The organism is Methylomonas methanica, from assembly GCF_001644035.1.
Lineage (GTDB): Bacteria > Pseudomonadota > Gammaproteobacteria > Methylococcales > Methylomonadaceae > Methylomonas > Methylomonas methanica_A.
The window spans coordinates 57,548-100,832 of sequence record NZ_LUUG01000139.1 but is presented as its reverse complement, the minus strand read 5'-3'; the positions used below and the strand labels follow the sequence as shown (position 1 = coordinate 100,832).

Below are 43,285 nucleotides of genomic sequence, written 5' to 3'. Positions count from 1 at the left end.
ACCCGACATTAAAATAGGTCATGGCAATTCAACACGATGCGACCGATGCGCTTCACTTTGTTCAGCACTTGCTATGGGCCTACTCCGACGCCGGGATATGCGTCTTACCACGGGCACCCATTACAGCCCTTATTCGATGGAGCGTTATAGTCTTCGAAGTGGCTGAGCCTTTCAATCGTTCGGTCAGCGAGACAAGCATTTCTGTTCGCACTTGCTATGGAGCCATCTCCCTCTCTCGGTTCGGAGAAAAAACAATCAGCATCCCTGAATTTGACCCACTTCCTTTGCGCATCGATCAAATTTTTCTTATTCGGACCACTTAAATAGCCAACCAACTCTCTGTAATACTTGTTGAGTTGTTCGTCGCTTTCCTTTAGAAGGTTTTGGTGACACTCTTCGATGAGAGGATATCTGTCAAAATCTCTACATGCCGCTTGCTTCTGTTTTAATTGGTCGGAGATAGCGCCGGCATTGACATTGAGTGCGGATAAACTCAGTAGGCAATACATAGTCAACTTCTTCATCGCTAACTCCTTGGGGGCATAACAAGTGATTAAAAAGTTTCTGTATATCATTCCAGCCCCCTATACCACTAACCTCGGCACCGCCGATAACAACCTCTGAGTATAAGCATGCTCCGGCGCCCCACAAACCTTCGCAGTCAAACCTTCTTCTACAATCTTCCCCTTATACATCACCACCGTCCGATCACTGAGATACTCCACCACCCCAATGTTATGCGTAATAAACAACAAGGTCAGGTTACGCCGACGGCGGATGTCCAACAGTAATTGCAGAATTTCCGCCTGTACCGACACATCCAGCGCACTGGTGATTTCGTCGCACACCACAAATTCCGGATTTAGCGCCAAAGCCCGCGCCAGGCCAATACGCTGGCGTTGACCGCCGGAAAATTCGTGCGGGTAGCGCCATAGCGATTCGCGGCTGAGTTGCATGTCTTCCAGTAGTTGTCCGGCCAGTTCGATACGCTGCTCTTGATTGGCACCGATGCCGTGGACTTTCATCGGTTCCGTCAAAGTGGTTTCCACCAACAGACGCGGGTTGAGCGAGGATTGCGGGTCTTGAAAGGCAATCTGCATCTTGCGCCGCAGTGGCCGCAGTTCGCGCGCAGACAGGCCGGTAAGTTCCTGGCCGTCGATACGGATGCTGCCGGCGGTCGGCAACTCCAGTTGCAACACCGCCCGGCCCAAGGTGGTTTTACCGCAGCCGGACTCCCCAACCAAGGCGACGATTTCACCGCGCGGAATGTCCAGCGACACTTCGTCCACTGCTTTTACATAATCGACAGTTTGTCGGAACAAGCCTTTTTTAATCGGAAACCAAACTTTCAAGTCGCGGATTTGCAGCAGCGGTTCTCCCTGCTTCGTCACTATCTGGGGGGAAATCTTATCGGTATCCCCATCGACCCGAGCCGGACTGTTAGTCTCCTCTTGCCTTTGAGGAGGCTGTCGCAAAAGCTCCCTCTCCTCGCGGGAGAGGGTTGGGGTGAGGGGGATCGAATCAGGTAAAGCATCGATTCGCACGCCCTCACCCTGCCCTCTCCCGGCGGGAGAGGGTTCGGTTTTGGCTTCTACGCCGGGCTCATCTGGCAGAGAGCTGTCATTCGAAACGTTTTGCGTTGCCTGTAGCCTTAAGCCGGCCCTCTCCAGTACCGAAAGCAGTTTTTTATCGCTATTACTCAGCATCTCATCCACCGGCGGCTGCAAGAGCGCCTTCTCCTCGCCGGAGAGGGTTGGGGTGTCAGGTGAAACATCGATTTGCATCCCCTCACCCTGCCCTCTCCCGGGGGGAGAGGGTTCTGCTTCCGTTTTTACGACGGGCTCCTCTGACAGAGGGAGTTCTTCCGCGCCTGGCGATTCGGCGGTTTCGTGAGCAGACGGATTCACCCCCATAACCACCTGGCCCGGCTTGGCCAGATTTTCCGGCACGGCGGCCAGCAATTGTTGGGTATAGGGGTGCTGGGGATGGCGCAGTACTGATTTACATCCGCCGACTTCTACCAGTTTGCCCTGCTGCATCACGCCCACCCAATGCGCCATTTGCGCGACGACGCCAAAATCGTGGGTGATGAACAACATGCTCATGCCGGTGTCGTCTTGGAGTTTACGCATCAAGCGCAAAATCTCGGCTTGCACCGTCACATCCAGCGCGGTGGTCGGTTCGTCGGCAATCAGTAACTGCGGCTGGCAAGCCAGGGCCATCGCGATCATCACCCGCTGGCGTTGGCCACCGGACAGCTGATGCGGATAATCGCGGAAGCGGCTCGAGGCATTGGGGATTTGCACTTGTTCCAAAGCCTTGATGGTCCGTTCCGTCGCTTCCGCATCGTCCATATCGGCATGATGCAATTGCAGGGCCTCGGTAATTTGTTCGCCTATGCTCATCACCGGATTTAAGGAGGTCATCGGCTCCTGGAAAATCATCGCGATTTGTAAACCGCGCACGGCACGGATGCCGGGATCGTCCAGCGTCAGCAAGTCCTGCCCGTTCAGCAATATCTCGCCACTGGGATGCGAGGCCACACCGTCCGGCAATAAGCGAATCACCGATAAGGCACTGACCGATTTGCCGCTGCCGGATTCGCCGACCAGGCAAAAGGTTTCGCCTTTGGGGATGCTGAAACTGATGTCGTCTACCGCCCGCACTTCACCGCCGCCGGACCGCAAATAAGTCCGCAGATTGCGGACTTCCAACAAGGCTTGGCTCATGATTTGACCCCGGCCTTGTCCGACAAGCGCGGATCAATAGCATCCCGAAACGCTTCGCCGATCAAGTTGTAGGCAAACACCGTCATGAAAATTGAGCCACCGGGAAACACCGCCATCCACCAGTTAAAGGTGGATGATTTGACGGCCTGGTCCAGCATCGCGCCCCAGGATGGCGCATCGACCACACCCAAGCCCAAAAAGCTTAAAGTCGCTTCCGACAAAATCGCCCCGGCCACACCAAAGCTGACCGCCACCAATAACGGCGCGACGCCGTTGGGCAGCATATGCCGAAACAAAATGGACGTTAACGGCAAACCGCTGGCGACTGCCGCTTGCACGTAATCTTGTTTGCGTAGTTTCAAAAATTCCTGGCGCACATAACGGGCGTAACCAGACCAACCGGTCACGCCGATGATCACCATCATCATGTACAAACTGCGGCCAAAAAAGGCCACGAAAGTCAGCAGTAAAAACAGTGTAGGAATGTCTTCGAAAATCTCCACCAGGCGCATACCCAGCATGTCGACGATGCCGGAGAAATAGCCCATCAAACCGCCGACCACTATACCGATCGCCAAAGCAATGCCTGAGGCAATCAAACCGATACTCAAGGAGATTCGGCAGGCATGGATCATCCGGCTTAATACGTCGGCGCCGTTTTCTTCGGTGCCCATCCAATGGGTATGGCCTTCGGTGGCGAACGGCGCTTCCAGGCCTTTGCTGCCTAAATCGCGCAGATAATCAACCGGCGCATAGGGAATGGGCGGCATGATCTTCCAATCCACCTGTGTGTAAGCAGCGCTGCGGAAGTCGTCGTAGATCACCAAGGCCGGCGGTTTGACGAACATATTAACCGCTAAGGCAGCCAAGGCACTGCCCAGTAAAAATAACAAAATCTGCTTGCCGCCAGCCAGGCTAAGCCGATAAACCGCCAAAGCGATAAAAAAGCTGGCCAAAATCCAGGCATCTTCGACGCTTAGATACTCCAACACCGGCGCCGAAATCACGCCATCTTTGCTCATCAGCAGCGGCATCGAGTTGGCCAGAAACGGCGCAAACACCGCACAAAATACCAACAGCGCCACCCAACCCAAGCCGAATGTGACACCGACGCCTGCCAGAGTTTTGCGCCAGATACGCGCGGAAAAGGATTCGCGACTGATAAAGGGCTTAGTCATAACTCACCCGTGGATCAGCCAGGGTGTAACAAAAATCGGCGATCAAATAACCAATCAGCGTTAGAAAACCGCTAATCCAGGTAATCGACAGCACTAACTCGCGGTCGCGGCCTTTCACCGCTTCCACCGCCAATTGGCCCATACCGTTGATGCTGAAAATATTTTCGACGATCAAGGAACCGGCCAGCAAACTGGGCAGCAAGCCGGCGGAGACGGTAATCAAGGGCAATAAACTATTACGAAATACATGTTTCCAGAGCACATCGTTCTCAGCCAGACCTTTGGCGCGCGCGGTGCGGGCGTAATCGGCATGCAGATTTTCCAGAATCGAGGTGCGGGTCAATTTGGTCAGCGCCGCAAAACCACCGTAGGACAAACAGATCACCGGCAAAATCAAATGCCAGATTCTGTCCAATAAGAAACCGCGCACAAATCCGCCCCCCTCCCAATGCGGCAGAAACGGCATATCTTGCGCTTCCAGACTACTGATGCCGGCGGTGGGGAACCATTGAAAGTGTTGCACGTTGGCAAAAAAACCCAGCAACAATACGCCGGCCAGCATGGTGGGTATCGACCACAAAGCCAGCATCGACATGCCAGCGCCCACATCGAACGCACTCCCGCGCTGGGTTGCCGCCTTCATGCCAACCATGATGGCGATGATATAGGTAAACGGCAGCGTGACCAGATTAAGCAGCAAGGTGATCGGAATCCGTTCGGCCAAAATGTCCGACACCGGTCGCCCGTATTGAAAGCTGGTGCCCAGATCCATGCCTTTGCTGAACGAAAATTCGCCGCGCTGGCCTTGGGCGTCGGTAACAAAACCGATCGGTGAGACATTATTCAGCCAGCGCAGATATTGCACCGGTGCCGGTTTATCCAGGCCATAGCGCTTATTGTAATAGTCCAGCAGGGCCTGTTTTTCCTGCGGCTTCATGTCCATGCCGCCGATCAAGGTCTGGGCGCTAATGCCGCCCGGCGACATGGCCATGACGCTGAACACCAGCACGGTAATCCCCAACAAGGTGGGGATCATCAACAGCAAGCGCCGCAGGAGATAAGTCAACATCGGCGAATCCTGGGCCTATTGGGTGTATTTTTGCTGCGCCAGCGGCACGTAGTTTTCCAACGGCAAGGCGCCGAAGTTTAATCCCAGTTTGGTCATTTGCAGATTGTGGACGCGCTTATCAACGAATAACAAACTCTTGCGGCGCATCAAAAAGGTATAGGGCTGGTCTTCGTAAAGAATGCGCTCGGCCTGCTGCCAGAGCGGCATGCGTTTGGATTCATCGACAGTGCGACGGGCGTCGTCGATTAATTTATCCAACGCCGGATTTTTATAATTGACGTAGTTATCGCCTTTGCTGACGGCTTGCGAGCTATGGAAGATTTGGTACAAATCGGTTTCGATACCGCTGGTCCAACCAAGAGTAATGGCGTCGAAATCTTTTTTATCCAAATTTTCCAGCATCACCGGCCATTCCTGCGGCGTTGGAATCAGCTTGACGCCGGCGCGGGCGTATAAATCTTTCAACAAAAGCACCATGCGTTTGGTGTCTTCGTTGGCTTGAAAGTAGGTCAGTTTAAATTCAAAAGGCGCACCGGCCTTATCTTCCAATACACCGTCGCCATTTTTATCCTGGTAACCGGCCTCTTTGAGCAAGGCTTTGGCTTTCTCCAAATCGGCTTGATACGGCTGTATGGCAGCATCATGCTGCTTGCTGGCTTTACTGAACGGACTGACAGCCTGCTCTGCGTAATCCATCATCACATCCTTTATGACCCGGCTAACATCGGTCAGGTAAGTCATAGCCTGACGCACGCGTTTGTCTGCAAAGCGAGTGGGTTTGCCGCCGCGTTCCTGGTTCCAACCGATGTAGCTGTAGCCCACCACCGGCGGCATGTATTCGAAATTTTGGCTCTTGGCCTGGATTTGCGGGTCTTTTTTCAGCTCTTGGTATTCGACGGGCCGCGCCGAGTAAGAATCGATATCGCCATTGCGAAAGGTGGTTAAACGGGCGCTATCGTTTTGGATAATTTTCCAGAGAATGCGATGGTAAGACGGTTGTACGTCGCCCCAGTAACGCTCGTTGCGGACCAGTTCTATATTGCCCTTGTCCGGCGTCCAGTTTTTCGGATCGTTCAATCGATAAGGACCGCTGCCCAATAACAAACCTTTGGACTCGTTAAATTTTTGCGGCTCTGTTAAATACGGCTCGTAAAAATGCTTGGGCAGGATGCCGATGCCGCCGGCCAGAGACAGTGCTTCGAAATAGGGCTCTTTGAAGGTAAACACCACTTCGTATTTACCGTTGGCTTTGACGCTTTTGACCTTTTCCAGATAAGCCCGTTCACGCGGCGCCTGGATGGCGTCGGTCATGATGAAATCGAAGCTGAACACTACATCAGCAGCGGTGAGCGGTTGACCGTCCGAGAAACTGACATCCTCACGCATACGAAAGCTAATCACCAAGCCGTCTTCGCTGATGGTCCAATCCTTAGCCACCAAACCTTCCCATTCCAAAGTATCGGGGTTGCGGGTAATCAGGCTCTCCAGCACATAGCTTTGTACATTGGAGGCGTAGGCATCGCTGGACACCAGCGGCGTGATGGTTTTGAGATTGGTGCCGAAGGCTTCCACGCTCCAGTCGCCCTGGGCGTAATCCGGCATACGGCTGGCGGTGTGTGCGCGTTGAAATGCTTGAGAAATCTCACCGCTCGCGGTGGCGTTAGCGGGCGAGTTGGCGGCGGTAATCGCGCCAGAGGCAATTGCCCCGCGCAGTTCGCGCATATCCTTGGCTTGCTCGGACAGCGCGGCTTGCATCTCGCTCAATTTCAGCCATTGCCGGTCGATTTGATACATCGCCAACACGATCAGCACAATGGTCAAGCTGAGTAGCGCGTAGAGAATCCAGTCTCGGGTAGTTGATTGTGTTTGCATGTTTCCAGTGTTTCGCAGAAATTAAACAGAAACTTGAGCGACGCTTGTGCTTGTGGCCCGCGGTATCCGACTCGGTTTTGGCGTTTACCGATAACGCCGCCTTTGCAAAAACGTCAGGTGTCCTTACTTTTATCCCGGTGGCTAGCCGCCGCACTAGCCACCAGTTTGGATCTTTACAGCAAATTGGCGATCGGTGCCTCGGGATTAACCTCGGCGTCGTAATCCACGCCGTCGACTTCAAAACCGAACAACTTCAGGAACTCGTGTTTGTAACCGGCAAAATCGCTCAGTTCGTTGATGTTGTCGTTGTTGATTTGTTCCCATAAGGCCGAGACCTTGCCTTGCACTTGCGGCTGCAATTCTTTCAGATCGGCGCGCAGGCGGCCGGTATCGTCCAGAATGGGGTTGGCACCGTAAAGGCTGTCGCGGAACAAGCCGTTGACCTGCTCGATACACCCTTCGTGAGTACCTTCTGCCTTCATGGTTTTAAATAGCAAGGCCAGATACAAAGGCATGACCGGAATCGCCGCACTGGCTTGGGTGACCACGGCTTTGAGCACCGACACCCTAGCGTCGCCGCCCAGAGCCGCTAATTTGCTGCGGATATCGATAACGCGTTTGTCCAAATCTTTTTTGGCTGCGCCGATGGTGCCGTGCCAATAAATATCCCAGGTAATTTTTTCGCCCAGATAGGTGTAAGCAGTGGTTTTAGCGCCTTCCGCCAAGACACCGGCATCCGCCAGAGCATCGATCCACATTTGCCAATCTTCACCGCCCATCACAGCCACGGTATTGGAGATTTCTTCCTCGGTGGCTGCCGGCAGGGTAAATTCCTTGATGATCTCCTTGTCGGTGTCGATACCGTTTTGCACCAAATCCTTGCCTATCGGTTTCAGGGTCGAATTGTGGGTGATGCCGGTTTTGGGATTGGTCCGGCGCGGCGCAGCCAGACTGTAAATCACCAAGTCGACTTTGCCCAAATCCTGCTTGATGGCATCTATGGCTTTTTGCTTGATCTCGTCGGAAAACGCATCGCCGTTGATGCTTTTGGCGTACAGGCCTTCCGCTTCGGCAAATTTATGAAACGCCGCGGAATTGTACCAACCTGGGGTGCCCGGCTTATCGGCGGTACCTTCGCGCTCAAAAAACACACCCAGGGTTTTAGCACCCGAACCGAAAGCCGAAACAATTCTCGAGGCCAGGCCGTAGCCGGTGGAAGCGCCCAGAATCAGCACGTTTTTGGGGCCGTTAGCAATGGTGCCAAAGCTTTTGACGTAGTCGATTTGTTGTTTGACATTGGCTTCGCAGCCGACCGGATGGGTGGTGACGCACATAAATCCGCGTACGCGAGGTTTGATAATCATGTTGATCCTTAAATCAAGCTATTAAAAATTAAGACGAGTGTCGCTTTCGCAGCGATGTTTGTTACAAATTTTAAAGTTTATCCCATGACATGGCTGAACAGGAAAATAATATCGATTGTTTCCGAATCGAAAAACCGCCTTATTCGGCTAGCTGCGGCTATGTTAATAAACGTCGGCCTAAAAGCCAATGTGGGTTGGACGCTGCTAGCTATTGCCGCATAGGGCAACGGTAATAGCGGGACACTAAGGCCCTAGCTAGAATCAGCAACGAAATCCCTGCGGTAAGCAGCTAACCCCTTAAACAAGCAAAAAAAAGGGAGCTTCAAGCTCCCTTTTTGTCGGTCCGCGTTACGATTTACTGCTTTTGCGTATTGATAACAATGTCGGCTTTAGTCTGCAACGCATTCAATACCGCTTCCATTTGCGCCTTGCCGAAGGCAGTAGAGATGTTTTTGGCAATCAAGGCTTGTTTGCTCTTGTCGCTGTCCGACATCACGCCCTCGTTGACACTGTTGACGCTAACCACCAATTTACCGCCCTTGGCTTCGTCGATTACTGCCACGCTAGGCTGACCGGCCTTCGGCTTGGCAGTTCTAAAAATCTCCTGAGTGACGGCCGCCGGCAAATCACTAGCTGTGCGCGTCAAGCCATTGATTTTTTTGGTTTGCAAATGCAGCGCTTCGGCAATCTGAGCAAGCTTTTTACCGCCAGCCAATTCCTGCTTAATTTTATCGGCAGTGGCGATGGCCTGTTGTTTTGCTTTATCTTGCTGAATCGCGGCAATTACCTGCGCTTTAACATCCTTGAGTTCCCTGCTAGCCGCCGGTTGATGCGATAACATGCGCAACACCACGACTTTGTCGCCGCCAATTTCCAGCGGCTCGCTGTTGCTGCCTTTTAAGACATCGTCCGAAAATGCAGCCGCCCGAACTTTCTCGTCGGCAGCGATACCATCGCCCGCAGCACGAGTGAACGCTTCGGTCTTGCTGGTCGCTCCTCCCAACAATTGCGCAACCGCCGCCAGACTATCCGGGTTTTCGTAACTAACTTCGGCAACCTTCTCGGCCAAAGTGTTAAATTTGGCTTCGGCCTGGGCTTTTTGATACGCCTTGCTGACTTCTGCTTTTACCGCTTCGTAGGGCTTCACGTCACCCGGTATCAACTCGGTGACTTTAATCAAATGATAACCAAAAGCCGATTTAACAGGTTCGGAGACTTCGCCAAGTTTTAAACTACTAGCAGCATCTTCAAAGGCTTTTTCCATCACGCCGACATTGAATAAACCTAGGTCGCCACCATTTTTCGCGGTTAATTTGTCGTCAGACACTTCGGCGGCCAGGGCGGCAAAATCCTTGTTTTTCAGATCTTGTTTTGCCTTCAGGGCTTTTTGCAAGGCAAGCTCGTCAGCAGTTCTATCCTTGCTGAAAGCGAACAGAATATGGCTGATTTTTCTGCGCTCTTTCGTAGTAAATTGGACTTTCTGTTCTTCGTAATAGGCTTTTAACTGCTCTTCGCTGGGGCTAATATCTGCGGCCAATTTATCCAGCGATAATTCCACATATTCGATAGCCACCTGCTCGGGAGTCTGATAGGCATCCTGGTGCTGCTGGTAATAAGCGGTAATTTCTTCTTCGCCGGGCTGCTGGCTGATCAGCGTTAACGGCACCGTCACATATTCCACATCGCGGGTTTGGTTCTGGATTTTAAAGAAGTTATTGATTTCCGCCGGTGTCACGAAGCTGCTGTCCACCACGGCTCGTTGGAACTGCTCCATCACCAAGGCTTTTTTGATGCGATTGACGAACTCGGCGGAAGACATACCTTGCGAACCGAGCATGGTCTGGTATTGAGTCTTGTCAAATTTGCCGTCTTTTTGGAAATACTCCAGGGTTTGAATGAAATCCCTGGCGGTATCGTCGCTAACCAACAGGTTTTGATCCTGAACGTACTGCAACAACACCTCGTCGCGAACCAGCTTTTGCAAAGCCTGTTTTTTTATCGTCTCTTCGTCGAATTTCATGCCTGCCAGATTTTGCGCATACTGCTGATAGGCCTGACTGACATCGCGCTGAAAAAACTCCTTGTCTCCTACAGACACCACTGGCGCTTCTTTACCGCCGCCCAGATAGTTTTGGATGCCCCACAATCCGAAAAGCACACAAATCAAAATCAATATGATCGATGCAAATAGACCGTGCACCTTTTCTCTAATCTCTAAAAGCATAAACGCTGTCCTTAAACAGTATTAAACCCGATCGCTTCAGGCCATAAAATTAACAGGCAAAAAAAAACCTCGGACCATACGGCCCGAGGTTTCTGTTTTGGCGGAGCGGACGGGGCTCGAACCCGCGACCCCCGGCGTGACAGGCCGGTATTCTAACCAACTGAACTACCGCTCCAAAGTCTGGTGGGTGCTGAGGGGTTCGAACCCCCGACCCTCGCCTTGTAAGGGCGATGCTCTCCCAGCTGAGCTAAGCACCCGACTAAAGAGCGGCTAGTTTACAGCATCTTTTAAAGATTTGCCAGCTTTAAATGAAGGAATTTTCGCGGCTTTAATGGTGATCTCTTCGCCGGTTTGCGGATTGCGGCCTTTGCGCTCTGCTCTTTCTTTAACATCGAATGTGCCGAAGCCAACCAAGGCAACGGAATCGCCTTGTTTCAAAGCATCTTCTACTGCTTTGATAAAACCATCTAAAGCACGACCTGCATCAGCTTTAGTTAACTGGGACGCACTGGCGATTGCATCGATAAGTTCCGATTTATTCATTTATTTCCCCTTAGGATGTCGTTGTATTAATTATGCTCAGCAAACAAATGCTTGGATTTGCCCGCTAACCGGTTTTCCACCAACCCGATTTACAGCCTCTCCTGGTGCGAGAGGCCGACATTTATATCAATCGCCTGCAAGCGATGTCAAGCACTGAAGTCGGCGGAAGCCACGATCCTGATGGTTTCCGCCGATTCGACTCGACTTTTAATGTGCAACAACACCCGGCTTTTTTACCTCTGCCTTGGTGGCGGCAGTTTCAGTTATTTCCGTCACCGGAATTACTGCAATCGGGGTGGGCATATGCTGTAGAGCTAACTCCAACACTTCATCTATCCAACGGACACACTTAATCGCCAAATTGCGTTTGATATTTTCGGGAATCTCGGCGAGATCCTTTTCGTTTTCCGCCGGAATCACCACGGTCGCAATCCCCCCGCGATGCGCCGCCAACAACTTCTCTTTCAGTCCGCCGATTGGCAGCACCTCACCGCGCAACGTGATCTCGCCGGTCATGGCCACATCCGCGCGCACTGGAATTTTGGTCAATGCGGAAATAATGGCGGTACACATGCCAATACCGGCACTGGGCCCGTCTTTAGGGGTCGCGCCTTCCGGCACATGGATGTGAATGTCATTTTTCTGAAACACATCGCTGTCGATACCCAAGATATTGGCTCGGCTCCTGACTACCGTGACCGCCGCTTCAATCGACTCTTTCATCACGTCACCGAGTTTTCCGGTGGCTAGTTGCTTGCCCTTACCCGGCATTACCGCAGTTTCGATCGTCAGCAATTCACCGCCGACTTCAGTCCATGCCAAACCGGTCACTTGACCAATTTGGTCGTTGTCTTCGGCCATGCCATAGCTGAACCGTCGGACACCAAGATACTTATCCAGCGTTTTTTCGGTAACCGAGGTTCGACTTTTCCGGGATTTCAACAACAGGTCTTTCACGACTTTCCGGCAAATTTTCGAGATTTCCCGCTCCAGTCCGCGCACACCAGCTTCCCGCGTGTAGTACCTGACAATATCCTTAACCGCTGCTTCGGAGATAGAAATTTCCGACTCCGCCAGACCGTTGTTTTTGACCTGCTTCGGAATCAAAAAGCGCATGGCAATATTGATTTTTTCATCCTCGGTATAACCGGCCAAACGGATAATCTCCATCCTGTCCATCAAGGCAGGCGGGATATTCATCGTATTCGCGGTAGCTACGAACATTACATCGGACAAATCGAAATCCACTTCCAGATAATGATCGGAGAAGGTATGGTTTTGCTCGGGATCGAGGACTTCCAACAGCGCCGAAGCCGGATCGCCGCGAAAATCCGCTGCCATTTTGTCGATCTCGTCCAGTAAGAACATCGGATTACGAGTTTTAATTTTCGACAAATTTTGCAGGATTTTGCCGGGCATCGAGCCGATATAAGTACGTCTATGTCCGCGAATTTCCGCTTCGTCTCTTACCCCGCCTAACGCCATCCGCACGTACTTGCGATTGGTAGCCCGTGCAATCGACTGGCCCAGAGAGGTTTTACCAACCCCCGGAGGACCGACCAAGCAAAGAATAGGCCCTTTCAACGCTTTGACCCGCTGTTGTACGGCAAGGTATTCGAGTATCCGCTCTTTTACCTTATCCAGCCCGTAATGTTCGGCTTCCAACACCTCTTCCGCGACTTTTAAATCGTGCCGCACCTTGGTTTTCTTTTTCCAAGGCACGTTGACCATCCAATCGATGTAATTGCGCACTACTGTCGCTTCCGCCGACATCGGCGACATCATTTTCAGTTTATTCAGCTCGGCCGTCGCCTTGGTTTTGGCTTCGGCAGACATACCCGCAGCAGCAATTTTTCGTTCCAGCTCTTCGATCTCGTTACTGGCTTCGTCCATCTCGCCCAGCTCTTTTTGAATAGCCTTCATTTGCTCATTCAAATAGTATTCGCGCTGATTTTTTTCCATCTGCTTTTTAACGCGGCCGCGAATTTTCTTTTCCATCTCCAGAATATCGACTTCGCCTTCCATCAAGGTCATCAAATTTTCCAGGCGTTTGGCGACATCGACCATTTCCAGCATCAGCTGTTTTTCTTCAACCTTCAGGGCCATATGTGCGGCCATGGTGTCGGCTAAGCGACTTGGGTCGTCAATGCCAGCCAGGGAGTTCAATACTTCAGGCGGAATTTTATTATTCAATTTCACATACTGATCGAACGAGTTAATCGCCGTACGCTGCAAAACTTCCGCTTCCTGTTCGGAAATATTTAATTCGTCGCTCAACTCGACCACGCTGGCCGCGCAGTAATTATCCACTTCTTGATATTTTGTCACCGAGCAGCGCTGACTACCTTCTACCAACACTTTCACAGTACCGTCCGGCAATTTCAATAATTGCAGAATGTTGGCCAAGGTACCGACCCTATATAAGTCATCAAAACCCGGCTCATCGACATCGGCCTGTTTCTGGGCAATCAACAATACTTGCTTGTCTTGTTTTATGGCGGCATCAAGGGCGTCGATCGACATGCCTCTACCGACAAACAATGGAATCACCATATGCGGATAGACCACCACGTCCCGTAACGGCAAGACAGGAATTAATTCATCTTTGCTTTTTAACTCGGTCATTTCATTTGCTCCCTTGAGCAGCTCAAAACATTAGATGTCATCCTATATGAGGATGAACTCGCAGAAAACAAGTATCTTTAATTTCAGGCAAAAAAAAGGGGGCTTTACTGAAAAAGCCCCCTCCAATCTGATTATTTCTTCGCGAGAACGCGAGGATAGTTCAAAGCCCCATACTTAGGAAGCGTCCGAAGCTACCAGCTTTTGTTCCGCTTCGTAAACCAAAATGGGCTCCGAATTACCCAAAATGACGTTCTCATCGATAACCACTTTCGATATTTTGTCATTGGAAGGCAACTCGTACATGGTATCCAATAACACGTTCTCGACTATCGTGCGCAAACCTCTGGCGCCAGTTTTTCGTTCCATCGATTTGCGGGCAATCGCCGCTAACGAGTCATCCCTAAACTCCAGCTCCGCGCCTTCCATTTCAAACAAATGCTTGTACTGCTTGATCAAGGCATTTTTAGGCTGCGTCAGAATTTGAATCAACGCGGCTTCATCCAACTCGTCCAGAGTAGCGATAACCGGCAGACGACCCACAAACTCCGGAATTAAACCGTATTTGATTAAATCCTCGGAACGTACATCCGCAAAAATCTCGCCGACATTGCGTTTGTCGTCTTTGGTTTTAACTTCGGCAGAAAAACCGATGCCGCCCTTCTCGGTGCGATGTTTAATGACCTTATCCAAGCCCGCAAACGCGCCACCGACGATAAACAAGATATTCGCAGTATTAACCTGCAAAAAATCTTGCTGCGGATGCTTGCGACCGCCTTGCGGCGGGACAGAAGCAACAGTCCCTTCGATAAGCTTCAACAATGCCTGTTGTACGCCTTCTCCGGACACATCGCGAGTGATGGACGGATTATCGGATTTGCGGGAGATTTTATCGATTTCGTCGATATAAACGATCCCTGTCTCCGCCTTTTCCACATCGTAATCGCATTTTTGCAGAATCTTCAAAATGATGTTTTCAACATCTTCACCGACATAACCGGCCTCGGTCAGTGTGGTGGCGTCTGCTATGGTGAAAGGCACATCCAGCAATCTGGCCAAGGTTTCGGCTAACAAGGTTTTACCGGAACCGGTAGGCCCGATCAGCAAGATGTTGCTTTTCGCCAGCTCGACTTCGTTCTTTTTGCTGTTGCTGCGCAAGCGCTTGTAATGGTTGTAAACAGCCACGGCAAGAATTTTTTTGGCATTTTCCTGACCGATGACATAACCATCCAATTCTTGCTTGATTTCCTTCGGCTTAGGCAACGCACCGCCGGCCACGGACATTTCATCTTCCAGCAACTCATCCCTGATAATGTCGTTGCACAATTCCACACATTCGTCACAAACATAAACGGATGGACCTGCAATCAGTTTCCTGACTTCATTTTGACTTTTACCGCAAAAAGAACAGTAAAGAAGTTTTTCATCGTCTTTACCTTTCTTGTCTCTACTCATAGACAGACTCCACCGTGATACATTGCCTCGTCATGGCGATGAAATATATCAAAAACCAACATTCAAATCACGTCGCACTCTTGACGAAGCTACGCGACACTTATCAAGCAATCCGACTAGTCAATACCTTGTCGATCAAACCGTAATCAACCGCTTGTTGAGAACTCAGAAAGTTATCTCTATCCGTATCTTGCTGAATTTTTTCCAGCGGTTGCCCGGTATGATGAGCCAGGATTTTGTTCAATCGATCACGAATAGCCAAAATCTCCCGAGCATGAATATCAAAATCCGATGCCTGGCCTTGAAACCCTCCCAAAGGTTGATGAATCATCACCCTGGAGTGTGGCAAGCAATAACGCTTACCGTTAGCACCACCCGCCAACAGTAAGGCGCCCATACTGGCGGCCTGCCCGATGCACATGGTGCTGACATCCGGCTTGATAAACTGCATGGTGTCATAAATCGACATCCCTGCTGTTACCGAGCCGCCGGGAGAGTTGATATACAAATGTATATCCTTATCCGGATTTTCAGATTCCAAGAACAGCAATTGCGCTACCACCAGATTAGCCGAGTAATCTTCCACTTGGCCAACTAGAAAAATTACCCGTTCTTTCAGCAAACGGGAATAAATATCGAACGATCTTTCCCCACGGGCTGTTTGTTCAACCACTATAGGCACTAGACCGCCGGCCGCTTGCGGCGCCATCATTTCGCTCATCACATTTTGGTTAAACACGTTTAGCCCTCATTCGTTACTGTTTTTCCATGACATCATCAAAACCAACTGTTACGTCGGTGATTTTAGCCTGACTGACAATCCATGCAACCGCTTGATCCTCTAAGACCATCTGCTGCACATCATTTAGACGGGCCTTGTCGGCATAATACCAGTTCACAACGTCTTCAGGGCGCTCATAACTCTTCGCCATGTCATCAATTACCGCACGAACTTTATCGGCATCGACCTTGATGTCATTTTTTTGAATGATTTCACCCAGAATCAAGCCCAAGGCCACTCGGCGCTTGGCCTGACCTTCAAAAGCATCCCTTGGCAAATTCAGGTCTTCCAGTTTCAAACGCATGTTTTTCGCGCGTTCGGCGTAAGGTTTCATCAACGCTTGAATTTCTTGATCGATCAATGCGTTAGGCATCGCTATCACGATGTTTTCGTATAAGGCGTCCATCACCGCATTTTTTAACTTGTTTTTCAGACCTTGGTTCAGTTCTCTTTCCATGTTAGCCCGAACATCGCTGCGGAAACTGGCCGCATCGCCGTCTTCAACACCGTAAGCTTTGATAAATTCAGCATCGACGACAGGTAAAACCGGCTCTTCGACCTTAACCAACTCGATCTCAAACTCGGCGACCTTGCCGGCTAATTTTTCGCTGTTGTACTGCTCTGGGAATGTCACTGAAAAGGTTTTGCTTGCACCGGCAACCAAGCCTTTCAGTTCGTCTTCAAAGCCGGGAATCATTTGTTTGCCGCCGATTTCGACCTGGTAATTTTCGACCTTACCGTCGGTAAAATTCTCGCCATCTGCCACACCGGAGAAATGAATGGTAACTCGGTCAGCATCCTGCGACGGACGCTCGACAGTGTTCCAGGTTTTCTTTTGCTGACGCAGTTTTTCGATCATATTATCGACATCGGCCTCCTCCACAGCTGCGGAAGGACGATCCACTTTCAAGTCGCTAACGCCGTCCAGAACGATCTCGGGATAAACCTCGAACTCGGCGATGTATTCAAAACCTTCGGTTTTCTCGGTCGGGTGGATATGTGGATGACCGGCGGGGTTCAAATCCTGTTGTTGCAGCGCTTCGAAATAAGTTGATTGAATCAAGTCACCGGTGACTTCGTTTCTAACTTTATCGGCGTAAAGCTTTTTCACCATGCTCGCCGGCACTTTACCCGGACGAAAACCGTCCACTTTGACTTCGCGAGCGAGTTTTTTAAAGCGAGTTTCCATTTTTTCCTGAACCACGGCATCAGGAATGCTAACAGTCATTTTTCGGCTTAACTCTGATGTCTTCTCGACAGAAACTTGCATTGCACTACCTCAAAAAATTAAAGATACGGTTTTATATTTTGGGAGACCTGCCGGCGATGTTTAAATCTGGGGAACTTAAGGTCGTATCGTTACGAATAACGCAGAAATGGTGCGAGCGGGGAGACTCGAACTCCCACGGGGTTACCACTGGAACCTAAATCCAGCGCGTCTACCAATTTCGCCACGCTCGCTAAATAATTGAACGCGGCATTATAATCAGCCACACCTTCAAAGACAACCATATATTCCCGACGCCTCGCATGCACCCAGTTCTTTTACGCGCTATTTTCCGCACCGCTTTGCTTCTAACACTGAATAGCAGGGACGCTTCAGCGGACACGTTCACCGAGTTCAGCCACGCAATCACGTTTGTAGAGCAGCAACGTATTGTCTACGCGGCTATTGCCTCTAACGAAAGCGAGCGTGAACACGGCTTGATGTTTCATAAGACGCTTGCAGAAGACCAAGGCATGCTGTTTGTGTATCCTGACCAGACGCAACGCGCGTTGTGGATGAAAAATACCTTGCTGGCGCTGGATGTGGTGTTTTTATCTGGAGACGGTCGGATTGTAGCTCTGTTAAAGGATCTACAACCCTGCACCAAAGATCCTTGCAGAATTTATGATTCCAAAACGGCGGCCAGATACATGTTGGAACTGCCCGCCGGCTTTATCGACAAACACGCAATCAAAGTCGGCCAAACAGTAACGCTACATTAGAGACTTACGCCGGTCCGTTTACGTCGTCCGGATCGCCCTCATAAGGCGTTGCGTATTTGCACTCTTTCTGCGGACAGACTTTTTCGGTCCCGCGGCGTTTGGTGGTTTTCAAGGTCAAAATCGGCCAATTACAATCAGGGCAACTTTCCTTGATCGGCGCATCCCACAAGGCATAATCGCATTTCGGATATTCCGAACAGGAATAAAAAATCTTCCCGCTACGCGCCTTGCGCTTCAGAATCGCGCCATTTTTACATTGCGGACATTCGACGCCGGTGTCGCTTGGTTTTTCCAAAGGCTCGATGTGCTTGCATTTCGGATAGGCGCTGCAACCGACAAACTTGCCATACTTGCCAGTCTTTATAACCAGCGTCGACTCGCACTTCGGACACACTCGCCCTTCCACCACTTCCGGTTCGGCGGACGCCGCACCGGCATTGTCATCACCCAGATTTCGAGTGTAGGAACAGGTCGGATAATTAGTACAACCGATAAATCGACCGTTACGCCCTAAACGAATCGACAGCGGACTGCCGCATTCCGGACATTTTTCGTCGATACTTTCCTGCGTGACGTCCTTACGCTGTACACTTTCTTCCTTCTCGTTGATCAATTGCGTGAACGGCCGCCAAAAGTCGTTCATCAACGGAATCCAATCCTTCTCACCGCGCGACACTGCATCCAGATCGTCTTCCAGATTGGCCGTAAAACTGTAATCGACGTATTTCGTGAAATGTTCGGTCAGGAATTTGTTGACGATGCGACCGACATCGGTCGGGTAAAACCGCTTGTTGTCGATCGTCACATATTCGCGATTTTGCAGGGTCGAGATAATCGTCGCGTAGGTAGACGGCCGGCCGATGCCGTGTTCTTCCAAGGCTTTGACCAGACTAGCCTCGCTGTAACGCGGTGGCGGCTCGGTAAAATGCTGGGTTGCGGCGATATCATTCAACACCACCGGCCGCCCTTCTTCCATCGGCGGCAACAAGCTGTCCTGATCGTCAGCGGCTTCCTTGCTGTCGTCCACGCCTTCCAGATACACCTTCATGAAGCCGGGATTGGTCACCGTGGAACCGGTGGCGCGAAATACGTTTTTATCGCTGCCGCAATTCAGATCGACAGCCACCTGATTTAACGTGGCATGAATCATTTGGCAAGCGACGGTGCGCTTCCAGATCAAATCGTAAAGCTTGAATTGCTCTGCACTAAGCCTATTTTTCACCTGCTCAGGCAAGCGCTGCACCGAAGTGGGCCGTATCGCCTCGTGAGCTTCCTGAGCGTTTTTAGATTTGGTCTTGAACCGGCGCGGTTCTTTAGGCACATCGTCAGCGCCATACTTCTCGGCGATCAGCGCGCGAATATCGGCAAGCGCCTCTTCGGCCAGATTCACAGAGTCGGTACGCATATACGAAATCAAACCGACGGTTTCGCCGCCCAGATCGATGCCTTCGTACAACTGCTGCGCGACCATCATCGTGCGCTTGGTAGTAAAACCCAGCTTCCGGGCTGCTTCCTGCTGCAAGGTCGAAGTGATAAACGGGGGGGCAGGATTCTTACTGCGTTGTTTCTTCTCCAGCTTGGCGACAATCAACTGGCCGTCAGCAGCATCCAGCAAGCTTTGTTTGACTTGGCTGGCTTGCGCTTCATCGGTAAAACTGAACTGATTCAGCTTTTCACCATTGAAATACGTGAGCTTGGCTTTGAACGGCAGCCCTTGCGCGTTGGCTTCAGCGGTATGCGACCAGTATTCACGGGTCTTGAACGCCTCAATCTCCATCTCGCGTTCGACAATCATCCGCAAGGCCGGACTTTGCACGCGGCCGGCAGATAAGCCCCGACGGATTTTCTTCCACAGCAACGGCGATAAATTGAAACCGACTAGATAATCCAGAGCGCGCCGCGCCTGTTGCGCATTGACTAGATTGTTGGATAACTCGGTGGGATGAGCGATGGCTTCGGTAACGGCTTTTTTGGTGATCTCATGAAACACCACACGCAGCACTTCCTTGTTTTTTAACAGCTTTTTTTCCTTGAGATGCTCGAACACATGCCAGGAAATCGCTTCACCTTCGCGATCAGGGTCAGTCGCTAGATAAAGTGTATCGACGTTTTTTATGGCTTTGCCGATCTCTTGCAGATGGCGCTGGTTTCGATCAATCACCTGATATTTCATCGCAAAACCATTTTCTGGATCGACCGCCCCCTCTTTGGGAATCAAATCGCGGACGTGACCGTAAGAGGCCAGAACCTGGAAGTCCTTACCCAGATACTTTTCTATGGTTTTGCATTTTGCCGGTGACTCTACAATGACTAAACTTTTGCTCATGCTGTCCGTAGAAAAATCAATGTAAAGAAGTAGGTATTAAATCGTAAACTATGTCTTCCATTCGGGAGAAAGCGGCGCTATCGCCGGGTTGACTTAATAACACCATCAATACAATCCATTTCAATTTATCCAGGGTAATATTCTCGTCTTTCAATGCCATCGCCCGATCAATCGCTATCTCGCGATTAATTGGCGTCAAGATGCCGCTGTGTTCAAGATACATCAAGAAATTCCGGCACTCCATATCGAACACGGAAATTTCCTGGCCGCTAAAAATGCGGAACGAAGAGGAAACCGCCGGTGTGATGCTCTCAATTTCGGCTAAAGACTCCAGCCAATCGAACGCCTTATTGACATCAGGCTGCTGAAAACCCGCATCCAGCAACTCGCTGGCGATGACGGCAGTATCCGGATAGTTATCGCTGTCGCCATCCAGATAATTTTCAAACAGATAAATGAGCACATCGAAAATATCTTCTTTCATTAGAACCTTTATTTGACTCGGAGGTAGCCACCACCGGCAAGCGCGGCAATGTAGCCTTGTAACTCCAGCACCAGCAGCGTCGAGGAAACTTCTTCCGCCGACCAACCGCTTTCTTGCACCAGAGTATCGACCGTTGTGGGACTGTACGGAATCAATTTCAATAGATTTTGCTGCTCCAGGTCAAGCGAAGTCTGCGCCAATTCCGGCTCATCTCGCATATACCTTTGATTATAATGACCTAATTCCTCAAAAATATCTTGCGCGGTTTCCACTAATTTGGCTCCCTGGCGAATTAATGCGTTGCAACCACGCGCCAAAGGGTTATGAATCGAGCCGGGAATCGCAAAAACTTCCCGGTTTTGCTCGAGCGCCAAACGCGCGGTAATCAAGGACCCGCTTTGCTGGGCCGCCTCAACCACCAACAAGCCTACGCATAGACCACTGATGATGCGATTCCGCCTGGGAAAGTGATTGGCTTTGGCGTTGGTGCCGGGTGGAAACTCGGAAACCAGCGCGCCCTGCTCGACGATTTGCGTGGCTAATTGTTTATGGCACGCCGGATAAACCCGATCCAAACCGGTACCGGCCACAGCTATGGTTCGTCCATTAACATTCAAGGCACCTTGGTGACTGGCAGCATCGATACCCAAAGCCAAACCGCTGGTCACGGTAAAGCCGGCCTGGGCTAAAGCTTCGGCAAATTGAATCGCGGTGCTAACGCCAACCGGCGAAGGATTGCGGCTGCCCACCATCGCCAATTGCGGCTCAAGCAGCAAGGCCGGATTGCCTTTGACAAACAAAACCGGGGGAGGATTTGCAATTTCTCGCAGTTGCGCCGGATAGTCGGCATCGTCCAAGGTCAATGCATAATTGCCGGCTTGCTCCAACCAGCGAATATCCTCCTCGACCTTTTCCCAATCCGGCTTTTGCAGCGCGTCTATCAATTTCTCGCTGAAACCCAAACCACTTAAAGTGGCTCGCGACGCGGAGAATATCTGTTCGGGCTCAAGATGCGCCAGCAAGCGCTGAATGGCCTGACTACCGATGCCGGGACTGCGCAGCATCGCCAGCCAGTACTTGATTTGCGAATTGTGTGCGGATTCCAAAACAGCTTAAAAAGCAATTCAGAGCGGCTTAAAACATATTGGTGGTAGATAACCCATCAAGGCGTCTGCACTCTATCCAAGGTATGCATCGCGGCAGTGGCCTGCATTACCAAGGCATAGCTGACGCGTTCGAACGGCCGGAACACCATCAACACACCGGCCAGTTCATCCGGCATTTTCACCGCTACAGCTTCCTGAGATTGATACCTATCCACGACGACATGTCCTCTGCGATACACATCTAAAGTGTGCCCTACTTCCAAACCGTCGGCAGTCCCTTTATCAATCACCACCACATCGTGTTGGCCGATCTGCGAAACACCGCCCTTGACCTGAATGATGCTACCCACCACCTGATGATTCGGTGGCCTTGGAAAATAATTCAACGCCAATTCGCCCTCGGAAGTAGGCATCAACCGGTCGCCACGTTGAATTTCCATATCGGATTTATTAATCAACAAGGTAGCCGGATCACCCGGTTCCTGTAGCGTGGTATCGGCGATATATTGCGCTTCGTAGCCCAAAATTTCCTTGGTTACCGGGCTAACGTAAGCTTTGCCCGCCCGGTAGATGGTGTATCCCAAGCCTGGGGGGTTTTCGATGGCCCGGACGTAAACCCCGTCTCCGGCGCCGGCAATCAAATGTTCACCGACAAACCCGATGACATAAGGCGCATGCTGCAACTCTTCCGCCGTTACGACTTTCGGCGAATTCAAGAATTGCACAATCGCATCACTGGGAATCATCTTGATGGCTTGATCAATCTCAGACTCGCGCACTCGCGGCAACAGCTTTTCGTCGTTACCATCCGGCGACAAAGTCAGACTCGGCACGCCGTTTACATACGAAAAGTACAGCGTGTCGCCCGGGTAAATCCAATGCGGATCCTTGATTTGCGGATTGTTATGCCATAACTGCGGCCACTCCCAAGGGTGCTGTAAAAACTTCCCGGAGATATCCCACAAGGTATCGCCTTTAACCACCGTGTACTGATCGGGATGATTGGGGTTTATTTTCAGCTCATCGGCCCAAGCCACTGCGGCAAAAACCAGTGGTATCAATATTCCCAGTATCGCGCGAAAAAACATAATTTATCCTGCCAGAGCTTATAAAACCGTTCAAAATCCGCCAGACGGAGCGTCCAAACGCAAGATCGGCAAACGTCAATACTTTGTGCATCCCGCTTAACCCGACTTGAAACAAATGCGTAAAAAATCAACCATCGATTTGCCGCACAGTTTAGATTAATTCGGGCATTATGCCAGCACGATCCGCTCCAGCCTAACCCCAGCCGGCGTTGCAATGAGCCTTTAAACGCCCTCAGCATACACCAGCCGTATTTAGTCATCACGTTCAAACCCGGGCCAATTTCGGATAAAATCGCACTATTACAGTTAGCAAGTGGAGTGATGGGTGAGTATTCTTACAATTCTGGAGTTTCCCGATAAACGGCTGCGCACGGTCGCCGCCGAGGTGGACACAGTCGATGACGGCATCAAGACCTTGGTCGACAACATGATCGAGACCATGTATGCCGCCAAGGGAGTAGGCTTGGCCGCAACTCAGGTAAACGTGCATAAACGCGTCATAGTAATGGATGTCAGCGAGAACAAGGACGAACCGATCTGTCTGATCAACCCGCAAATCATCGAGCGCGACGGTGTTGAAGAATCCGAGGAAGGTTGCCTGTCGGTACCCGGCTTTTTCGAAAAAGTCAGCCGCGCCGAACATATCAAAGTCAAGGCACTAAACCGCGACGGCGAAAGCTTTGAATTGGCAGCGAGTGAATTGCTGGCGGTATGCATTCAACATGAAATGGATCACCTGGAAGGCAAGCTGTTCGTCGACTATCTCTCAGCCTTCAAACGCAACCGCATCAAAGCCAAGCTGGATAAAATTCACAAGTCGCAAGGCTAATTAAGGACATCCCATGAAAATCGTGTTCGCCGGTACGCCGGATTTTGCGGTTCCCACCTTGCAGGCCCTGCTGGATTCACCGCATCAAGTCTGTGCGGTGTATACTCAGCCCGACAGGCCAGCCGGACGCGGCCGCAAGCTGACCGCCAGCCCGGTTAAGGAACTGGCCGTAGCCGCCAACATTCCGATTTATCAGCCGGAAAACTTCAAAAGCCCCGAAGCAATTGCGCAATTAGCGGCACTGGATGCCGATTTAATGGTTGTCGTGGCTTACGGTATAATTCTGCCGCAAGCGGTATTGGAGATTCCCAAACACGGCTGCATCAATGTCCATGGCTCGCTATTACCGCGCTGGCGCGGCGCGGCGCCGATTCATCGGGCCGTAATGGCCGGCGATACCAAAACCGGCATCACCATCATGAAAGTAGTCAAAAAACTCGATGCCGGCGACATGCTTTATAAAGCCGAATGCCCAATCAGCACCGACGCCACCTCCAGCAGCCTGCACGATCAATTGGCGCAAATGGGCGCCGAAGGGCTGGTTAAAGTGGTCGACCAGATAGCCAATGGGTCGCTGCAAGCCGAACCGCAAGACGAAGCCCTGGTTACTTACGCCCACAAACTGGAAAAGCAGGAATCGAACTTGGACTGGCAAAACTCCGCGGTAGAACTGGATCGTCAAGTACGTGGTCTGAACGCCTGGCCGGTGGCACAAACCCTCTATCAAGGCCAAGTGTTGCGCGTCTGGCGCAGCCAGGTGCTTGATAAAACCGCCGAGCAAGACCCCGGCACCGTCAGTTGCGCGGAACACGCGCTGGACGTAGCGACCGGTAACGGCGTACTGCGCCTACTGGAAGTACAACTCCCCGGCGGCAAACGCATAGCCGGCAAGGATTTTATGAATGCCCACCCCTCCGACCGCGTCATGCTTGGCTCATGAATCTGCGCGGCTGTTCGGCACAGATCCTCGGCCACGTCCTCAACGACGGTCAATCGCTTACCGCCGCGCTGGAACACGGCCTAGCTAAACTCAAGGACAGCAAAGACCGAGCTTTCGTCCAGGCCTTGTGCTACGGGGTGATCCGGCATTTTTACGCATTGGATTTTATGCTGGGCCGCCTGCTCAGCAAGCCACTGAAGCAAAAAGACGGCGACATTAAAGCCTTGCTGCTGATCGGCCTGTATCAACTGCAACACATGCGGGTTAAATCGCACGCCGCCGTGTCGGAAACGGTAGCCGCCACCAGCCACAAACCTTGGGCTAAATCCTTGGTGAACGCGATACTCAGACAATATTTGCGCGATGCCGAAACCTTGCGGCAGACCTGTGCCGGGGACAGTCAGGCCCACCACAATCATCCGGACTGGATAGTCGATTTGCTCAAGCATGATTGGCCGGAGCATTACGAAAAAATCCTGCACGCCAACGATCAAGCGCCGCCGATGGCTTTGCGCGTCAATCTGCAGCAAGGTAGCCGAGCGGCCTATCTGGACGAACTCACCGCGCAAGGCATCGCCGCCCTACCGGTAGATTGTTGCGAGACCGCGATAAGGCTGGACCAAGCCTTGGCCGTCGAGCAATTGCCGGCGTTTACTCAAGGCCGCGTATCGGTACAAGACACGGCCGCGCAACTGGCGGCGGAACTGCTCGACGCGCAACCCGGCCAGCAGGTGCTGGATTTATGTGCCGCGCCGGGCGGCAAAACCGCCGCCATTTTGGAGCGCCAACCGGCCTTGGCCAGCCTGTTGGCGGTCGATGTCGATCAACAACGTCTGCAACGCGTTACGGACAATTTACAGCGTTTAAACTTGCACGCCGAGACCTTAGCCGCCGACGCCAGTCAGCCGGCGTTGTGGGCTAACAACCGCCAATTTGATCGGATACTGCTGGACGCCCCCTGCTCCGGCTTCGGTGTGATCCGCCGCCATCCCGACATCAAGTTGCTGCGTCGCGCGGACGATATTGGTGTACTGCAAGCTTTGCAAGCCAAGATTCTCGCTAAGGCCTGGCAATTACTGAAACCGGGCGGCATCTTGCTGTATGCAACCTGCTCTGTGTTGAAACAGGAAAACGAAGCGCAAATTGCCGCATTCCTTGCCGAACACGCCGACGCCAGCGAAATTCGCATCGACGCGCATTGGGGCATTGCGCGGCCACACGGCCGGCAAATCATCACCGGCGACCGGCAAATGGACGGCTTTTATTATGCCAAGCTTCATAAAGCCGCTTAGATACGGGATATTGATGCTTTGCCTGCAACTTGCGCCAGGCCTTGTTAAAGCCAGCGATTACGCCGCGCGCATCGATTACGCCGAGTTGCAACATACCGATCACGGTTATACCGTGCAAACTCATATCGATTACCGGCTCAGCCCGACCGCCAAGGAAGCGTTACACAAAGGTGTGCGACTGACCTGGGAGGTAACGATAGAGCTGCGCCAGCCCGGCGTGCTGTGGGACACGAGAATCCATAACCGCAAGCTGACTTACAGCCTACAATTCCATGCTTTGCTGAATCAATATGTGGTGCAAACTCCATTCGACCGCAGCGAAATGTTTTTAACCTTGAGCGCCGCGATGAATTTCATGGCGGCCGTGCACGACAGCACGCCAATTCCCGCCGAACTCTTGTCGGCAGATAAACCCTACCTGTTAGCGGTAAAAACCCAGTTCAACCGCGAACTGCTGCCGATACCGCTGCGTCCGGTCGCCTATCTCGATAACCGCTGGTTTCTCTCTAGCGTTTGGTACACATGGCCTATTCAAAAATAAAACTACCGGCCAGCGCCACCATCATTCTGCTGTTCGGCTTCGTATTGCTGTCGCTGCAATTGATGAGCAGCGCCACCCAGGAATCGTCGGAGCTCGGCGAAATGTATTCCTGGCTGTTGGTGATCAACACGCTGGGATCGGTAATTCTGCTCGGCTTGGTCGCTTTCAACGCCTATTCGCTGGTACGAGAGCTGAAGAAAAAAGAAGCCGGCTCCCGGCTTACCACGCGCATGGTGTCCTTGTTCGTCTTACTGGCTTTGGCGCCCGCCGCCATCGTGTTTTATTTCTCCGTGCAATTCCTACATCAAGGTATAGACAGCTGGTTTAATGTGGAAATCGATCGGGCCATGGACGATGCGCTGGAGTTGAGCCAATCCTCGCTGAATCAACGCATGACCTGGCATATCAAGCAAACCAAGCAAATGGCCGATCAACTCCGCGACAAATCGGAAGCTTTGATTGCCATGGAAGTCGGCTCGCTGTGGGCAGACTCCGGGGCGCTGGAGATTGCGGTATTTTCCAACCAAGGCCGGGTATTAGCGTCCAGCAGCGTCAATCCCAGCGATATTCTTCCGCATCTGCCGGACGAGCAAATCTGGCTGTTGCTGCGGCAGAATAAGGAGTATTTTGCTTTCGACCCCGGCGATAACGACGAAATGCTGGTGCGTATCATCGTCGCTATCGAAGCGGATCAAAGCCGATTTTTGCAAGTCTTGTTTCCGATTCCGGTACGGGTAACCGACCTGGCCGACTCGATAGAATTTGCCTTCATTCGTTATCAGGAAATGAACTTCCTGCGCGACTCACTGAAGACCAGCTTCTCCCTGATCCTGTTGCTAGTGTTACTGCTCAGCCTGCTGGCGGCCATTTGGGTAGCCTTTATCAGTATCCGCAACATCGTCGCACCGGTTAAAGAGCTAGTAAAAGGTACGCAAGCGGTCGCCGATGGCGATTATCAGCAGCAACTGCCGGTAATGAATCAGGACGACCTGGGCTTTTTAGTGGAATCTTTCAATCAGATGACTCGTCGCATAGCCCGCTCCCGTGACGAAACGCGCGCCGCCGGCCTGGAGGTGGAAAACCAGCGTGCCTATCTGGAAACCATCCTGGCAAATCTGACTGCCGGCGTGATCAGTTTCGACGCGGCCTTTTACATCCGCACCGCCAATCAAGCCGCCTACCGGATTTTGCATATCCCGGTCAGCCACTTTGTTGGGGAGACGTTGCCGACCCTGGCGACCATGCACAGCGAACTGGCCGATGTACTGAATGCAATCCAAAGCCTGTTGGAAAAAGCCGACGATATTTGGGAGCAACGCATCGTGTTTCTGGGACCCAATGGGCGCCAAGAACTATTGTGTCGGGGTACGCCGCTGTTCTCGCAGCATGGCGCCCGTACCGGCGCGGTCGTGGTATTCGACGATGTCACCGACCTGATTCAGGCACAAAAAAACGCGGCCTGGGGCGAAGTGGCACGGCGTCTGGCGCATGAAATTAAAAACCCGTTGACACCGATTCAACTCTCGGCCGAGCGTTTGCAGCACAAGCTCTCCAAGGAATTGCAGGACGGTTCCGCCGTGTTTCTGCAACGCGGCACCCGCACCATTGTCCAGCAGGTGGAAGCGATGAAACGCATGGTGGACGATTTTTCCGAGTACGCCCGCCCGTCCAAGAAACAGGTGGAAAAAATCAATCTGGTCGATTTGATTCAGGAAGTCATGGCCTTGTACCTGCCATCGGGCATCATTTTCAGTACGGCATTCGCCAGTGACAGAGTGTTGGTCGAAGCGGATCCGGTCAGCCTGCGCCAAGTGCTGCACAATTTGATCAAAAACGCCCAAGAGGCCACCACGGTGCCCTGCCGCATCGAGATCAAAATCGCTAAAGTCAGCCGCAACAACACCGACTATGTTGAATTGGGCATCTACGATAACGGCAACGGCCTGAACGCGGAACAGCTTGAAACCATATTTGACCCCTACGTGACCAGCAAGGCCAAAGGCACCGGCCTGGGCTTGGCCATAGTCAAAAAGATTGTTGAAGAACATGGCGGGGTGATTTGGGTGGATACGTCTTATAATGACGGCGCGGGGTTTTTACTCCAGCTGCCGGTTTTTGAATTTGGGAACTTTAAATGAATAAGCAAGCACCGTATATTTTGGTGGTCGATGACGAACAGGACATTCGTCAATTGGTGTCGGAAATTCTCGAAGATGAAGGCTACGACGTCGCTATGGCGGAAAACGCCGCAGAGGCCAAAGCCCTCAAAAATCAGCGCCCGCCTAATCTGATCCTGCTGGATATCTGGATGCCGGACAGCGACGGCATCACCCTGCTGCGGGAATGGGTTAGTGAAGACGACGCGCTGTGTCCGGTAATCATGATGTCCGGGCATGCCTCGGTGGAGTCGGCGGTGGAAGCGACTCGACTTGGTGCTTACGACTTTTTGGAAAAACCGCTGTCGCTGGCCAAGTTGCTGTTGATCGTAGAACGCGCGTTAGAGACCAGTTCCTTACAGCGGGAGAACGCCGGCTTGAAACAACAGCTGATGATAGGCGTGGATCCGGTCGGCAAAAGCGCGGTGGTGGAACGCACCAAGGACAAATTAAAACGCTTGGCGCAGCACGACGCCCGCGTGTTATTCGTCGGCGAAGCCGGGGTCGGTAAGGAAATGTTCGCCCGCTATTTGCACAACAACAGTTCGCGGCGCGATGGCTCCTTTGTTGACGTGTCAGTGGGCAGTATCTCGCCGGAAAACTCGGCAGTGGAATTTTTCGGCCGCGAAGATAATGGCCGGGTTTACCGGGGCCTCCTGGAACAGGCCCATCGCGGCACGCTATTTCTGGGCGAAATCGGCGGCATGGACCCGGAAACCCAAACCCGCTTGCTTAGCGCGCTGGAATCCAGCTCATTCTTAAGGGTTGGTGGCAGTCAGGCGGTTCGCGTCGATGTGCGCGTCGTCGCGTCTACCCGCATGTCCTTGGAGGAAGAAGTCAACAGCGGCCGCTTTCGTCAGGATCTTTATTACTTGTTGAATGTGGTGACGCTGGAAATTCCGCCGCTACGCGAACACAGTGAAGACGTGCCCAGCTTATTGAATTTTTACGTCGATCATTTCGTCACCCAGGAAAAACTGCCGTTCCGGCGTTTCTCGATGGCGGCGCAAAATTATTTGCGTAATTACAGCTGGCCGGGTAATGTGCGCGAATTGCGTAATCTGGTACAGCGCCTGATGATACTCGGTGCCGGCGACGACATTGAGCTGGACGAAGTAAAAACCGCCCTTGGATCGATTGCCGAACAACCCAAGCTGGGCCTGAATGTACCTGAGTTTTTCAATTTGCCGCTCAAGGAAGCTCGCGACCATTTCGAAAAATCTTACCTGGAATATCATTTCGAAAAAACCGGCGGCAGCGTCGCCAAACTGGCATCGGCTATCGGTATGGAACGTACGCATTTATACCGAAAACTACACTCGCTGAAAATTAAGCTTTAATGGGACTTGAAGTTAACGGCCCTATTAAGTACAATTCACGGTTTTTATAGCCTCAACAGACTAAAAAGCAAAGATGAAAACATTTAGTGCAAAGCCCGCAGAAGTTAAGCGCGATTGGTACGTGATTGATGCAGAAGGAAAGACATTAGGTCGCCTTGCTACTGAAATTGCACGACGTCTTCGCGGAAAACACAAACCCGAATTCACACCACACGTTGACACCGGCGATTACATCATCGTCATCAACGCCGAAAAAATCGGCGTTACCGGCAACAAAGAAAAAGACAAAATGTACTACCGCCACACTGGTTATGTCGGTAACATGAAGTCGGCTTCTTTGGGCAAGTTAAGACAAACTTTCCCGGACCGCATCATCACCACCGCCGTACAAGGCATGTTGCCCAAAAATCCATTGGGCCGTGCAATGTTCAAAAAATTGAAAGTTTACGCAGGTTCTGAGCATAATCATCAATCTCAGCAACCTAAAGTTTTAGAATTCTAAGCAGGTAGATAGTTTATGGCAGCTCAATACTACGGAACAGGTCGTCGCAAAAGCGCAATAGCTCGCGTCTACGCCACCATCGGTTCAGGAAAATTCACTATCAACAAACAACCTGTTGAACAATATTTCGGTCGCAAAACCGACGAAATGATTGCCAGACAACCCCTGGAGTTGTTGGGTAAAACCGGTGATTTCGACATCAACATCATCGTGACCGGCGGCGGCCCATCAGGCCAAGCTGGCGCTATCCGTCACGGCCTGACCCGTGCACTGATGGTTTTCGACGAAACCTTGAGACCGTCACTGAGAAAAGCCGGTTACGTAACTCGCGACGCTCGTGAAGTTGAACGTAAAAAAGTCGGCTTGCACAAAGCCAGAAAACGTCCTCAATACTCAAAACGTTAAGCGTTTCTTATTGGGAACAGAGAAAAGCCGCTACTCAGCGGCTTTTTTTGTGCCTGTCGAAACCCGCCAAACTACTTAACGCTATCCGCGGCAAGCGTAGCCCTGATCTTTCCTGCCAAGGTATCGATGCCATGCTGAGTGACTTTCTGATGACTCCCCTTCAATTCGATGTCGTAACTCGCTACCGCCGCTCGCTTCTTCACGTCGATCAAATACACCCACAGATACGAAAACAAAAAGCTAGGCTTGCTGTGCTGACTAACCAGCACCCAATCAGCACCCTGCCGCCGACCTAAATCCGCCGCCAAATCGTGAAACCGGAACAAATAGCCGAAACTGGCGTTGGCGGCTTTCTGGGTAGCGGCATCGACAAACGCGATTTGATAAGTACCCAACCGGCTTAGAGCTTCGATTAATAAAGGCGCCATACTGGAAGTGCGGGTTATTTCCGCCGGCGTGTTCGGCAGCGAGGTGATGTCGTTCAATTCAAAATCCAAAACCGCTATCTGCGGCGCGGCATTGGCCGCCGTGGAGAAAATAGCCGCAGCCAACGACAAGTATTTTATTGATCGGACGCTAGTCATAAAGCCTCCGATGCCGAACTTGACGCTGCTGACTCCAGCAAATCCCACTCCAATCCAGCTACGCCGTCCGTTATAGCCTGATGCACAAAATCGAGCAGTTCCTGGCTTACAAGCTCCGCGTCAATCTCCACCATCCATTCCACAACGCTACCGCCATCAACCGTTTCCCCAACCGTCACCGTGCCCAGATAATGACTCACCCCAAACGGCGATTCGATGCGGTTGTATTGAAAACGCCGGTGACAATGATCGATTAGCTCGACTCTGTCCGTCATTTCCCCGCCCGCCGCCAACGTCAAAATTCGTAGGGCGCCGACGCCATCCCCTATAACACGACAAGCAGCAATCACTGGAAACCATCGTTCCAGACCGCCGATACCGGCTATCGCCGACCACACTGTTTCAGCCGGCATAGCCATGGTTTTGCTTATAGTCACTGTTTTAAGCATCTTTGATCTCCCAATTAAACTGATTTAGAAGGTCCCAGCTTAAGCAAGCCGCCGCAGCCGGTCAGCCGAAATTTGCCCGGCAAACTCGGGCAAATTGCCCGCGTCTCACCATCGCGCTATTCAGCGCCATCTCAACTACCTAAAATGCCTTCCAAACACGACTAACCCAGCTTTTTAGCGCGCGACGAAGCGATCATGAATCTAAAACTTTATTTGTTAACCCGCATCACGGCGGTAGCCTTACTGTGTTTGTTCGCCACGCTGACGTATGTCTTGCAACGCAGCGCCCAACAATCGGCAACGCAAGCGCAAAACACCTTGGCCGCGCTGAGCAAACAACTGGAGCTCCAGTTATTTAAACTAAGCGCCGGGGAAAAACCGGCCAACCCCTTCCCGGACTTTGATCTATGGAAACAGACCGGCAGCGAACCGGGCATTTGCGCCAGCTATCTGGCTAATGACGGAGAAACGATGCGTAACTACTGCAAAGGCATCGACCTATCGACTCATTACTACCCTAAGCATTTTGCTGAGCTATACCGACGAACTTTCGAACCAAACTTTAACTGGCAGCGGCCGATAACCTACCACGGCCAGGTTTACGGGATATTAACCGTTTCGGTTAGCGCCGAGTTATCGATAGCCCGCGCTTGGGATGACGTCCGGGATTTACTGGCATTGTCGGCAGCAACCATCACGGCGGTGTGCCTGCTGGTTTATTTAGCCGTCAGCCGCGCCCTGCTTCCAGCTCAGGCTATTGTGGCAGGACTAAACCGGCTCAGCTCGGGCGATTTGGCATTCCGGCTCCCGAATTTCGACTTACTGGAATGGCGGCAAACCGCGACGGCAATCAACCAACTCGCCGACAATCAGCAACAACTCTTAGTGGAACGGCAAAAACTGGCAGTGATGTTGATGAACTTGCAGGAAGAGGAACGCCGCTATCTGGCGCGGGAACTTCATGACGAATTCGGCCAATGCCTAACCGCTATCCACGCCGTCGCCACCAGCATCGCCCAAACGGCGCAGCAAAATTGCCCGGTGCTAGTCATAGAAGCTGAGCAAATATCCCGCTTTACCCAAGCCATGCAACAAAGCGTGCGGGGATTATTGACGCGCTTACGACCGGCGGAACTGGAGGAATTAGGTCTGGACGCCAGCCTGCGTAGCCTGATAGCAAGCTGGAACCTTCTAGGCAAGACGCACTATAGCCTGCACATCATCGGCGATTGCAGAACGCTAACGGAGCCACTGGCGATCAGCCTGTTTCGCATCACCCAGGAAGCCGTCAGCAATATCGCCAAACATGCCTCTGCCAGCCAAGCCGATATTACGCTCGCAGTCGACAACACCGAAGCCTTGCTCACCATACAAGACGACGGCAGCGCCATCGCCCTGCCGTTTGCCACAGACCATGGCATAGGTTTGCTGGGCATGCGCGAACGCATAGCCGCCTTAAACGGCCGATTTGCTTTGCACATAGCCAAGCCGCATGGCTTGATAATCCAAGCCAGCTTGCCATTGGAACAGCCGGCGAGCACCCAATGACTAAGCAAACCACTATTAATATTTTGCTGGTAGACGATCACGCTATAGTCCGGGAAGGCTACCGTTCGTTAATCAGCAAACAAGCAGACCTAAAGGTCATTGCCGAAGCCTCGAACGGCGCTGACGCTTATTGTCTTTACAAGGAATGCCAACCCGACGTGGTCGTTACCGATTTGACGATGCCCGGCTTAAGCGGCCTGGAATTGATAAGCCGCCTCAAACAACGCGACCGCAAAGCCAGGATCCTGGTATTCAGCATGCATCAAAACCCCAGCTTTGCCCGCCAAGCCTGCCGCGCCGGCGCTTTGGGTTATGTAAGCAAAAGCAGCGCTCCGGACATATTGTTGCGGGCGATACGAGATGTCTACCTTGGCAGGCACATTCTCAGCGCCGACATCGCCCAAGCGTTGGCTTTGGAAAAACTCGGCAACGAAGCCACGGCTCTGAATAGTTTAACTGCCAGAGAATTCGAAATTTTGCGCCTGCTGGTCGAGGCCAACACACAGGACGACATCGCTAAAACCCTGAACATCAGCCCGAAAACCGTCGGCAACTGTCATTACCTGATCAAAAACAAGCTGGGGGTAAACAGCGACATCGAGTTAACGCGGTTAGCGATCAAACTAAATGTGGTTAGCTTGCTTGATTTAGCGGATCCGGCGTAAACCGCACTCAAATTAGCAACGAACTCAATCATCATTCAATTGATCGCATATTGCTCACTTGCTCCCAGCGCTTCCACCAACGCCAAATGCCCCATTGCATCGAACAATATGCGCTGTTCGGTGAAAAATTCGGTCGCGGCGTCGATGGCATCCAGCATCACCGCGACCACAAAGCGCTCGGCGTGGGTGGATGCCACCATTTTTTCCGGTACGGCGCATTCTATCCGCAAAGTCTGCGAGGCTTTATCGAACGAATGCAGTCGCAAGCCGTCGAAATCGGCTTTTTCCTGGCGGCTGGGTAGTAGAAATATCAAATCCAGAATCGGCGCCCGTTTCTGGATCGGCTCCTCGCGGAATCTTGCCAAATCGACGGCAGTTTTGATAATGGCTTTGGCGATTGCACTCTCGTCAAGCGCGCGGTCCGGCATCATGGATGCAATGTGTATAGTCATATCAACCTCTCTAAGTAACCCATTTTTAGACTACTAAGCAAATCCCGTTCCAAGACACTGATTTACAGCAGCGAAGCCTGCATTCAGCTTTTAATGACTAATCCAGCGCAATGCGTGGCTCAGCAAAATGAGATTATTGGATTGGGAGCGTTAAGAATGGGAACGGGTATTTGTTGTAAACCCAACATATCCGGCAAATGCAACAACATAGACGGGACAAACCCGATAGATCCGGCAGTTGCCGTTCCGGCAATTGGATTTTGGATATCTACAGCCGCCAGAATCTTGCGATCACCTCAATCGGCTGACAGCGCTAAACGCCGCAAATCATAGCCGCAAGCCGGCGTAACAAGTGCCGCACAGCTATTGGTAACCCGGTCCTTAAACTCGTCAGAACCCTCATTCCTGCGAAAACGGGAATCGAATTTAGCAACTGAACTCATGCCTACGCCGGGACGACGATAGTCAAGGGCCGGAGCAACCGTACCATCGACATCCAATTCGTGAACCAGCCAAGCACTGGCCGGGCCGTACTCGTCTGGAATAGCTACTAACTGCCCGCCGCTACCCAAGGCGAATTCGCATTGCTCTAACCCCAAAGCAATTCCACGGCCGACTGCTTTGACAAAGGCCTCTTTCTTGGTCCACAAGCGATAAAATGCTCCTGCCTGCAACTCCGCCGGCAGTTCGCACCAACCCTGATACTCCCGGTCGGAAAAACAACGCTCCGCCAAACTTTCAAAATTGCGCCGCAGCTTAACCGCCTCCATATCAATCCCAATATCCGCGAAATTAGCGACAGCAATTAACAACGAATCAGCGGTATGCGAGATGTTGAAATGCAAAGCTTCATCAAGCAAGGCCGGTTTTCCGTAGGGGCCGGAGACGAACGTTAAAGCCGCCGGATCGACCGCTAAATAGCCGGCCAGGGTTTCTCTCAGCAAGCCGCGCGCGGCAATGTAGCGATCACGTAAAGTCGGAAACTTGAACGCTTGCGCCTTCAGCGTTTCGTCGCCCGATAATCGCGACGCCAGACGCGCTAATGTATCGGCAGATAGGCTTAGCCTCCCCTGCCAAACATCCACGAAATGCTCACTCACTGCTGATCGCCGTCACCGCATGCACTCGCGCAGCCCCGCTCCGCCAACCGTTCCGCCAATAACGCAAAGCCGACGCGCTCCAGTTGCAGTACTACGCCACAATGCGCCGTCGGTTTCCTGGTAAATCACACCTTTCAGCAACGGAATTACCAGTGCCGACAGGACGTATTGCGGCGCTATCTCTAGGTCGGGTTCGGTCATGGTTATTTCGTTTTGATTGAGCAGGCGTTGAATGGGGCGTATTTTAGGGTAAAACCATAGCCAACAGAGACAATCTGATTTTTGGCTTTCAATGCTACTATTGCTTGCCGAATGGGAAAGCCGAATTTTACGAAATTAACAAACTAAACCTTATGACTCGGAACCATGCGTTAGAGCTACTGAGAAAAATAAAACCCGTTGTCGCGCAACGGTTTGGCGTCACGCAACTGGCTTTATTCGGCTCCACGGCGCGCGACGAAGCCGGGGACAAGAGCGACGTGGACATTCTGGTCGGCTTCGATGGCCCCGCCACCTCCACCCGTTATTTCGGGGTGCAATTTTATCTTGAAGATCAATTGGGCTGCCCAGTGGATTTGGTTACCGACAAAGCCTTGCGTCCGGAATTGCGGCCTTTTATTGAAAAGGAAGCCATCGATGTCTGAAACCGCCACGCGGGAGTGGCTATTCTATCTGGACGATATGCTGACGTTTGCCGAAAAAGTACTCAGTTATACCGAAGGCTTCGAGCAACAGCAATTTATCGATTGTGTTGAAAAAGTCGGTTTTTGGTGTTTTTAGGCCATTTTTGCCAATAGCCTAATTTTTAACCCATTGTTTTTAATATTAAATAATTTTTATAAAAAGCACTTTTTTCAGAAAAGAGCCTTTTTCAACACAATCTATCGATAGCGGATTGAACTACGATGCCACGGTGCGCAACCTGGAATTGATCGGCAAAGCGGCGACCCATATTCCTAGCTAAATTCGCGAAAGCAATCCGCAAATTCCCTGGCGTATGATTATCGCCACCCGTAACCGATTGATTCATGGTTATCTCGGCATCGACAACGATACCCTTTGGAGCATCATCCAGACCGATATTCCCGCGTTGCTGCCTTTGCTTCAACATCTATCCAAACAACACGATAACGTACGTTGCAGCAAATAAGTTGTGTCGAGTTTTGCGGACGCAACGGTCGCGAACGATGCGCCTAACGGCAGCATCCTATGGCGCAGATTATCGAGTTATAGCGCACGTTATCGCGTTGTTGTTCACATGGCACCTCTGACGAACGCCTCACACTTAGCGCAGTAATAGCCTTCGGTGGCTTCACAAAGGCCATCTAAATTCATGCCTACAACTGACACGAACGACTCGTCTTTAATTAGGGGCGCGTAGTGTCCGCGCCGGCACTTAGTGAATTTGTCTTTTTTCTGGGCACCGACTTCAGTAAGGAACCCAGAACACGCAGTTGCGCCTATCGAGAGCGCATAATCGAGTGCGGTGAAGTGAAGCAGCCAACGGTTCAGGCGTGGATTCGGGGAAAATTCTTTGTCCTTCCGAAAATCCCGAAAGAAGACCGCATCGTGCCTGTGAAAAACCTCAAGAATAGGCCGCGAATCAACTTGAATTGCTTCAAAGATAGACGAGCCCCACAAGGGCGCACCGGCTCTAAGCAAAAGATCGGCACATGCTGCATTCCCAACAACGGCTGCTGCATCCAATGGGGTCATCCAAGGGTCATAGGTCGTTCTACGGTCGATTCGGCACCCACCGTGAATGAGTTTCTGAAGCGTCTCCAAGTTTCCTTGCCGCGCAAGATTCACTACGGTCATGGGGTCAGTGAAACGTTCAAACAATTCAGTGCTCCAATTCTTGTAAGGTCTAACGGGGGCACGCCGAAAGCGCGTCTCGATTGAGCGCAGAGTTAGGTGGTTTGTTCATTCCAACAGCTCCAAACCTAGGTTTTTCTCGATCCGAGCCACTTGTTTTGCAATTGTATCGAGCGAGTCGTTTGCCTTGGAATCTGTCTCGTGAACGTAAGTTGAAAGCCTTCGAAGATGCACTGCCGACTCAACAATAGCCTCTTTTGAAGGAAGAAATCCTCGCGAAAAACTTGAGAGGTTTGAATAGAGCGGAATGGCATTTACTCTTGCCAACAGGTCACAAGAGCTTTTCATTAGAGCCTCATATGCTTCTTGAGACCGTTCAGGATTACGCGAAATCGGCGTATGAATAATGGGTGCGTAGAACGCGAGGTTAAATCTGACTTCACCAATCGTTTTTTTCAACTCATGGGTAGGTTCTATTAAGAACTTGGAAAGAAGTTGACCAACAACATAAACAAGCAAGCCGCCGCAAATGGTAACGGCTGAGGTCAGAAAAATTTTTTCAAGCTCGGTCATTGGTGAACTCCCCCTAACGATCATGATTATTTGGTCCCTATATCATCCCTGATTGTCCGGTTCCAAACAATAAAAGCTGAGATTTACTCGGAACGATTTGTTGCTCTGTGGATAAAGGCCGTAAGGCATATTCGTAGGGCGTCAATAGGCGTAGCCATATTGCGCCGAATGTTGGCTTTTAATCATGCGGCGCTACGCTACCGCTCATGCGCCCTACGAGGGCTGACGGAGTAATTTCCAGACGATTTGAATAAAAATCACCGGGCAATCGAGAGGATTAGCTTGTCATGAAGAATCCTCGCACGTTAAGCTGACTTTACCTGAAACCGCCATACCTAAAACGACAGGCCTTTACAATCAAGGATTCACTCTTTATGCACCAAGACATCCGCTGGAAACAGCGCTTCGCCAATTATCAAAACGCTTTGGCGCAGTTGACCAAATTCATCGACAAAGGCGAACTAAACGAATTGGAAGAACAAGGCCTGATCCAGGCCTTTGAATATACCCATGAACTGGCCTGGAACGTGTTGCGCGATTATTTGCTGGAAAAAGGCCATCAGGATATTTACGGCTCGCGGGACGCCACTCGCCTGGCATTCAAGCTGGGTTTGATCGATGACGGTGACAACTGGATGGATATGATTCGCGACCGGAATCGCACCAACCATACGTATAACCAGGAAACCGCTCAGTCCATTGCCGCCAATATCAAGCAACGTTTTTTCGGCTTATTCGTCCATTTGCAGCAGAAACTACGGAATTTGCCGGATGACAGCGATTAGCCCCGAAGCGTGTGACCGATTTGGTTTAAAGCCGCACACTATCAGCGCGATTCAATGCGTATTTGCCAAACATCCACAGGTTGAACGCGCGGTTTTGTACGGTTCGCGGGCCAAGGGTAACTATCGCCCCGGCTCCGACATCGATTTGACGCTATTCGGCGAAAGCTTGACTTATGCAGACCTCTGCCGGATCGAAACGGAAATCGACGATCTGTTGCTGCCGTACACACTGGATTTATCGCTTTACGCGCAGATCGATAATGCCGATTTGCGCGAGCATATTCGGCGCGTAGGGCAAGAGTTCTATCCGTCCTGACTAAGTCGCTTGCTTACCTGACAAATATCACCCTTGGTAACCCGCCTGCCGGCTTAATTCGCGCCCCTCGCCATCCGAAGTTTGCCAGACGATCAAGTCTTCGGCGTTTTCATCAACCATGGTTTTAACGCTTTCGCCGCCGAGTTGTAAATAGGCGGCGAGTTCGGCCAGGCCGTGTTTTAGGGGTCTGGTGCGGCAGATTCGGCCAGGGTGATTTGCGGTTTGTCTTGTAGGGCGTGGCGGATGTGATGGGCCAGTTGGGCTTCCTTGCGAGAATAGCGCGGCGGCGCCTATGTCATCCGCGCCATCCGCCAAGGCAATATCGGCGATCTTTGGCTTGAGCGTCGGCGCGTAAAGGGGCCGCTCCATGGGCAGTTGGATGTCGGCTGCGGCTGCGGCGATGCTCATCAGTTCGCCGGCCGGATGGTTGGCGCGCAAGGCTACGGCCTTGGCTTCGATGCCATGCAGTATTTCCATGATGCGGCGGTTTTCCAGTCAGGCTTGGTCATCCAGGAAAATGCATGCGGCGAATTAAGTAGCCGCCAAGCTGGATAATTTTGTTTGAACAGATCGAGACTGAAGTAATCCAGCTTAAATATCCTTTATATCCTCGCCACTCGTTGTCGTGGCGTAAACTGTCAAACAATGCCTCGGTCCCGGAGCGGCTATTTTTAAATTCAACCGAGCTTACAAGGGCAAAACCAATCCATAGGCAAGAAAACCCAAGCAAAACCCTTGGTTTTCCTTGACGAAAAGGGCCAAAAACAGTAGCTTATCCAACCTTTTTTGTAAAATCTGCATTTCCCCGATCGATTAGTTTTTTGAGGACGTAAAATTGGAACTCAGTGGCGGACATATACTTGTCCAATGTCTTAAAGATGAAGGTGTCGAATTTGTATTTGGCTATCCGGGTGGCTCTGTCTTGCACATCTATGATGCCATTTTCCATCAAGACGAAGTGAAACATATCCTGGTCAGACACGAGCAAGCGGCTGCCCATGCGGCTGACGCCTATGCACGCGCGACCGGCAAACCTGGCGTGGTGCTGGTCACCTCGGGCCCAGGGGCAACCAATGCTGTCACAGGTATTGCCACAGCCTATATGGATTCGATCCCGATGGTGATCATCTCGGGACAAGTACCGTCGCCGGTGATAGGCAGCGATGCGTTCCAAGAGGTCGATACCGTGGGTATAACCCGGCCCTGCGTGAAGCACAACTTCCTGGTCAAAGACGTCAACGATCTGGCCGAAACCATGAAGAAAGCCTTTTACGTGGCGACCACCGGCCGTCCCGGCCCAGTTTTGGTCGACGTGCCGAAGGACATGACCGATCCGAACATCAAGGTACCTTATAAGTACCCGAAAAAGATCAGCATGCGCTCTTATAACCCGGTAGTGACGGGCCATAAGGGCCAGATCAAGCGGGCGGTGGAAATGTTGTTAACCGCGCAGCGGCCGATGATTTATTCGGGCGGCGGCGTGATTCTCGGCGAAGCTCATAAAGAATTGACCGAATTGACCCAATTATTGGGTTATCCGATCACCAACACGCTGATGGGCTTGGGCGGCTATCCGGCCACTGACAAACAATTCGTCGGCATGTTGGGCATGCACGGAACTTACGAAGCCAATATGGCGATGCACGAAAGTGACGTAATTCTGGCGGTCGGCGCGCGGTTTGACGACCGGGTGACTGGAAAATTGGCCGAGTTTTGTCCGTACGCAAAAATTATCCATATCGACGTCGATCCAGCCTCGATTTCCAAGACCGTTAAAGTGGACGTGCCGATTGTCGGCGATGTAAAACCGGTGCTGGAACAGATGCTTGAGTTGATCAAAGACAGCAAAATCAAACCATCCAAATCGGCGCTTGATTCCTGGTGGCAGCTGATTCAAAGCTGGCGCGATGTGCATTGCCTGGAATACGACCGCAATAGCAAAGTGATTAAGCCGCAATATGTGGTGGAACAGTTGTATCAGGTCACCCATGGCGAAGCCTATGTCACATCGGATGTGGGTCAGCATCAGATGTATGCGGCCCAGTATTACCACTTCGATAAACCACGGCGCTGGATCAACTCCGGCGGTTTGGGCACCATGGGCTTTGGTTTGCCGGCGGCAATCGGTGTGAAACTGGCATTTCCGGAAGCCAATGTCGCCTGTATTACCGGCGAAGCCAGCATCCAGATGTGTATTCAGGAATTGTCCACGGCCTTGCAATACCACGCACCGGTTAAAATCATCAATCTGAACAACCGCTACATGGGCATGGTGCGGCAGTGGCAGGAGTTTTCCTACGAGAGCCGTTATTCGCAGTCTTATATGGATACCATCCCCGACTTCGTCAAACTGGCGGAAGCCTACGGCCACGTCGGTATGTTGATCGAGAAACCGGAAGATGTACGCGGCGCGCTGGAACATGCGTTTGCCTTGAAAGACAGAACCGTATTCCTGGATTTCATCACCGATCGCACCGAAAACGTTTACCCCATGATAGAAGCAGGCAAAGGCCATCACGACATGAAATTGCGCGTCGCGCCCGGCACCCCGGTAGACAGGGAGCTGTCATAATGAGACACATCATTTCTATCCTGATCGAAAACGAATCCGGCGCCTTGTCACGGGTGGCGGGCTTGTTTTCCGCACGTGGCTATAACATCGAATCGTTGACAGTGGCGCCGACTGAAGACCCCAGCCTATCGAGGATGACCTTGGTCACCAGCGGCAGCGACGAAATCATCGAGCAAATCACCAAGCAGCTGAATAAGCTGATAGATGTGGTTAAACTGATCGACTTAGCGGAATCGGCGCATATCGAACGGGAATTGATGCTGGTGAAAATCAAAACCAGCCACGATACCCGCGAAGAAGTAAAACGCATGGTCGACATTTTCCGCGGCAAGATTATCGATGTCACCGCCAACAGCTACGTGGTGGAAATGACCGGCCAATCCAGCAAACTGGACGCCTTTATCCACGGCTTTGAGGAAGGCAGCATCATCGAAGTGGTGCGCTCCGGTCCGACCGGCATCTCCCGCGGCGAAAAAGGCTTACACCTGTAACATTTATTATTTACCAAGCAACGAGAAAACCTATGCAAGTTTATTACGATAAAGACGCCGACCTTTCTGTTATCAGAAGCAAAAAAGTAGCGATCATCGGCTACGGCTCACAAGGCCACGCGCACGCCAACAACCTGAAAGACTCAGGCGTTGACGTCGTTGTCGGCTTGCGCGCCAACTCGGCATCCGTCGCCAAAGCCCAAGCCAGCGGCTTGACCGTAAAAGACGTCCCAGAAGCAATCGCCGGCGCAGATGTGGTGATGATCCTGACCCCGGACGAATTTCAATCCAAGCTTTACAAAGAAGAAATCGAGCCCAACATCAAACAAGGCGCTGCTTTGGCATTCGCGCACGGCTTTGCGATTTTGTATAACCAAGTCGTGCCACGCGCTGACCTGGACGTGATCATGATCGCCCCCAAAGCGCCTGGTCACACCGTGCGTTCCGAGTTTGTTAAAGGCGGCGGCATTCCGGACTTGATCGCGATTCATCAAGATGCATCCGGCATGGCTAAAGCCATCTGCTTGTCATACGCTTCTGCCATCGGCGGCGGCCGTTCCGGCATTATCGAAACCACTTTCCGTGACGAAACCGAAACCGATTTATTCGGCGAACAAGCGGTATTGTGCGGCGGTGCGGTGGAACTGGTAAAAGCCGGTTTCGAAACCCTGACCGAAGCGGGCTACCCGCCTGAAATGGCTTATTTCGAGTGCTTGCACGAATTGAAACTGATCGTGGACTTGATGTACGAAGGCGGCATCGCCAACATGAACTACTCGATCTCCAACAATGCAGAGTACGGCGAATACGTCACCGGCCCGAAAGTGATCAACGAAGAAAGCCGTTGGGCAATGAAACAAGCCCTGGAAGACATTCAACAAGGCAAATACGCTAAGCAATTTATCCTTGAAGGCCAAACCGGCTACCCGGAAATGACTGCGCGTCGCCGTCTGAATGCAGAGCATCCTATCGAAGTCGTTGGCGGCAAATTGCGGGCAATGATGCCTTGGATCAAGGCCAACCAAATCGTCGATAAAAGCAAAAACTAAACTTATCGGCTAGGATTAAAGCCCATCTACATGATGGGCTTTTTTTTGCCA

At 51.7% G+C, this 43,285-nt stretch carries 43 protein-coding genes and 3 tRNA genes; 19 read left to right on the top strand and 27 right to left on the bottom strand.

What is annotated here, in order from left to right:
• Window positions 1–104: 104 nt before the first annotated feature.
• From A1332_RS24500 to A1332_RS24430, 15 genes are all read right to left on the bottom strand, one after another.
• Window positions 105–524, bottom strand: a complete 420-nt coding sequence (locus tag A1332_RS24500) for a lysozyme inhibitor LprI family protein (protein ID WP_197491554.1) — start codon at window positions 522–524, stop codon at window positions 105–107.
• A gap of 60 nt (window positions 525–584) precedes the next feature.
• Window positions 585–2,729 (bottom strand): ABC transporter ATP-binding protein, encoded by a 2,145-nt coding sequence (locus tag A1332_RS24495; RefSeq protein ID WP_064010984.1) that lies wholly within the window; start codon window positions 2,727–2,729, stop codon window positions 585–587.
• Entirely contained in the window at window positions 2,726–3,907 is a 1,182-nt protein-coding gene (locus A1332_RS24490) for an ABC transporter permease (protein ID WP_064010983.1), read from the bottom strand. Before A1332_RS24490 ends, A1332_RS24495 begins: the two co-directional genes overlap by 4 nt.
• On the bottom strand, window positions 3,900–4,976 hold the full coding sequence (locus A1332_RS24485) for an ABC transporter permease (protein WP_064010982.1): 1,077 nt from the start codon (window positions 4,974–4,976) through the stop codon (window positions 3,900–3,902). Before A1332_RS24485 ends, A1332_RS24490 begins: the two co-directional genes overlap by 8 nt.
• A gap of 15 nt (window positions 4,977–4,991) precedes the next feature.
• The gene (locus A1332_RS24480; protein ID WP_064010981.1) at window positions 4,992–6,848 is read right to left on the bottom strand and encodes a peptide-binding protein; all 1,857 of its coding nucleotides are present in this window, start codon (window positions 6,846–6,848) and stop codon (window positions 4,992–4,994) included.
• Window positions 6,849–7,021: 173 nt separating this feature from the next.
• Complete coding sequence (fabV, locus tag A1332_RS24475) at window positions 7,022–8,212, bottom strand: enoyl-ACP reductase FabV (RefSeq protein WP_064010980.1); 1,191 nt, start codon at window positions 8,210–8,212, stop codon at window positions 7,022–7,024.
• Window positions 8,213–8,567: 355 nt separating this feature from the next.
• A complete protein-coding gene (locus A1332_RS24470; RefSeq protein ID WP_064010979.1) occupies window positions 8,568–10,436 on the bottom strand; it encodes a SurA N-terminal domain-containing protein in 1,869 nt (622 codons plus the stop codon).
• Between the two features lie 98 nt (window positions 10,437–10,534).
• Window positions 10,535–10,611 (bottom strand) — tRNA-Asp (locus tag A1332_RS24465).
• Window positions 10,612–10,617: 6 nt separating this feature from the next.
• Window positions 10,618–10,693 (bottom strand) — tRNA-Val (locus A1332_RS24460).
• 13 nt (window positions 10,694–10,706) lie between these two features.
• Window positions 10,707–10,979 carry an HU family DNA-binding protein gene (locus tag A1332_RS24455; protein WP_020482925.1) on the bottom strand — a complete coding sequence of 91 codons (273 nt, stop codon included), beginning with the start codon at window positions 10,977–10,979 and terminating at the stop codon, window positions 10,707–10,709.
• A gap of 207 nt (window positions 10,980–11,186) precedes the next feature.
• On the bottom strand, window positions 11,187–13,604 hold the full coding sequence (gene lon, locus A1332_RS24450) for an endopeptidase La (protein ID WP_064010978.1): 2,418 nt from the start codon (window positions 13,602–13,604) through the stop codon (window positions 11,187–11,189).
• Between the two features lie 174 nt (window positions 13,605–13,778).
• Window positions 13,779–15,056 carry an ATP-dependent Clp protease ATP-binding subunit ClpX gene (gene clpX / locus A1332_RS24445; RefSeq protein ID WP_020482927.1) on the bottom strand — a complete coding sequence of 426 codons (1,278 nt, stop codon included), beginning with the start codon at window positions 15,054–15,056 and terminating at the stop codon, window positions 13,779–13,781.
• Between the two features lie 103 nt (window positions 15,057–15,159).
• Window positions 15,160–15,765 carry an ATP-dependent Clp endopeptidase proteolytic subunit ClpP gene (clpP, locus tag A1332_RS24440; RefSeq protein WP_187300315.1) on the bottom strand — a complete coding sequence of 202 codons (606 nt, stop codon included), beginning with the start codon at window positions 15,763–15,765 and terminating at the stop codon, window positions 15,160–15,162.
• Window positions 15,766–15,811: 46 nt separating this feature from the next.
• A complete protein-coding gene (gene tig / locus A1332_RS24435; protein ID WP_064010977.1) occupies window positions 15,812–17,107 on the bottom strand; it encodes a trigger factor in 1,296 nt (431 codons plus the stop codon).
• 107 nt (window positions 17,108–17,214) lie between these two features.
• Window positions 17,215–17,298: transfer RNA gene (locus tag A1332_RS24430), tRNA-Leu, on the bottom strand.
• A gap of 69 nt (window positions 17,299–17,367) precedes the next feature.
• Here A1332_RS24430 and A1332_RS24425 point away from each other — a divergent pair.
• On the top strand, window positions 17,368–17,826 hold the full coding sequence (locus tag A1332_RS24425) for a DUF192 domain-containing protein (protein WP_064010976.1): 459 nt from the start codon (window positions 17,368–17,370) through the stop codon (window positions 17,824–17,826).
• Between the two features lie 4 nt (window positions 17,827–17,830).
• Here A1332_RS24425 and topA read toward each other — a convergent pair whose 3' ends face one another.
• Genes topA through A1332_RS24405 form a run of 4 tightly spaced genes read right to left on the bottom strand, consistent with a single transcriptional unit; the run spans window position 17,831 to window position 22,830 of the window.
• Window positions 17,831–20,152, bottom strand: coding sequence for a type I DNA topoisomerase (topA, locus tag A1332_RS24420; protein ID WP_064010975.1), 2,322 nt, complete (start codon window positions 20,150–20,152; stop codon window positions 17,831–17,833).
• A 16-nt stretch (window positions 20,153–20,168) separates the two neighbouring features.
• Window positions 20,169–20,636: a DUF494 family protein gene (locus A1332_RS24415; protein WP_020482932.1), complete on the bottom strand. Its 468-nt coding sequence runs from the start codon at window positions 20,634–20,636 to the stop codon at window positions 20,169–20,171.
• Between the two features lie 8 nt (window positions 20,637–20,644).
• Window positions 20,645–21,742 carry a DNA-processing protein DprA gene (dprA, locus tag A1332_RS24410; protein ID WP_231886687.1) on the bottom strand — a complete coding sequence of 366 codons (1,098 nt, stop codon included), beginning with the start codon at window positions 21,740–21,742 and terminating at the stop codon, window positions 20,645–20,647.
• Window positions 21,743–21,798: 56 nt separating this feature from the next.
• Window positions 21,799–22,830: a LysM peptidoglycan-binding domain-containing protein gene (locus A1332_RS24405; RefSeq protein ID WP_064010974.1), complete on the bottom strand. Its 1,032-nt coding sequence runs from the start codon at window positions 22,828–22,830 to the stop codon at window positions 21,799–21,801.
• 325 nt (window positions 22,831–23,155) lie between these two features.
• On the opposite strand from A1332_RS24405, the gene def reads away from it, so the two are divergent.
• The 8 genes from def to rpsI all read left to right on the top strand — a co-directional run bounded on the left by def (window position 23,156) and on the right by rpsI (window position 30,835).
• Entirely contained in the window at window positions 23,156–23,659 is a 504-nt protein-coding gene (def, locus tag A1332_RS24400; RefSeq protein ID WP_064010973.1) for a peptide deformylase, read from the top strand.
• Window positions 23,660–23,672: 13 nt separating this feature from the next.
• A complete protein-coding gene (gene fmt, locus A1332_RS24395) occupies window positions 23,673–24,599 on the top strand; it encodes a methionyl-tRNA formyltransferase (protein WP_064010972.1) in 927 nt (308 codons plus the stop codon).
• On the top strand, window positions 24,596–25,891 hold the full coding sequence (rsmB, locus tag A1332_RS24390; RefSeq protein ID WP_064010971.1) for a 16S rRNA (cytosine(967)-C(5))-methyltransferase RsmB: 1,296 nt from the start codon (window positions 24,596–24,598) through the stop codon (window positions 25,889–25,891). Before fmt ends, rsmB begins: the two co-directional genes overlap by 4 nt.
• Window positions 25,866–26,432 carry a DUF4390 domain-containing protein gene (locus tag A1332_RS24385; RefSeq protein WP_033194154.1) on the top strand — a complete coding sequence of 189 codons (567 nt, stop codon included), beginning with the start codon at window positions 25,866–25,868 and terminating at the stop codon, window positions 26,430–26,432. The genes rsmB and A1332_RS24385 overlap by 26 nt, the downstream gene beginning before the upstream one ends.
• Complete coding sequence (locus tag A1332_RS24380) at window positions 26,414–28,570, top strand: sensor histidine kinase (protein ID WP_064010970.1); 2,157 nt, start codon at window positions 26,414–26,416, stop codon at window positions 28,568–28,570. Before A1332_RS24385 ends, A1332_RS24380 begins: the two co-directional genes overlap by 19 nt.
• A complete protein-coding gene (locus tag A1332_RS24375) occupies window positions 28,567–29,928 on the top strand; it encodes a sigma-54-dependent transcriptional regulator (protein WP_020482940.1) in 1,362 nt (453 codons plus the stop codon). Before A1332_RS24380 ends, A1332_RS24375 begins: the two co-directional genes overlap by 4 nt.
• A 73-nt stretch (window positions 29,929–30,001) precedes the next feature.
• Entirely contained in the window at window positions 30,002–30,430 is a 429-nt protein-coding gene (rplM, locus tag A1332_RS24370) for a 50S ribosomal protein L13 (RefSeq protein WP_020482941.1), read from the top strand.
• 15 nt (window positions 30,431–30,445) lie between these two features.
• Window positions 30,446–30,835, top strand: coding sequence for a 30S ribosomal protein S9 (gene rpsI / locus A1332_RS24365; protein WP_020482942.1), 390 nt, complete (start codon window positions 30,446–30,448; stop codon window positions 30,833–30,835).
• Window positions 30,836–30,906: 71 nt separating this feature from the next.
• Here the strand turns inward: rpsI and A1332_RS24360 are convergent, their stop codons facing one another.
• Both A1332_RS24360 and A1332_RS24355 read right to left on the bottom strand, forming a co-directional pair.
• On the bottom strand, window positions 30,907–31,419 hold the full coding sequence (locus A1332_RS24360; RefSeq protein ID WP_064010969.1) for a DUF2380 domain-containing protein: 513 nt from the start codon (window positions 31,417–31,419) through the stop codon (window positions 30,907–30,909).
• Complete coding sequence (locus A1332_RS24355; protein ID WP_064010968.1) at window positions 31,416–31,868, bottom strand: SRPBCC family protein; 453 nt, start codon at window positions 31,866–31,868, stop codon at window positions 31,416–31,418. The genes A1332_RS24360 and A1332_RS24355 overlap by 4 nt, the downstream gene beginning before the upstream one ends.
• 195 nt (window positions 31,869–32,063) lie before the next feature.
• On the opposite strand from A1332_RS24355, the gene A1332_RS24350 reads away from it, so the two are divergent.
• Window positions 32,064–33,416 carry a sensor histidine kinase gene (locus A1332_RS24350; RefSeq protein ID WP_064010967.1) on the top strand — a complete coding sequence of 451 codons (1,353 nt, stop codon included), beginning with the start codon at window positions 32,064–32,066 and terminating at the stop codon, window positions 33,414–33,416.
• Entirely contained in the window at window positions 33,413–34,081 is a 669-nt protein-coding gene (locus A1332_RS24345) for a response regulator transcription factor (RefSeq protein WP_064010966.1), read from the top strand. The genes A1332_RS24350 and A1332_RS24345 overlap by 4 nt, the downstream gene beginning before the upstream one ends.
• Before the next feature lie 35 nt (window positions 34,082–34,116).
• Here the strand turns inward: A1332_RS24345 and A1332_RS24340 are convergent, their stop codons facing one another.
• From A1332_RS24340 to A1332_RS25520, 3 genes are all read right to left on the bottom strand, one after another.
• Entirely contained in the window at window positions 34,117–34,533 is a 417-nt protein-coding gene (locus A1332_RS24340) for a hypothetical protein (RefSeq protein ID WP_231886686.1), read from the bottom strand.
• 296 nt (window positions 34,534–34,829) lie between these two features.
• The gene (locus A1332_RS24335; protein WP_064010964.1) at window positions 34,830–35,633 is read right to left on the bottom strand and encodes a 4'-phosphopantetheinyl transferase family protein; all 804 of its coding nucleotides are present in this window, start codon (window positions 35,631–35,633) and stop codon (window positions 34,830–34,832) included.
• Window positions 35,634–35,645: 12 nt separating this feature from the next.
• Window positions 35,646–35,834, bottom strand: a complete 189-nt coding sequence (locus A1332_RS25520) for a hypothetical protein (RefSeq protein WP_157204114.1) — start codon at window positions 35,832–35,834, stop codon at window positions 35,646–35,648.
• Window positions 35,835–35,986: 152 nt separating this feature from the next.
• On the opposite strand from A1332_RS25520, the gene A1332_RS24330 reads away from it, so the two are divergent.
• The 3 genes from A1332_RS24330 to A1332_RS26230 all read left to right on the top strand — a co-directional run bounded on the left by A1332_RS24330 (window position 35,987) and on the right by A1332_RS26230 (window position 36,783).
• Window positions 35,987–36,277 carry a nucleotidyltransferase family protein gene (locus A1332_RS24330; RefSeq protein WP_064010963.1) on the top strand — a complete coding sequence of 97 codons (291 nt, stop codon included), beginning with the start codon at window positions 35,987–35,989 and terminating at the stop codon, window positions 36,275–36,277.
• On the top strand, window positions 36,270–36,413 hold the full coding sequence (locus A1332_RS25160) for a hypothetical protein (RefSeq protein WP_197491553.1): 144 nt from the start codon (window positions 36,270–36,272) through the stop codon (window positions 36,411–36,413). Before A1332_RS24330 ends, A1332_RS25160 begins: the two co-directional genes overlap by 8 nt.
• A 184-nt stretch (window positions 36,414–36,597) precedes the next feature.
• Window positions 36,598–36,783 (top strand): DUF86 domain-containing protein, encoded by a 186-nt coding sequence (locus tag A1332_RS26230; protein WP_269454679.1) that lies wholly within the window; start codon window positions 36,598–36,600, stop codon window positions 36,781–36,783.
• A gap of 104 nt (window positions 36,784–36,887) precedes the next feature.
• On the opposite strand, the gene A1332_RS24320 is transcribed toward A1332_RS26230, so the two are convergent.
• Both A1332_RS24320 and A1332_RS24315 read right to left on the bottom strand, forming a co-directional pair.
• Window positions 36,888–37,475 (bottom strand): hypothetical protein, encoded by a 588-nt coding sequence (locus A1332_RS24320; protein ID WP_157204113.1) that lies wholly within the window; start codon window positions 37,473–37,475, stop codon window positions 36,888–36,890.
• An 81-nt stretch (window positions 37,476–37,556) separates the two neighbouring features.
• On the bottom strand, window positions 37,557–38,021 hold the full coding sequence (locus tag A1332_RS24315) for a hypothetical protein (protein WP_064010961.1): 465 nt from the start codon (window positions 38,019–38,021) through the stop codon (window positions 37,557–37,559).
• Window positions 38,022–38,395: 374 nt separating this feature from the next.
• On the opposite strand from A1332_RS24315, the gene A1332_RS24310 reads away from it, so the two are divergent.
• Entirely contained in the window at window positions 38,396–38,806 is a 411-nt protein-coding gene (locus A1332_RS24310; RefSeq protein WP_064010960.1) for a nucleotidyltransferase substrate binding protein, read from the top strand.
• Window positions 38,793–39,122 carry a nucleotidyltransferase domain-containing protein gene (locus A1332_RS24305; RefSeq protein ID WP_064010959.1) on the top strand — a complete coding sequence of 110 codons (330 nt, stop codon included), beginning with the start codon at window positions 38,793–38,795 and terminating at the stop codon, window positions 39,120–39,122. The genes A1332_RS24310 and A1332_RS24305 overlap by 14 nt, the downstream gene beginning before the upstream one ends.
• 27 nt (window positions 39,123–39,149) lie before the next feature.
• Here A1332_RS24305 and A1332_RS24300 read toward each other — a convergent pair whose 3' ends face one another.
• Entirely contained in the window at window positions 39,150–39,599 is a 450-nt protein-coding gene (locus tag A1332_RS24300; RefSeq protein WP_064010958.1) for a DUF3375 family protein, read from the bottom strand.
• A gap of 358 nt (window positions 39,600–39,957) precedes the next feature.
• Between A1332_RS24300 and A1332_RS24295 the strand changes: the two genes are divergently transcribed.
• From A1332_RS24295 to ilvC, 3 genes are read left to right on the top strand one after another with little or no spacing between them, the layout of a single operon-like run.
• A complete protein-coding gene (locus tag A1332_RS24295) occupies window positions 39,958–41,694 on the top strand; it encodes an acetolactate synthase 3 large subunit (protein WP_064010957.1) in 1,737 nt (578 codons plus the stop codon).
• Entirely contained in the window at window positions 41,694–42,185 is a 492-nt protein-coding gene (gene ilvN / locus A1332_RS24290; protein WP_020482951.1) for an acetolactate synthase small subunit, read from the top strand. Before A1332_RS24295 ends, ilvN begins: the two co-directional genes overlap by 1 nt.
• Before the next feature lie 32 nt (window positions 42,186–42,217).
• Window positions 42,218–43,234, top strand: a complete 1,017-nt coding sequence (gene ilvC / locus A1332_RS24285) for a ketol-acid reductoisomerase (protein ID WP_064010956.1) — start codon at window positions 42,218–42,220, stop codon at window positions 43,232–43,234.
• Window positions 43,235–43,285: the final 51 nt, after the last annotated feature.

Excerpts from the sequence above, each read along its gene's own strand:
- A1332_RS24500 (WP_197491554.1), bottom strand. The coding sequence starts at position 524 with ATGAAGAAGTTGACTATGTATTGCCTACTGAGTTTATCCGCACTCAAT.
- A1332_RS24495 (WP_064010984.1), bottom strand. The coding sequence starts at position 2,729 with ATGAGCCAAGCCTTGTTGGAAGTCCGCAATCTGCGGACTTATTTGCGG.
- A1332_RS24490 (WP_064010983.1), bottom strand. The coding sequence starts at position 3,907 with ATGACTAAGCCCTTTATCAGTCGCGAATCCTTTTCCGCGCGTATCTGG.
- A1332_RS24485 (WP_064010982.1), bottom strand. The coding sequence starts at position 4,976 with ATGTTGACTTATCTCCTGCGGCGCTTGCTGTTGATGATCCCCACCTTG.
- A1332_RS24480 (WP_064010981.1), bottom strand. The coding sequence starts at position 6,848 with ATGCAAACACAATCAACTACCCGAGACTGGATTCTCTACGCGCTACTC.
- fabV (WP_064010980.1), bottom strand. The coding sequence starts at position 8,212 with ATGATTATCAAACCTCGCGTACGCGGATTTATGTGCGTCACCACCCAT.
- A1332_RS24470 (WP_064010979.1), bottom strand. The coding sequence starts at position 10,436 with ATGCTTTTAGAGATTAGAGAAAAGGTGCACGGTCTATTTGCATCGATC.
- A1332_RS24455 (WP_020482925.1), bottom strand. The coding sequence starts at position 10,979 with ATGAATAAATCGGAACTTATCGATGCAATCGCCAGTGCGTCCCAGTTA.
- lon (WP_064010978.1), bottom strand. The coding sequence starts at position 13,604 with ATGACCGAGTTAAAAAGCAAAGATGAATTAATTCCTGTCTTGCCGTTA.
- clpX (WP_020482927.1), bottom strand. The coding sequence starts at position 15,056 with ATGAGTAGAGACAAGAAAGGTAAAGACGATGAAAAACTTCTTTACTGT.
- clpP (WP_187300315.1), bottom strand. The coding sequence starts at position 15,765 with ATGGCGCCGCAAGCGGCCGGCGGTCTAGTGCCTATAGTGGTTGAACAA.
- tig (WP_064010977.1), bottom strand. The coding sequence starts at position 17,107 with ATGCAAGTTTCTGTCGAGAAGACATCAGAGTTAAGCCGAAAAATGACT.
- A1332_RS24425 (WP_064010976.1), top strand. The coding sequence starts at position 17,368 with ATGCACCCAGTTCTTTTACGCGCTATTTTCCGCACCGCTTTGCTTCTA.
- topA (WP_064010975.1), bottom strand. The coding sequence starts at position 20,152 with ATGAGCAAAAGTTTAGTCATTGTAGAGTCACCGGCAAAATGCAAAACC.
- A1332_RS24415 (WP_020482932.1), bottom strand. The coding sequence starts at position 20,636 with ATGAAAGAAGATATTTTCGATGTGCTCATTTATCTGTTTGAAAATTAT.
- A1332_RS24405 (WP_064010974.1), bottom strand. The coding sequence starts at position 22,830 with ATGTTTTTTCGCGCGATACTGGGAATATTGATACCACTGGTTTTTGCC.
- fmt (WP_064010972.1), top strand. The coding sequence starts at position 23,673 with ATGAAAATCGTGTTCGCCGGTACGCCGGATTTTGCGGTTCCCACCTTG.
- rsmB (WP_064010971.1), top strand. The coding sequence starts at position 24,596 with ATGAATCTGCGCGGCTGTTCGGCACAGATCCTCGGCCACGTCCTCAAC.
- A1332_RS24385 (WP_033194154.1), top strand. The coding sequence starts at position 25,866 with ATGCCAAGCTTCATAAAGCCGCTTAGATACGGGATATTGATGCTTTGC.
- A1332_RS24380 (WP_064010970.1), top strand. The coding sequence starts at position 26,414 with ATGGCCTATTCAAAAATAAAACTACCGGCCAGCGCCACCATCATTCTG.
- A1332_RS24375 (WP_020482940.1), top strand. The coding sequence starts at position 28,567 with ATGAATAAGCAAGCACCGTATATTTTGGTGGTCGATGACGAACAGGAC.
- rplM (WP_020482941.1), top strand. The coding sequence starts at position 30,002 with ATGAAAACATTTAGTGCAAAGCCCGCAGAAGTTAAGCGCGATTGGTAC.
- rpsI (WP_020482942.1), top strand. The coding sequence starts at position 30,446 with ATGGCAGCTCAATACTACGGAACAGGTCGTCGCAAAAGCGCAATAGCT.
- A1332_RS24360 (WP_064010969.1), bottom strand. The coding sequence starts at position 31,419 with ATGACTAGCGTCCGATCAATAAAATACTTGTCGTTGGCTGCGGCTATT.
- A1332_RS24355 (WP_064010968.1), bottom strand. The coding sequence starts at position 31,868 with ATGCTTAAAACAGTGACTATAAGCAAAACCATGGCTATGCCGGCTGAA.
- A1332_RS24350 (WP_064010967.1), top strand. The coding sequence starts at position 32,064 with ATGAATCTAAAACTTTATTTGTTAACCCGCATCACGGCGGTAGCCTTA.
- A1332_RS24345 (WP_064010966.1), top strand. The coding sequence starts at position 33,413 with ATGACTAAGCAAACCACTATTAATATTTTGCTGGTAGACGATCACGCT.
- A1332_RS24340 (WP_231886686.1), bottom strand. The coding sequence starts at position 34,533 with ATGACTATACACATTGCATCCATGATGCCGGACCGCGCGCTTGACGAG.
- A1332_RS25520 (WP_157204114.1), bottom strand. The coding sequence starts at position 35,834 with ATGACCGAACCCGACCTAGAGATAGCGCCGCAATACGTCCTGTCGGCA.
- A1332_RS24330 (WP_064010963.1), top strand. The coding sequence starts at position 35,987 with ATGACTCGGAACCATGCGTTAGAGCTACTGAGAAAAATAAAACCCGTT.
- A1332_RS25160 (WP_197491553.1), top strand. The coding sequence starts at position 36,270 with ATGTCTGAAACCGCCACGCGGGAGTGGCTATTCTATCTGGACGATATG.
- A1332_RS24315 (WP_064010961.1), bottom strand. The coding sequence starts at position 38,021 with ATGACCGAGCTTGAAAAAATTTTTCTGACCTCAGCCGTTACCATTTGC.
- A1332_RS24310 (WP_064010960.1), top strand. The coding sequence starts at position 38,396 with ATGCACCAAGACATCCGCTGGAAACAGCGCTTCGCCAATTATCAAAAC.
- A1332_RS24305 (WP_064010959.1), top strand. The coding sequence starts at position 38,793 with ATGACAGCGATTAGCCCCGAAGCGTGTGACCGATTTGGTTTAAAGCCG.
- A1332_RS24300 (WP_064010958.1), bottom strand. The coding sequence starts at position 39,599 with ATGGAAATACTGCATGGCATCGAAGCCAAGGCCGTAGCCTTGCGCGCC.
- ilvN (WP_020482951.1), top strand. The coding sequence starts at position 41,694 with ATGAGACACATCATTTCTATCCTGATCGAAAACGAATCCGGCGCCTTG.
- ilvC (WP_064010956.1), top strand. The coding sequence starts at position 42,218 with ATGCAAGTTTATTACGATAAAGACGCCGACCTTTCTGTTATCAGAAGC.